Raw genomic sequence first — 57,671 nt, forward strand, 5'->3', positions numbered from 1 at the left:
CCGCGCTGCCCGCCCGGATAGACCTGCTCGCCGCCGAGCTGCACCGCACCCGTTCGCTGGCGCACTCGGTGGGCGTACGGCCCGGGGAGCATCCGGCCGGCGACGACCTGGAGGCGATCACCCACGAGCTGACCGCGCTGCGGGCGCAGGTGGTCTCCGACCCGCTCGCGTTCTGGCGTCCGGGGCCGGGGAGTTCGGCGCCCGGCGGCGGCCGTCCGGACACCGAGCGGTACGACCGGGCGGCGCGGGCGCTGGAGGAGGTGCGGCGGGAGATCGAGGCGGTCCTCGCGGTCCGGCAGGACGCCGAGCAGCGCCTGGTCCAGCTGCGTGACGTGCTCTCCCGCGCGGACCGCACCCTGGCCGAGGCGCGGGCGGCGCGCGGTGAGGTGCTCGCGAAGATCGCGGCCTCCGAGGTGCCCGCGGTGAGCGGTCCGCCGACCGTGCTCCAGGAGCGGCTGGTCGCCGCCTCGGAGTACCGCCGACGGGCCCAGTGGCACCGGCTGTCGCCCCTGCTGGAGACGTTGGAGCGGGAGGCCGAGGAGGAGCTGCTGCGGGCCCGTGAGTCGCTGACCGCGGTCACGGCCCCGCTGGCGGTCCGGGCGGAGCTGCGCGGCCGGCTCGACGCGTACCGGGCGAAGGTGGCCCGGCACGGGCTGGCCGAGGACCCGCTGCTGATCGAGCGGTACGACGCGGCGCGCCGGATGCTGTGGAGCGCGCCCTGCGACCTGCGGGTCGCCGGGCAGGCGGTGCTGCGGTACCAGGAGGCGGCGGCCGAGCTGCTGTCCCCGCGCCCGGAGCCGGAGGACCGGCGGTGACCGGGGCGGTGCGCGAGGTGGAAGGGCCGCTGCGGCGGCGGGGCGACCAAGGGGACCGATCATGAGTACGCAGTGCCAGCGCCCCGCGTGCGAGGGCAGTTACGAGGACATGGGCGGCGGTGAGCTGTACTGCGACACCTGCGGTCTGGCGCCGGTCGTCTCTCCGAGTGGAATGGTGAGTTCGCCGCCGACCGGGATCGCGGGCGGCGGGCAGGTGGGCGGCGCGGGCAGCCGGGGCAGTGGTTCGGGGTCCTCCTCGCGGGCCTCGGCGCGCTCCTCGTCGCGTTCGTCGACCTCGCGGCGTTCGGTGTCCGGGCGGCTGTCGCGGGCGCTGTCCGGGGCGGCGACGTCGCGCTCGGTGTCGGTGCGGTCCTCCGGTTCGGCCTCGGGCGCCTCCGCCCGGGGCAGGCTGGGGGCGGGTCTGGTGCAGGTGCCGGACGTGCCGCGGCCCGATCCGCGCTCGGCGGTGATGGAGGACCCCGAGGTGCCCGAGCGCAAGCGGTTCTGCTCGCGCTCCGACTGCGGGGCGCCGGTCGGCCGGTCGCGCGGCGGGCGGGCGGGCCGTACGGAGGGGTTCTGCACCAAGTGCGGGCATCCGTACTCCTTCGTACCCAAGCTCCGGTCCGGGGACGTCGTGCACGGCCAGTACGAGGTCGCCGGCTGTCTGGCGCACGGCGGGCTGGGCTGGGTCTACCTCGCGGTGGACCGGGCGGTCTCCGACCGCTGGGTGGTGCTCAAGGGCCTGCTGGACACCGGGGACCAGGACGCGATGGCGGCGGCCATCTCCGAGCGGCGCTTCCTCGCCGAGATCGAGCACGCCAACATCGTCCGGATCTACAACTTCGTCGAGCACCTCGACCAGCGGACCGGTTCGCTGGACGGCTACATAGTGATGGAGTACGTGGGCGGCAAGGCCCTCAAGGAGATCGCCAACGAGCGGCGCACCGCCGCCGGGCGGCGCGATCCGCTGCCGGTCGAGCAGGCGTGCGCGTACGGCATCGAGGCGCTGGAGGCGCTCGGCCATCTGCACAGCCGCAACCTGCTGTACTGCGACTTCAAGGTCGACAACGCGATCCAGACCGAGGACCAGCTGAAGCTGATCGACATGGGCGCGGTGCGCCGGATGGACGACGACGAGTCGGCGATCTACGGCACGGTCGGGTACCAGGCGCCGGAGGTCGCGGAGGTCGGCCCGTCGGTCGCCTCCGACCTGTACACGGTCGCGCGGACGCTGGCGGTGCTCACCTTCGACTTCCAGGGCTACACCAACGTCTTCGTGGACTCGCTGCCGGACCCGGACAACATCGAGGTGTTCCGGTCCTACGAGTCGTTCTACCGGCTGCTGGTGCGGGCCACCGACCCGGATCCGGCGCGGCGGTTCGCCTCGGCGGCGGAGATGTCGGAGCAGCTGACGGGGGTGCTGCGCGAGGTGGTGTCGCTCCAGTCGGGGCGGCCGCGTCCGGCGCTGTCGACGCTGTTCGGCCCGGAGGTCCGGGTCACGGACAGCCGGCTGTTCCCGGAGCGGGCGGCGGACGTGTCCCGGCTGGGGGCCCGGTCCTCCGCCCCGGCCGCCCCGGCCCCGGCGGCGATCCCGGGGCCCCGGGGGCCGGTCGCCGCGGTGGCGGGAGGAGCCGCCCCGGGCGGTCCGGAGCTGGCCGGTCTCGACGTACGGTCCACCGCGCTGGCGCTGCCGGTGCCCCGGGTGGACGCGGGCGACCCCAACGCGGGCTTCCTGGCCGGGCTGATGACCACCGCCCCGTCCGAGCTGATCGCCGCGCTGGGCGTGGTGCCCGCGGCGTCGCCGGAGACCCGGCTGCGCGAGCTGCGCGCCCGCCTGGAGCTGAACGAGCCGGAGGCCGCGGGCCGGACCCTGGCGGCGCTGGAGGGGCAGCACGCGGACGACTGGCGGGTGGTCTGGTACCGGGGCGTCGCCTCGCTGGTGACCGGCGACCACGAGAACGCGGCGCTCTCCTTCGACGCGGTGTACGACGCGTTCCCCGGTGAGCCGGCGCCCAAGCTGGCGCTGGGGATCTGCGCGGAGGTGCTGGGCCAGCTGGACAACGCCGCGGAGTACTACCGGCTGGTCTGGACGACCGACCCGAGCTTCGTGAGCGCGGCCTTCGGGCTGGCCCGGGTGCGGATCGCCGCCGGGGACCGGGCCGGGGCGGTGGCCGCGCTGGAGTCGGTGCCCGAGGCGTCGATCCACTACACGGCGGCCCGGGTGGCGGCGGTGCGGGCCCGGCTGCGGGGGCGGGCGCCGGACGAGCCGCTGCTGGACGACCTGACGGCCGCCTCGGCGCAGGTGTCGGGGCTGGCCGGGTTCGGGCTGGACGCGGTGCGTCGGGAACAGCTGTCGGTCGAGGTGCTGGGCACGGCGCTCGACTGGGTGCTTTCCGGCAGTCCCGGGGCCCCGGCCCCGGGACTGCCGGGACCGGGCACGCTGCTCGGCAGTGAGCTGGACGAGCGGGGCCTGCGGTTCGGGCTCGAGCGTTCGTACCGGATGCTTGCCAGGCTTGCGGAGCCCGGTGATGAGAGGATCGAACTGGTGGAGCGGGCCAACCGCTTCCGCCCCCGGACGTGGGTGTGAAAATGTCGGAGAAACCCCAGGAGACGGCCCTGTCGAAGTGCCCCGGCTGCGAGGAGCCGCTGGAGCCGGGGGATCTGTTCTGCGGTGCGTGCGGGTACGACCTGTCGGCCGTCCCCGCCCCCCCGAAGGACCGCCCGACGATCGCCCTGGCCACGCCGCCCGCGCCCTCCGCCGCGCCTGCCGGGTCCACCGCGTCCGCCGCGGACGTGCCGGACGTGCCGGATACGTCGGACGCGCCGGATGCCGGTTCGGGCGACTTCGAGCTGGCCGCGCCGGATCCGGCGGCCGCGGCGGCCCCCGTTCCCGCGGCCGGGTCCGCGCCCGATCCCCGTACGCCCGCGGCGGAGCCGGTCGCGGCTGCCCCGGCGGCCGGGGGGAAGGTGTGCGTGGCCTGCCGGGCGGGCCGGGTCGACGACGACGGCTACTGCGAGAACTGCGGCCATGCCCAGCCGCGCGAGCGCGACCACATGGAGCAGGAGCTCGGTTCGGTGGCCGCGGTCAGCGACCGGGGGCTGCGCCACCACCGCAACGAGGACTCGTTCGCGGTGTCGACCACGGCGCTCCCCGACGGCTCCCCGGCGGTCGTCGCGATCGTCTGCGACGGCGTCTCCTCGGCCAGCCGCCCGGACGAGGCGTCGGCGGCGGCGGCGAGCGCGGCCAACGAGTCGCTGCTGGAGGCGCTGCCGCGCGGCACCCACCCGCAGCAGGCGATGCACGACGCGATCCTCGCGGCGGCCGAGGCGGTCAACGCCCTGGCGCGGGAGCCCGGCCCGGCCGCGGAGCACGAGCAGCACCGCCGGCAGAACGCCCCGGCGTGCACCCTGGTCGGTTCGATCATGGCCAACGGTCTGCTGGTCGTCGGCTGGGTCGGCGACAGCCGGGCGTACTGGGTGCCCGACGACCGCACCGCCGGCCCCGCCCGGCTCACCGAGGACGACTCGTGGGCCGCGCAGATGGTGGCGGCGGGCCTGATGAACGAGGCGGAGGCGTACGCGGACGCGCGCGCCCACGCCATCACGGGGTGGCTGGGCGCCGACGCGTACGACCTGGAGCCGCACACCGCGTCGTTCAAGCCGGACCGGTCCGGTCTGGTGGTGGTCTGCACGGACGGTCTGTGGAACTACGCGGAGTCGGCGGCCGAGCTGGCCGCGGCGGTCCCGGCCGACGCGTCGCAACGGCCCCTGCACGGCGCCCAGGTGCTGGTGGGTCACGCGCTGGACGGTGGGGGCCACGACAACGTAACAGTGGCTCTGGTGCCGTTCGCCGTGGAGCCGCAAGGGGCAGGATCGGCCTGCGGGACCTCGTGAACCCCGTTCCGTGACGCCCGGTTCCTCTTTCCCGACCGTCCGCTCCCCCGACGCCTTCTCCTGTTTCTCTCTTCTCTCGCGGCCGTCCTCATCCGACGGCCGGAGTCCCAAGGAGCCGACCAGATGGCCAACTTCTCCAAGTCGACCGTGCCGCAGTTCTCCGTCGAGGTGTACCAGAACGCCTACCTGCCGGAAGGCGGCCGCGAGGTGAACGCGATCGTCACGGTCACCTCGACCGGGGGCGGCACCACCGGCGGCGCACCGCTGTCGGGTGCCCCGCGCGGGGCGGGGCGGGCGGCGAGCGCCGCGGTGGTGCTCATGGTCGACTGCTCGGGTTCGATGGACTACCCGCCGACGAAGATGCGCAACGCGCGCGACGCGACGGCCGCGGCCATCGACACCCTGCGCGACGGCACCCCGTTCGCCGTCGTCGCCGGTACGCATGTGGCCAAGGAGGTCTATCCCGGCAACGGCACCCTCGCGGTGGCGGACGCCCGGACCCGGGCCGAGGCGCGGAAGGCGCTGCGGGCGCTGAGCGCCGGGGGCGGTACGGCGATCGGGACCTGGCTGCGGCTGGCCGACCGGCTGCTCGGCGCCGCCGACGTGGACATCCGGCACGGCGTCCTGCTGACCGACGGCCGCAACGAGCACGAGGCGCCGGAGGACCTGCGGGCCGCGCTCGACTCCTGCGCGGGCCGTTTCACCTGCGACGCCCGCGGTGTCGGCACCGACTGGGAGGTGAAAGAAGTCACAGGGATCGCCTCCGCGCTGCTCGGCACGGCCGACATCGTCGCCGATCCGGCGGGGCTGGCGGCGGACTTCACGCGGATGATGGAGAACGCGATGGGCAAGGAGGTCGCGGACGTCGCACTGCGGCTCTGGACGCCCGTCGGGGCCGAGATCGTCTTCGTGAAACAGGTCGCGCCCTCGGTCGTCGACCTGACCGGCCGGCGCACCGGGGCGGGCCCCCGGGCCGGGGACTATCCGACGGGTTCCTGGGGCGACGAGTCCCGCGACTACCACGTGTGCGTGCGGGTCCCGCAGGCCGGAATCGGCCAGGAGATGCTGGCGTCCCGGGTCTCGCTGATCCTTCCCGACCCCTCGGGCGGCTCCACCCCGCAGACGCTCTCGCAGGGGCTGGTACGGGCGGTCTGGACGGACGACATGGCGGCGTCCACCTCGATCAATCCGCAGGTCGCGCACTACACCGGGCAGGCCGAACTGGCCCAGGTCATCCAGCAGGGTCTGGACGCCCGCAAGTCCGGGAACCTCGACGGCGCGACCGCGAAACTGGGCCGCGCGGTGCAGCTGGCGTCGGCCTCGGGGAACGAGGACACTGCGAAACTGCTTTCGAAGGTGGTGGACGTCGTGGACGCCGCGACCGGTACTGTGCGACTCAAGGCAAAGGTCGCGGACGCCGACGAGATGACCCTCGAAACGCGTTCGACCAAGACCGTACGCGTCAAGAAATAACCACAGAGCCACGGTTTCGAGCCGCCCGGTCGGAAGGTCCCGCCGGGCGTCGAGCAGCGGAAGAACGCCGGCCCCGGGGCCGGCCCAGGAGAGGGGGAAGCGCCGACATGCCGACCTGCCCGAACGGACACCAGTCGGGTTCCGATGACTGGTGCGAGGTCTGCGGCCATCGCATGACCGGCGCGGGCGCGCCCGCGGGCGCGGTCCCCCCGCCGCCGCCTCCGCCGCCACCCGCCGCCGGCTACGGCTTCCCTCAGGGGCCGGGGGCCGACGCGACCCAGCAGGCCGAGCTCTGCCCGCAGTGCCGCACGCCGCGCGAGGCGATGGCGCCGTTCTGCGAGGAGTGCCGCTGGAACTACCTCACCAACACCGCGACGTCGTACACGCCGCTGGCCCCGTCGCCCAGTGTTTCCGGGCCGCCGCCCGGGCTGAACCTGCCGCCGGGTTTCCAGGCGCAGCAGCCGCCGGGGCTCGCCCGGCCGCGCGATCCGTTCGAGTACCAGGGCTCGCGTCCCTCGCAGGTGAACCGGTCCGCCGAGCCACTCGCCACCGATCCGGAGAGCCGCCCCGGCCCGCCTCCGCCGCCGCCCGGTCCGGTGGCCCCGGGACCCGTCGCACCCGGTCCCGTCGCCCCGGGCCCCGTCGTCCCCGGTCCGGGGGCGCCCGGTCCGCAGGTCCCCCCGCCCGGTCCGCAGGTTCCCGGTCCGGTGGCCCCGGGTCCGCAGGGGCCCCCGCCGCCGCCCGGCCCCGGTGGTCCGCAGTCGTCCCCGTCGCCGTTCCCGCAGCCGGGTCCGCCGCCTCCGCCGCCGTTCCAGCAGCAGTCCGCACCGCCGCCGCCCTTCCAGCAGCAGTCGGCGCCGCCGTCCTTCGACCGGCCCGGTGGACCCGCCCCGGCCGCCCCGCAGTCGCCCGCGCCGCAGGGCCCGCAGGGCGGTGGCGACGACTGGATGCTGGCGGCGCCCACCCCTGCCCAGGCTCCGCCGCGGCAGGAGCAGCCGCCGTTCCCGGGCCAGGGCCAGAACCCGCCGCCCGCGAGCTGGACGGCGGTCATCGCCCCGGACCGTGAGTACTTCCTGGCGATGATGCAGCGCAGCGGCCCCGAGGCGACCGGGCTGAACCTGCCCGCGTACTCGCCCGAGCAGCAGCTCTCGCTCTCCGGTCCGCAGATCACGATCGGCCGCCGCCGGCAGAGCACGGGCGAGTCCCCGGACATCGACCTGTCGGTGCCGCCGGAGGACCCGGGCGTCTCGCACCAGCACGCGGTGCTGGTGCAGCAGCCCGGCGGCGGCTGGGCCGTCGTCGACCAGAACTCCACCAACGGCACCACGCTCAACGGCGCCGAGGACCCGATCCAGCCCTACGTCCCCGTCCCGCTCAAGGACGGCGACCGGGTGCACGTCGGGGCGTGGACGACGATCACGATCCGCCGCGACTGATCCGTTCCGCTCCGGGCGTTCGCGTCAGGCGGTCGGCAGTGGCCAGGTGTGCGGTCCCCCGGGGTCGTCCAGCCAGGCCCACTGCCGTCCGTCGGCGAGCGTGATGCCGAAGCGTTCGCGTCCGGGACGGCGCTCGCGCCGCCAGAGCGAGAGTGCCTCGCCTGGACCGAGGGCCGCCCCGGTGAGCGCCAGCAGGAAGCGGAAGAGGTCGTTCTCGGCGATGTGCCGGGGCACGTCGGCGAGCCACGGGCCGTACCCGGTCCGGGTCGGCAGGCCGCGCAGCGGTACGAAGTAGGCGGCCGTGTGCAGGAACCGGCCCTCGGCACACTTCCCGTGCGGCCCTTCCCGTACCTGTAGGGAGATCAGCCCGGTGGCGAACGGTGCCAGGATCCGGGCCCCCGGTACGCACTGCTCCAGCCAGGGCCACGGTACGCACGGCAGGGTGCAGGTCGCGATGATCCGGTCGTAGGGGCCGCGCGGGGGCCAGCCCCGGGTGCCGTCCCCGGTGATCACGGCCGGGTGGTGTCCGGCCGCGTCCAGGTGGCGCCGGGCGGCCTCGGTGAGCTCCGGGTCGAGGTCGATGGTGGTCACCGCGTCGTCTCCGAGCCGGTGGGCGAGGAGTGCGGCGTTGTAGCCGCTGCCGGTACCGATCTCCAGGACCCGTTGGCCTTCCCGTACGTCCAGCTCTTCGAGCATCCGGGCCATGAGGGAGGGCTGGCTGCTGGACGAGATCAGTTCGCCGTCCCGGATGCGGATGGCCAGCGGGATGTCCGCGTACGCCCCGCGCAGCCATTGGGCCCGCCGGTCCGGATCGGGGTCCTCGCACCAGAGGCGGTCCCCGTCTCCGGTGAAGTAGTACGGCACGAACAGGTGGCGCGGCACCTGCTCGAACGCGGTCCGCCAGTCGGGATCGCCCAGTCCGCCGTCCGCCACGATGCCGCACACCATCGCCCACCGCTCCTCGGCGGCGGCCCCGGCGAACGGGTCGGTGCGGGCGTCCATGCCTCCACCTTCCCGCGCCCGGCTCCCGGGGGCCAGGACCCGGTGCGGGGTCGGAAGGGACGAAGGGACCTAGGACCCCGGTCCTCGGCCGGTGCGTCTGCGACCATGGTCGGGTGACAGAGATTCCGCGCGACACGCTTCAGGAGCAGTCCTTCTACGAGCAGGTCGGCGGCGAGGAGACCTTCCGGCGCCTGGTACACCGCTTCTACCAGGGGGTTGCCGAGGACCCGCTGCTCCGGCCGATGTATCCGGAGGAGGACCTCGGCCCGGCCGAGGAACGGTTCGCGCTGTTCCTGATGCAGTACTGGGGCGGGCCCCGTACGTACAGCGAGCGGCGCGGGCATCCCCGGCTGCGGATGCGGCACATACCCTTCCGGGTGGACCGGGCGGCGCACGACGCGTGGCTGGGGCATATGCGGGTGGCGCTCGACGAGCTCGGGCTGGAGCCGGAGCACGACCGGAAGCTGTGGGACTACCTCACGTACGCCGCCGCCTCGATGATCAATACTGCGGGCTGAAGCCGGAATTCGACCCTCCAGCACCGATAAACGGTCACAATCGAATCAAGTACGTACGCAAGCGGTTTCCAAGAGCCTCCAGCCCTTGAAAGCATCGAGCTCACGCCGGGGGGCGTGAGTGTGCTGAGGGCTCAGGGGGACGTGAGTGACGGGGTTCGTCTTTCTGCGGGTGCGAGCCCATCGGCTGCTGCTCTGCGCCGCCGTCCTCGCCGTACTGCTGACCACATCGGTGCTGGCGGCGCTGACCGCCTTCTCCGGCTCGGTGGGCGACGCGGCGCTCCGTAACGCCCTCACCCACCGCTCGGCGGCCGACGCCTCCTTCGTGGTGTCCGCGCAGGTGCCGCCCGACCGGCGGGAGGCGGCCGACGCCGTCGCCCGGAAGACGGCCGGTGCGGCCTTCGACGGTCTGCCGGTGACCGTGCGGACGCTGGAGACCTCGGGGGCGTACGCGCTGCCGACCGGGCTGCGTGCCCCACGGCTCCGCTCCGGCGAACCCGATCTCACCCACTTCGGCGCGCTCGACCGCAGCCGTGTCCGGATCATCTCGGGCCGGGCGCCCGCACCGGACGGCGGGGCGGACGGCGGCCCCGTCGAGGCCGCGCTGCCGCTGCCCGCGGCCAAGGCGCTGAAGCTGGAGCCCGGTGCCCGGTTCACGGTCACCGACCGGCTGACCGACAAGCCGCTGCGCGTGCTGGTGACCGGGGTGTACGAGGTCGCCGACCCGGCCGACCCGTACTGGCAGCTCGACGAGCTGGGCGGGCGCGGCGTGCGCCGTCTCGCCTTCACCACGTACGGCCCGCTGCTCACCGGGGCGGCCGTGCCCGGGTCCGGGCGGGTCAGCACCGGGACGATGTCCTGGCTGGCGTCCGCCGACTTCCGTACGGTCACCACCGGCCGCATCGACGGGCTGCGGGCCGCCGCCGAGGCCGCCCCGAAGCAGGTCACCTCCGCTCCCGAGTTCAAGAGCGGGGCCTCCGCGCGGACCTCGCTGCCCCGGGTGCTGGAGCAGATCGACCGGGCGCTGCTGGTCTCCCGTTCGACGCTGATGATCGTGGCGGTGCAGCTGGTGCTGCTCGCGGGGTACGCGCTGCTGCTGGTGGCCCGGCTGCTGAGCAGCGAGCGGGCCGGGGAGACCCGGCTGCTGCGGGCCCGGGGCGGTTCGCGCGGCCGGATCACGGCACTGGCCGCGATCGAGGCGCTGCTGCTGGCGCTGCCTGCCGCGCTGGTGGCCCCGCTGCTCGCCGGGCCGTTGACCCGGCTGCTAGCGGACCGGGGGGCGCTGGCCCGGATCGGGGTGCGGATCGAGGCGGGGGCCACCGGGTCGGTGTGGCTGGTCTCCGTGGGGGTCGCGCTGGCGTGTGCGCTGGCGGTGGTGGCGCCCGCGCTGTCGGCCGGGGCGGGCGACCGTCCGGCGGGGCGGGCGGCGGCGCTGCCCGGGCCGTTGCGGGCGGGCGCCGACATCGGGCTGCTGGTGATCGCGGGGGTGGCGTACTGGCAGCTGGACCGGCGGGCCTCGGAGCTCGGCGGCGGCGTGCTGAGCGGGGACCGCCGGGGCGATCTGGGGATCGATCCGCTGCTGGTCGCGGCACCCGCGCTGCTGCTGCTCGCGGGCACGGTGCTGACGCTGCGGCTGCTGCCGCCGGCGGCCCGGCTCGCGGAGCGGGCGGCGGCGGGCGGCCGGGGGCTGATCGCCGCGCTGTCCGGCTGGCAGTTCAGCCGCCGTCCCCTGCGGGGTGCCGGGCCGGTGCTGCTGCTGGTCCTCGCGGTGGCGATGGGCATGCTGGCCGTGGGGCAGCGCGCCTCCTGGGACCGTTCGCAGAGCGACCAGGCGGACTTCCGGACCGGTGCGTCCCTGCGCGTGCTGACCGGGGTCCAGGACGATCCGGCGGCGGCGGTCGGCTACGCCCGGCTCCCCGGGGTACGGGACGCGGCACCCGCGCTCCGGGCGGAGACCGAGCTCTCCGACGCGCGCACCGCCACGGTCCTCGCCCTGGACACCGCGCACGCCGCCGAGCGGATGCTGATCCGCGACGACCTCACCGACCGGCCCCGTCGGCAACTGTTCGAACCGCTCGCCGCGCCGCGGTCCGGACGGACCGGGCTGCCGCTGCCGAAGGGCAGTGCCCGGTTCCGGTTCGACGCCCGGATCACCACGGACGCGAAGCACCGGACGACGGGCGACGCCCCGGTCCTCGCCGTCCTGCTGGAGAACGGCTACGGGTTGCCGTACCGGGTGGTCGCCGGGACGGTCCCGGCCGACGGCCGGGCCCACCCGTTCACCGTCAAGGTGGCGGCCGACAGCAGCTTCGCGGTCACCGGCTTCGAGTTGACCGGCAACCGGCCGGACGAGGCGAGCGAGACGCACCGGCTGACCATCGACGCCCTGCGGGCCGGGGCGGCGGACGGCACCGAGCGGGCCGTCCCGGTCCCCGGGGGCTTCGGCTGGCGGGCCACGGTGACCGGCGTCGGCTCCGGCGGCGAACCGGGCCGCAGCGAACCGCTGACCGCGACCACCTCCACCGGCCGCCCGCTGTCCGTCGGTTACGACACCGGCGCCGCCCCGAACCTCTGGAGCTACAGCCCGGCCTACGCGGTGCGGGTCACCGTGCCCCGCCCGAAGGCCCCGGTGCCGAACGCCCTCGCCACCGACGCGTACCTGAAGGCCGCCGGGGCCCGGAAGGGGCAGGTCGTCGATGTCACGCTGGCCGGCGAGAAGGTCCGGGTGAAGATCGTGGACACGGTCCGGCAACTGCCCACCACCGGTGTCGGAATGGAATCTTCCGCACCTGTGGCGGCCCGGGACGGCGGCGCCCTGCTGATCGACCTCCGGGCGCTGGGCCAGGTCTTCGCGCAGCGCCCCGGCGCCGTGCTCGCCGCCAACGAGTGGTGGCTGAGCGCCGCCCCCGGGCGGGCCGCCGAGGCCGCCGCCGCGCTGCGGGCCCGGCCGGACAGCGAACCGGCGCGGGTCCTGGTGCGGGACGAGGTCGCCCGGGAGCTGACCGGCGATCCGCTGGGCGCCGGGCCGCAGTCCGCGCTGCCCGCGATGGCGGTCGCCGCGGCGGCCCTGGCCGCGGTCGGCTTCGCGGTGAGCGCGGTCGGCGCGCAGCGGGAGCGGAACGGTGAGTTCGCCGTACTGCGGGCGCTGGGCACCCCGCGCAGACGGCTGACCCGGATGATCGCCGTCGAACAGGGGGTGCTGATCACGATCGCGCTGCTGGTCGGGACGGTCCTCGGGGCGGTGCTGAACCGGGCCGTCGTGCCGCTCGTCGTGCTCACCGGGCAGGCCACCGCGCCGGTTCCCGGGGTGCTGGTGCAGTTGCCCGCCGGGCAGACCGCGATGCTGCTCGCGGGGGTCGCCGTCCTTCCGCTGCTGACCGTGGTGTTCCTCGCCCTGCGCGGCATCGATCCCGCCACCTCGCTGCGTGTCCAGGGGGACAGCTGACATGACTTCGCGTTCCGTCCGCACCGGCCGCCAACCGGCCGACGCGCCCTGGGTGCGCACCCGGCTGCGCACCGCGCCCGGCACCGCCTGGGCGCTGGCCCTGCTGGTGCTGGTCACCTCGTTCCTCTCGGCCGTCTTCCCGCGCGCGGTGGAGCACCAGGGGACCGAGGGGCTGCGCCACGACATCACCGCCGCCACCGCCGGGCGCAGCGTCCTGGAGCTCAACAGCCCGCAGCCCAGCCTCCAGCTGCCCCCGGCCGAGCGCGAGGCGGCGGTGCGCGGCGCGGCGCTGAAGACCGTGCACGACAAGGCGCGCGCCGCGATGCCCGCCAAGGTGCGGCCCGGTGCCGCCGACTCCTCGTACGGCGTCCGCACCGGTCAGCCGATGACCGCGACGGAGGCCTGGCTGCCCCGGCCCGAGGGGGTCGACCCGAAGCTGGCCTACGCCACCCCGTCGGACCTCCGCGACCACTCCGCGCTGCGCTCCGGGGCCTGGCCCGCCGTGCGCGGCCAGGTCACCGAGGACACCGACGAGGTACAGGGCGCGGTCACCGAGGCGACGGCGAAGGCGCTGGGTGCCCGGCCCGGGGCGACGATCGCCGTACCGACCCGGGCCGGGGAGCATCTGACCGTCCGGATCACCGGCATCATCGCCCCCAGGGAGCCCCGGAGTACCTACTGGTCGGCCGAGCCGCTGTTCCGGACCCCGGCCCTGGTGCCGGAGCCGGACACGAACCCGCCCGGCCTGGATCCGCCGCGCAAGTACTGGACCGCGACCGTGCTGCTGCCGCAGGACGCCGCGCCCGCCCTGCTCGGCTCGACCGGTGAGCCGGAGATGTTCTGGCGGTTCGCGCCGGACCCCTCCGGTCTGACCGCCGCCGACGTGCCGGGGCTGCGCAGCGCGATCGCCTCGCTGGAGGGCGGTCCGGGGCTGGTGCGGCTGCGCGCGGTGGCCGGTGACAACGCGGCGTTCGTGACCGGCCTGGACCAGATCCTCGCCGGGTACGACACGCTGCACACGGCGATCGGGCCGGTCGTCACGGTGGCCGCGGTGGGTGTCGGGGCCGTCGCCGCCGTGGTGCTGCTGATGACGGCCGGGCTGATCGGCGGGCGGCGCCGGGAGGAGCTGGCGCTGATGCGGGCGCGCGGCGGTTCGCTGGCCGGGCTGGGCGGGCGGCTGCTGGCCGAGACGGCGGTGGTCGCGGTGCCCGCGGCGGCGCTGGGGCTGCTGGCCGCGCTGCCGTTCTTCGGGTCGGCCCGGCCGTGGCTCGCGGTGGCCGGACCGATCACTGTCGCCGCTCTGGTCTGTGCCGCGGTGCCGCTGGGGGCGGTGCTGCCGCACCGCCGGCCGCGGCTGCCCGGGGCCCGTGACGATCTGATGACCGCCCGCCCGTCCCGGCTGCGTACGGTCGCCGAGCTCACCGTGCTGGTCCTGGCGGTGGGCGCGGTGGTCGGGCTGCGGCGGCGCGGTACGGCGGAGGGCGGCGGCGATCTGCTGGTCAGCGCCGCGCCGGTGCTCGTCGGGCTGATCGCGGCACTGGTCCTGGTGCGGCTGATGCCGTTGCCGCTGCGGCTGGCCTCGCGGGCCGTCGCCCGGCGGCGCGGGGCGATCGGCTTCCTGTCGCTGGCCCGGGCCGGGCGGAGTTCGGCGGGCGGTGCGCTGCCGCTGCTCGCGCTGCTGCTGGCGCTGACCACGGCGGCGTTCGGCGGTTCGGTCCTCGCGGGGGTCTCGGAGGCCCGGGACCGGGCGGCGGTGGTGGAGGTCGGCGCGGACGCCCGGATCAGCGGGCTGCTCGACGCGGCGCCGCTCCCGGCCCGCCTGGTCCGGGAGGTCCGGGCGGCGGACGGCGTGCGGCAGGTGGCCGCGGTGCAGGTGGTGACCGGGGTGCCGCTGCCGCCCGGCGCGGACGGCAGCAGCATGAAGAGCGCGGCCCTGCTGGGTGTCGATCCGGACACGTACACCGAGCTGGCCCGTACGGCGGACCTGGGGACGTTCCCGGCCGGCCGGCTGCGCGCGGACAAGGGCAGGGGCGAGGACGCCGTCGTGCCGGTGATCGCCTCGCCGCCCGTCGCCGCCCAGCTGGGCGACGGCCCGCGCGATCTGACCACCCCGGCCGGGGACCTCCGGGTGCGGGTGGCCGGAATCGTGCCGCGTACCGCCGCCATACCCGACCACGACTTCCTGCTCGTCGACTCGTCGGTGCTCACTCGGCAGCGGACCACCACCCTGCTGGTGGCCGGCGACCCGGACCCGAAGGCACTGCGGGCCGCGGCCCGGGAGTCGGGCAGGGACATCTCCGTACGGATACGCGCCGAGGAGCGGGCGGCCTTCGTCGACACCCCGATGCAGCGGGGCACGCGCGGGATCTACGCGGCGGCGGTCGGGGTCGGGGCGGGCTACGCCCTGCTGGCGGTCCTGCTGTCGCTGCTGCGGACGGCGCCGGAGCGCACCTCGCTGCTGGCCCGGCTGCGGACCATGGGCCTCACCTCCCGGCAGGGCAGGCGGCTGCTGGGCCTCGAATCGCTGCCCCAGGCGCTGCCCGCGGCCTTCGGCGGGGTGCTGGTCGGCTGGGCGACGATCGCGCTGCTGGCGCCGGGCGTCGACCTCGCGGGGCTGGCCCTCTTCAACGGGACGGGCGCCGCCGCACCGGACGCCGCCCTGCTGCGGCCCGACCCGTGGTCGCTGACGCTCCCGGCACTCGGCGTCGTCGTCCTCACCATCGGGGCGGCCACCGCCCAGGCGTGGTGGGCGAGCCGCCGCGGACCGATCACCGAACTCAGGTCAGGAGACCCGCGATGACGTCGCCGTCGGACGACACCAGCCTCAGCCTCGCCGAGCTCGAACAGCGGGCCGCCGCCCGCCGCGACCGGCCCTCCTACGGGCACGACGCGCTGATCGCCTGCGACCGGCTGGTCCGTATCTTCTCCGCCGACGGGGTGGAGGTGCAGGCCCTCCAGGGCCTCGATCTCCTGGTCTCCGAGGGCGAGTTGATGGCCCTGGTCGGCGCGTCCGGCAGCGGCAAGTCGACCCTGATGAACATTCTGGCCGGGCTCGACGTGCCGACCGCGGGTTCGGCGACGGTCGCGGGCCGCGATCTGCTGTCGATGGGCCCGAAGGAACGGCTCCGCTACCGGCGGGAGGCCGTCGGCTTCGTCTGGCAGCAGACCGCCCGCAACCTCCTCCCGTACCTCACCGCCCTCCAGAACGTCACCCTGCCGATGCAGCTGCGCGGCCGGGAGCGGCTGCGGGGCGCCGAACGGGCCGCCCGCGCCGAGTCGCTGCTGCGGATCCTGGAGGTCGAGGACTGCCGCGACCGGCGCCCCGCCCAGCTCTCCGGCGGCCAGCAGCAGCGGGTGGCCATCGCGGTGGCACTCGCCAACAACCCGTCGGTGCTGCTCGCCGACGAACCGACCGGCGAGCTCGACTCGGCCACCGGCGAGCAGGTCTTCGCCGCGTTCCGCCGCGCCAACGAGGAGCTCGGCACCACCATCGTGATCGTCACCCACGACCAGGCGGTGGCCGACGAGGTGCGCCGCACGGTCGCGATCCGCGACGGCCGCACCTCCTCGGAGGTGCTGCGCCGCACCGAGGTCGACGCCGCGACGGGGCTGGAGTCCCAGGTGGCCCGGGAGTACGCGATGCTCGACCGCGCGGGACGGCTCCAGCTGCCCGCCGACTACACCGAGGCGCTCGGCATGGAGCACCGGGTGCTGCTGGAGCTGGAGCGGGACCACATCGGGATCTGGCCGGACGGCGAACAGCCGGGCAAGTAACGGCAGTTGGGGTGGGGTTTTCCCCCGGCCGGCTCCGCCGGGTGGCCCGATGGTTCCCCGGGGCGTGCGCCCCTAGCGTCGAGGACGGAAGCCGTACCTCGACGCTGGGAGCACGATGCGCCTCGTTCCACTGGTCACCGCCGGGCTCGGCCTGGCCGGTCTGCTCGCGGGCGGCGTGCCCGCGTCGGCCGCCCCGGACCCCGGCCCCGTCGCCGCCCCCGCCGCCCGGCAACGGCTCGACTGGGGCCCCTGCCCGGCCGATCAGCCGGAGCTGGCCGAAGCGGGCGCGCGGTGCGCGAAGGTGACCGTCCCGCTCGACCACGCCGACCCCGGCGGCCCGGTGATCCGGATCGCGGTCTCCCGGATCCGGGCCACCGCGCCCCGGAACGAGCGGCGCGGCATCCTGCTCTCCAACCCGGGCGGGCCGGGCGGCACCGGGCTCGCCCACCCCCTGTCGCTGCGTCCGGCGCTGAAGGACGTCGCGGCGCGCTACGACCTGATCGGCTTCGACCCGCGCTTCCTCGGCGGGTCCACCCCGATCGGCTGCGACCCGGCCGCCCCGGCGCCCGCGCCCGGCCCGGTCACCAGCCCCCGCGCGGACTTCGAGCGCTCGGTGCGGTCCGCCCGCGACACGGCGGAGCGCTGCCTGCGGCACGGGGACAACGCCCGGCTGCTGCCGCACGCCACGACCAGGAACGTCGCCCGCGACATGGACGCGATCCGGGCCGCCCTCGGCGCGCCGAAGCTGTCGTACTACGGGGTCTCGTACGGGGCCGACCTCGGCGCCGTCTACGCCCAGATGTTCCCCCGCCGCGCCGACCGCGTCGTCCTCGACTCCTCCACCGACCCGGCGGCCACCCAGTACGAGCTGTTCCAGCGGGCGGGCGCGCCGCTCGAAGCGGGCCTGGACGAATGGGCCGCCTGGACCGCCCGGCACGACGCCGTGTACCGGCTCGGCGCCACCCCCGCCCGCGTCCGGGCGAGCGTCCAGCGGCTGCTCGACGGCGCGGAGCACCGCCCCGTCACCGTCTCGGGCCTCCCGCTGGACGCCCCGCTGCTGCGGCTGGTGCTGCGCCAGTTCGTCCAGCACACGGAGTACGACCCGGTGCTCGCCGCCACGGTGCGCGATCTGACCGACGCGGCGGCGGGCAGGCCGGTCGAGCCCGGCCCGGAGCTGGCCGGACTGCTCGACCTGCTCGGCTCGCCGGAGCTGGCGGACAGCATGCTCGGCGGGGCGCTCTTCATGTGCGGGGACCGGGGCTGGCCGGCCGGCGGCTGGCCGAAGGACCCGGAGACGTACTGGCGGAACATGGAGCGCAGCCGGTCCGCCCAGCCCGTCTTCGGCCCGTTCGTCAACGGGATGACGGCGCCGTGCGCGTTCTGGACGAGCACCTCCCGCGAGCCCGCCACGGCGATCGGCAACGACGTGCCCGTCCTGATGCTCCAGGCCCGCCGGGACAACAACGTCCCGTACGAGGGGGCCCTCGCCCTGCACCGGCGGCTGACCGGCTCCCGGCTGGTGACGGCCGACATCCGCTCGCACGGGGTGTTCGGGCGCGGCACGGAGGGGCTCACCCCGGTCCCCTGCGCCGACCGGGCCGTCGACGACTACCTGCGCGACGGCACCCTGCCCGCCGCCGACCTGACCTGCCCGGCCGCCGGGGAGGTCCGGTGATCAGCCGCCGTACGGGCCTGGCGGCCACCGCCGCCGCCCTGGTCACCACGGCCGCCGCCCCCGCGTCGGCCGCCGCCGGACCCCGTGCCTCCCTCCAGCGCGATGTGGACGCGATCCTGGCCACCGGCGCCACCGGCGTACTGGCCGAGGTGCAGAGCGCCGCCGCCCGGACCGTCGCCCGCGCCGGAGCCGCCGATCTGCGCACCCCGCACGAGCCGGTGCCCTGGGACTCCTCGTACCGGATCGGCAGCGACACCAAGACCTTCACCGCCGTGCTCGTCCTCCAACTGGTGGGCGAGGGGCGGCTGGGGCTCACCGATCCGGTGGAGCGGTGGCTGCCCGGCACCGTGCGGGGGAACGGGAACGACGGCCGCCGGATCACCGTGGCCGATCTGCTCCGCCAGACCAGCGGGCTCAACGACTACCTGGCCGTCTCCCCCGACGCGGCGGACGCGTTCACCCCCGAGGGCTACCACCGGTCCCGGTTCCGCCCCGCCGTCCCCGCCGAACAGCTGGCCGCCGCGCTGAGCCGCCCGCCGCAGTGGCTGCCGGAGCCGGGCAGGCCGCGCTGGGGCTACTCCAACACCAACTACCTGCTCGCGGGCCTGATCGTCGAGGCGGTGACCGGCAACCCCTGGGCGCAGGAGCTGCACGACCGGATCGTCGGACCGCTGGGGCTGCGCCGTACGTTCACCCCCGGCACCTCCCCGTACCTGCCGCCGCCCGCGGCCCGCGCGTACACCTGGTTCCCCGGCACCGGCCGGCCCACCGACACCACGCTGGCGTCCGGCGGCGGGGCGGACGGGGCCGTCATCAGCACCACGCACGAGCACGGGGTCTTCCTGCGCGCCCTGATGGGCGGGCGGCTGCTGCGCCCGGCCCAGCTGGCGGCGATGAGGGAGACGGTGGCGGCCGAGGACTGGAGCCCGGCACCGGGCGTCCGGTACGGGCTGGGCATCGCCTGGCGCCCGGTCCCCGGCGTCCGGGGCGGGGTCTGGTTCCACGGCGGTACGCATCTGGGGGTCGTCTCCGAGAGCGGGGTGACCCCGGACGGGGCGCGGGCCGCGACCAGCGCCACGTTCACCCTGCGGATGGGCGACCCGGCGCAGGAGGCGCAGGACCTGGCGGCGCTCCGTCTGGTCGACCGGGCGCTGGCCGCCCCGTAGCGGCCCCGTCAGCCTCCGACGGTCACCGCGAGGTCACCGAGCCCGCTGCCGGGGGCGCGCAGGGCGATGGAGCCGAAGGGGGTGCGCAGCCGCAGCCAGGAACCGGCGGAGAGCAGGGCGACGGGGAAGTCCGGCGCCGCGCGGAGGAAGCCGAGCGACTGGGCGGCGTGCACGGCGCGCAGCGGGAGCCGGGTCGGGCCGACCGGACGCGACCAGATCTCGCGGCCGATCCGGTCCCGCTCCGCCCGGGTGCGGTGGGGCTCGGGCAGCGCCGCGTCCCGGTTGCGGAATTCGGCCACGGCGGCGGAGAGCGCGGTGCGCAGGGCCACCGGGTCGGGCAGCCCCGGCTGTTCGTGCCAGCCGCCGCGCGGCGGGAGGACCCCGGTCCACGGCGGGCCGGTGACGGGGGCCGGGAGCACGCCGGTGCCGGTGGACTCCCCGAGGCATTCGAGGAGTTCACCGGCGGACACGGTGACGTCGAAGTCGTCCGGTCCGGCCAGCCGGGCCGCCCGGACCGCGAGGACCTCGAACGACGGCGGCCGGCCGAAGACGGCCAGCGCGCCGCCGCCCGCCTGCATCCGCACGGCGGCGGCCCGGTCGTAGTGGAGGAGCCGACCGAGGAAGGCCGCGAGATCCTCGGCCTCCCTCGCGTCGGCGAACTCCAGCGACCGTACGGGCACCGTCATGCTGCCGCGGGCTCCTCGGCCATGTACTGCTGCAGGAAGAGCCGCTCCTCGGCGGAGATCCGCCGGGGGCGCGACTCGGCCAGGTCGTAGGGCACGACGACCGTCGAGGCCCGCACGTACACCTGGTCCGGGTCCTTGATCTCGTACGCGATCGTCAGCGACGCGGCACCGATCTTCGTGACCCACGACTCGACGGTCACCGGCTCGTGCCGGTGGACCAGCGGCCGTACGTAGTCGATCTCGTGCCGGGCCACGACGGACCCGCCCGAGAAGGACGGCGAGCCGTCCCCGGGCGCCAGCCGGAACATGAAGTCGATCCGGGCCTCCTCCAGGTAGCGGAGGAAGACCACGTTGTTGACGTGCCCGAAGGCGTCCATGTCCGACCAGCGCAGCGGACAGCTGTAGAGGTGGCGGGCCAAGACGATCAGCCCCGCGTGAGCTTCTTGTACGTGGCACGGTGCGGACGGGCCGCGTCCGCGCCGAGGCGCTCGACCTTGTTCTTCTCGTACGACTCGAAGTTGCCCTCGAACCAGTACCACTTGGAGTCGCCCTCGTACGCGAGGATGTGCGTGGCGACCCGGTCCAGGAACCAGCGGTCGTGGGAGATGACCACCGCGGCGCCGGGGAACTCCAGCAGCGCGTTCTCCAGCGAGGACAGGGTCTCGACGTCGAGGTCGTTGGTGGGCTCGTCGAGGAGGAGCAGGTTGCCGCCCTCCTTGAGGGTCAGCGCCAGGTTGAGGCGGTTGCGCTCACCACCGGACAGGACGCCGGCCGGCTTCTGCTGGTCCGGGCCCTTGAAGCCGAACGCGGAGACGTAGGCGCGCGAGGGCATCTCGACCTGGCCGACGTTGATGTAGTCCAGCTCGTCCGAGACGACCGCCCAGAGGGTCTTCTTCGGGTCGATGTTGGCGCGGGACTGGTCGACGTAGGAGATCTTGACCGTGTCACCGACCTTGATGGAGCCGGAGTCCGGGGTCTCCAGGCCCTGGATCATCTTGAACAGCGTGGTCTTGCCCGCGCCGTTCGGACCGATGACGCCGACGATGCCGTTGCGCGGCAGCGTGAACGAGAGGTCGTCGATGAGGACCTTGTCGCCGAAGGACTTCGAGAGGTGCTCGACCTCGACGACGATGGAACCGAGCCGGGGGCCCGGCGGGATCTGGATCTCCTCGAAGTCCAGCTTCCGCATCTTCTCGGCCTCGGCCGCCATCTCCTCGTAACGGGCGAGGCGGGCCTTGGACTTGGTCTGGCGGCCCTTGGCGTTGGACCGGACCCACTCCAGCTCTTCCTTGAGCCGCTTGGCGCGCTTCTCGTCCTTGCGGCCCTCGACCTTGAGGCGGGCGGCCTTCTTGTCGAGGTACGTGGAGTAGTTGCCCTCGTACGGCAGGGCGCGGCCGCGGTCCAGCTCCAGGATCCAGTCGGCGACGTTGTTGAGGAAGTAGCGGTCGTGGGTGACCGCGACGACGGCGCCGGCGTACTTGGAGAGGTGCTGCTCCAGCCAGTTCACCGACTCGGCGTCGAGGTGGTTGGTGGGCTCGTCGAGGAGGAGCAGGTCGGGGGCCTCGATGAGCAGCTTGCAGAGCGCGACGCGGCGCTTCTCGCCACCGGAGAGGTTGACGACCGGCCAGTCGCCGGGCGGGCAGCCCAGCGCGTCCATGGCCTGCTCCAGCTGGGCGTCCAGGTCCCACGCGTTGGCGTGGTCCAGGTCCTCCTGGAGCTTGCCCATCTCGTCCATGAGCTCGTCGGAGTAGTCGGTCGCCATGAGCTCGGCGACCTCGTTGAACCGCTTGAGCTTGCCCATGATCTCGGCGGCGCCGTCCTGGACGTTCTCCAGGACCGTCTTCGACTCGTCGAGCTGGGGCTCCTGCATGAGGATGCCGACGCTGTAGCCGGGCGACAGGAACGCGTCGCCGTTGGACGGCTGCTCCAGGCCGGCCATGATCTTCAGCACCGTGGACTTACCGGCACCGTTGGGGCCCACGACACCGATCTTCGCGCCGGGCAGGAAGTTCAGGTTGACGTCATCGAGGATCACCTTGTCGCCGTGCGCTTTGCGCGTCTTGCGCATGGTGTAGATGTACTCAGCCAAGAGAAACCGTCCGGCAATCGATGAGTGGGCAGATACACCCATCTTGCCTGACGGGGGTACCCGGATGGAAACCAGTACGGCCCACGGTGTATTCCGGGGCCGCCCCGACCCCCTCCGGCGGAGCGGCGGGCCCCGCGCCCCGGGCGGCCCCGGCCCGCCCCGCAGGCGTCCACCGGTGCCCCACGGCGCCCTGCGACGGCACGTACCCGGGGCGCGCGGGCGACGGGTGACATGCGACGACCCCGGCACGCCGGTGCGGCGTGCCGGGGTCGTCGACGGGCGGTGGTGACGGTCCGCCGTCCGTCACCCCGGCCCGGGGCCGGGGTGACGGCGGGGGCCCGCTGTCGCGCGGCCGCCCTTGCTACTGCTGTTCCCGCCCGCCGTTACTGCGCGGTGGGCTGGGCCTTGCGCTTGCGCAGGAGGAAGACCGCGCCGCCGCCGACGACGACGAGGGCGATCGCGACGCCCGCGATGACCGGGGTGGCGCTGGAGCCACCGGTCTCGGCGAGGTCGCCCGAGCCGCCGGTGGAACCGGCCGAGCTGCCGCCGGACGTGGCCGGGGTCTTGTCGCCGCCGGTCTGCGTGTCGGTGCCGCCGTTGCCGCCGTTGCCGCTGCCGCTGGTCTTGCAGTCCAGGATGCCCTTGAACGTCTTGGAGAAGCCGTTCGGGCCGGTGACCGTGATGTCGTACGCCTGGTCCTCGGCGACCGGGACGGTGATCGTCTCGGTCTTGCCCGCCTCGACGGTGTGCTCCTTGCCCGCCAGCTCGAAGGTGAACGCCTCGTCACCCTCGTTGCTCGCGGTCACGTCCACGCCGCCCTTGGCGCAGTTCTTCTGGGCCGAGACGGCCGGGATGGCGCCCTTCTTGGCCCAGGTGCCGGTGGCGGTCGCGGAGACCGTGGACTCGCTGGAGCCGGCCAGGATCATGGTCTGGCTCTTGGTGACGCCGGCGAAGGCCCGGCCGACCGGCACCGAGGTGGTGGCCTGGACGGTCAGCGAGGCGGTGCCGTCGGCGGTGCCCGCCGGGACGTCGAAGTACAGCTCGGCACCGTTGGACGCGGTGGTGACGGGCTGGCCGGCCTTGTCGGTGACCTTGACGCCGCTGGCGGCGTCGACGGGACCGGTCACGGAGACCTGTCCGGCGTTGGTGTGGACGGTGACCGGTCCGAGCTTCTCGCCGGAGCGGCCGGAGACCGCCGCCGGGTCCAGGGCGAGGGACGCCTTGGGCTCCTCCTGGTCGGTGGCGCTCTTCTCCAGCCAGTCGGCCAGCTTCTCGGCCTGGGCGTCGGTCGCGTCGACGTCGGCACCGTCCGAGTAGCGCCAGATGGCGACCTGGGTGCCCGCCGCCGCGGTCTTCTCGGTGAGCGGACCGGTGCCGGCCGCCTTGGCGAGCTCCGCGAGGTCGTCGACCTGCGGGTAGGAGTGCTCAAGGATCCAGCGGATCTTGCCCGCGTTCTTGTTGCTGTTGAGCGAGGTCTGGCTCCAGGGGGTCTCCAGGTACTTCGCCTGGTCCTGGGTGGGGTTGTGGATGTCGATGCAGTACGTCTTGAGCTTGCCGCCGCCGTCGACGGTCATCTCGAAGAGACCGGCGGGCAGCTGCTGGTTCCGGCCGTTGCTGTGCAGGACGGCACGGTCGAAAGTCTTCAAGCCGTCCAGCACCGCGGACGCGCCGCCCTGGTGCTGCGGCGTCTCGTCGGCGACGGCACTGCCCGCGCCGACGAAGGCGCCCGCCATGACCAGACCGGATGCCATCACCGACGCGGCCAGCCGGGCTATGCCGCGCCGCCTCGGAGATATGGCCGTCGTCCCCGAGGACGACGAAGCGGTCGCTGAAGAAGCAGAAAACACAGAATTCCCCTCCGGGCGGGACCCTCCGCGCCTGATGCGCGTGTGGGGATTGCCCCGCCAGTCGACTCAAGTGCCCCGTGAGTACTCGGAATCCTAAGGACGAAGCGATGAACAGTCCCCCGTCATACCGTCGTACAACCATTCCGAATCGGAATCGTTATCCCGGAAACACTCCCGTTCACCTTCCGGCCCCGTCCACCGCCCGTCGCGACGCCTCCTCCCCGCCGCGGCACCCGGTCACGAGCGCGCCCGCGCCCGGCCCCGGAATCCCGGTCCGGCCTGCTCAGGGGGCCGACGCGAGGGCGGGCACCCCTTCCTGACGCTCCGTCGGGGACCGTTCCGCGCCCGCACTCCCCGCCTGTACGGCCGGGGACGGCTCGGCCTTCGACAGCCGCCGGAACGCCGCCGTCCCCCGGGTCAGGTCGTGGCCCACCGCCACCGCCTCGACGTCCACGGACGTACGGCGCTGCCCCTCCCGTTCCTCTTCACGCACCTTCAGCCTGCCGTGCACCACGAGCGGTTCACCGATCGAAACGGAACCGGACAGATTCCAGGCCAGGGACCGCCAGGCCCACACGGTGTAAAAGCTGGTGTGCCCATCCGCCCAGAGCTGCTTCTCGCGGTCCCAGCGGCGCGGCGTCACCGCGAACCGGAATCGCGCCATTCCGCCGGTCGCGGTCTCCCGGAACTCCACGCCCGTCGCCGCGTTGCCCACCAGGGTCACCAAAGTCTCGTTCATGGATCCGCCTTCCCCTCGGTCCTCGAAACGGCCGCCGCGTGGTCGCGGTCGCCTGTTCCAGAGTGAGGGGAAGGCGGAATTCCTGCCGGGGCCTGTGGACTACCCGCCGGTTGTGGAAATCTCCGTCACCGCCGCGTACCTCTCCCGTACCTCGCGGTAGCGCACGAGTTCCGCGGCCACCGGATCGAGGACCCGGGCCCGGCCGCAGGCCGCCGCCGCCTCCCGCAGCCGCCGCTCGGCCTCCTGCCCGTACCGCCGGGCCGGGCCGCGCGCCGCCGCCGCGCACGACCACTCCACCAGCGGGCCGCCGACCACCCCGGCCAGCATCACCAGGGCGGGCGTGAGGTAGCCCGGCGCGAACAGACCGACCAGCTGGCCGACCAGCCAGAAGGCGCCGGTGAACTGCAGCAGCGTCATCACCACCTGCGCCAGCACCGCGACCGGCCACCACCTCGGCCTCGGCGGCCTCCCGCCGACCCGGCCGCCCCGCACCGCGCCGGAAGCCCCGAGCGCCCGGGAGGCGACGGAAGTTCGGGAAGTCCCGGAAGCGTCGCTCTCCGCAGGGCCGCCCCGGGCCCGGGGCGCTCCGGCGGCTCCTCCGCCCCCCGCCGCCTGTTCGGTCCCGGCCCGTTCGGCCAGCGCGTCGAGCGCCTCCGGCAGCTCCTTCGCGCCGTGCGCCGCAGCCTCCCGGACCGCCTGCGCCCAGGGGCCCGGCAGCCCGTGCGCGGCCTCGTCCGCCACCGTCCGCACCGCCTGCTCGACCCGCTGCCGGGCGGTGATCCGCTGCTCGGGCGGCTCCGGCCGGGTCGGGGACTCCAGGCTCCCGGGCCGCCGGGTCGACTCGTACCAGCGCCAGAGCCGCAGCCACGGGGTGCCGCAGGCGCGTCCGGCGTTGCGGCGCCACTCGCGCTCGGCCGTCTGGCCCGCGGCGGCCGCCCCGACGGCCTCGGCCAGCCGGTCGGCGAACTCCTCCCGGGCCCGCTCGTCGAGCCCGACCCGCCCCTCGGCCACGTACGCCGGGCGGAGCCTGGCCGCCGCAGCGTCCACGTCGGCGGAGAGCCTGCGCGCCGCCGCGCTGCGCTCCTGGACGAACCGGCCCAGCACCTCGCGCAGTTCGCCGATCCCGTCGCCGGTCAGGGCGGAGACGGCCATGACGGTGGCGCCCGGGTCGCCGTGCTCGCCCAGCGCCATGCCGTTCTCGTCGAGCAGCCTGCGCAGGTCGTCGAGGACCTGGTCGGCGGCGTCGCCGGGCAGCCGGTCGATCTGGTTGAGGACGACGAAGGTGACCTCGGCGTGCCCGGCGAGCGGCCGCAGATAGCCCTCGTGCAGGGCCGCGTCCGCGTACTTCTCCGGGTCCACGACCCAGATCACCGCGTCCACCAGCGCGAGCACCCGGTCCACCTGCTCCCGGTGCTCGGTCGCCGCCGAGTCGTGGTCGGGCAGGTCGACGAGTACGAGGCCGTCCAGGGAATCGTCGGCGCCCCCGCCGGTCTGCTGCGGCCTGCGCCGGAGCCGGCCGGGGACGGCGAGCCGGTCGAGCAGCCCCGCGGCGCCGTCGGTCCAGGAGCAGGCGAGCGGGGCGGCGGTGGTCGGGCGGCGCAGCCCGGTCTCGGAGATCGGGGCGCCCGCGAGGGCGTTGAACAGCGTCGACTTCCCGCTGCCGGTGGCCCCGGCGATGGCGACGACGGTGTGCCGGGAGGAGAGCCGCTGCCGGGCCGCCGCCTCGTCGAGCACCCGCCCCGCTTCGTCGAGGGTGTCCCCGTCGAGCCGGGCCCTGGACAGCCCGACGAGTTCGCGGAGCGCGTCGAGCCGGGGCCGGAGCGGACCGCTCGCGGGTACGTACGCCTCGACCTGGGGCGGGTTCGCGTCCCCGTCGTCCGGAACGGACCCGGACCCGGACGCGGCCCCGAGGCCGGATGCGGGGTCGGTCGCGGATCCCGAATCCGCCGCCCGGTCCACGGCACGCCGCGCGATGAGCCCGTCGTTCCAGCCCCGCCCCTCCCCCCGAGCCCTCTCCCGCTCCCGCTCGCTCTCCCGCTCCCTCTCCTTCTCCGGACCCGGTTTCGTCTCCCCCTCCGGCCCCTCGCCGGAACCGGGGTTCCCGGCGGAACCGGACCCTTCGTCAGTGACGGCAGTCATGCTGCCACCTCTCCTTCTGCAGTACGGACAGCGCGGCGATCAGTTCGGCCTGCGGCTCCGGGGTCACGTCGAGGGCGTCGAGCGGGGCGAGCCGCCGGTCGCGCTCGTCGTCCAGCACCCGGTCGAGGCAGTCGGTGAGCAGCGCCCCGCCCCGGTCGCGCAGCCGCAGCGCGCCCTGGGCACCGATCCGTTCGGCGAGCTGCTCCCCCGCGCCCCGGGTGCGGCGGCCGCCGAGCAGCGCGGCGGCCAGCAGCGCCGTCACCGTCTCGGTGTCGGGCGCCGCGTTGCGTTCCATGCCGCGCACCTCCTCCTCGGCCAGTTCCTCCAGCACCCGCCACCAGCGGCGTACGGACAGGGCGATCCGGCCCCGGATGTCCTCGGCGGGGCCCCACCCCCCTTCCTCCCGGCGAACCCCCTCGAAGCCGAACTCCCGCGCCGCCGGGTCGCGTTGCCAGGTCGTACGGATCTCCTCGTCGGCGGCCGCCACGGCGCACTGGAGGAGCGCGGAGAGGCTCTCGACCAGTGCGTCCAGGAGCTCCGCCGAGGTGCTGTACCGGGGGTAGCCGCGCCATCTCGTACGGGCGTCCCCGGCGAGCACCCCGCCTCGGCGCAGCCGGCGCCGGACCTTGGCGCCCTCCGCGTGGTAGGCGTCCTCCACCACCCCGGTGAGCCGTACCGCCGCCGCGTACTGGGCGGCGACGGCCCCGGCCAGCTCCGGCATCCGGACGTCCAGAGAGTCGATCACCCCGGCCGCCGTACGCCCGACCGCCTGCTGGCGGGCCGCCGGGTCCTGGGCGCGGTGGCTGAGCCAGGCGCGCAGCGGGGCCACGGCGGTGGCGGGCAGCAGTCCGCTGCCGGCGCAGGCCGATTCGGGCAGTTCGGGGATGGTGAAGCGGGGCACCTCGCCGAGGCCCGCCCGGGTGAGCAGCGCCCCGTACTGCCGTGACACCTCGCCGATCACCTGGTGCGGCACCCGGTCGAGCACGGTGACGAGCGAGGCGTCGTACTGCTTCGCGGTGCGCAGCAGGTGCCAGGGCACGGCGTCCGCGTACCGGGAGGCGGTGGTCACCATCACCCAGACGTCGGCGGCGCAGATCAGCTGGGCGGCCAGCATCCGGTTGCGGACCACCAGGGAGTCGATGTCGGGCGCGTCGAGCAGCGCGAGCCCGCGCGGCAGTCCGGGCGCGGTCTCGACCCGCAGCGCGCCGGCGTCGTCCTCCCCGGCCCCGTCGAGCGGGTCGGCCCCGTCGAACTCCTCGCACCGGCCGGGGTGCCCCGCCTCCTGGGGCGGCAGCCAGATCCGGGTCAGCTGCGGCAGTACGCGTACCCCCGCGAACCAGTGGTGGTCGTCCGGATGGCAGACGAGCACCGGCGTCCGGGTGGTGGGCCGGAGCACCCCGGCCCGGCTGACCGACTGCCCCACCAGCGAATTGACCAGGGTCGACTTGCCCGCCCCGGTCGATCCCCCGACGACCGCGAGAAGCGGCGCCTCGGGGTCCCTGAGCCGGGGCAGCAGATAGTCGTCGAGCTGGGCGAGCAGTTCGCTCCGGCTCTGCCGGGCGCGCTCGGCCCCCGGCAGCGGAAGTGGAAGACGCACGGCAGCGACACGGTCGCGGAGGGCGGAGAGTGCGTCGATGAGCTGAGGCCGTACGTCCAAGGTCACCACATGCGAAGAATGCCCAACTTTGGAGCCTTTTTGAAGCGTATAGACACCTCTGCGCGCCGGTTCGCCCGGGAAATAAGTCCGGACAGAGCGGACGAGTGGGGGTGCAGGCATAACGAGTGCACAACACCCGGCGCGCCAGACGTCAAAAGCGCTGCACGAATCCCACCCACCTGCGATTATCGGTTCGCTTCACCGAACCTCCACATCGTGCCACGCAGGTGAAGCAACCAGGACAAGGTGATCGGAGCCCTATCCTTGTCCCGGCAGGTCACGGACCGGCCCGGCCCCAGGGCTCCAGGCCGCCGAGGCCACCACCCGGCCCCCGTAGCTCAGTGGATAGAGCAGGTGCCTTCTAAGCACTTGGCCGCAGGTTCGAGTCCTGCCGGGGGCGCACGGTCGAGGACCCTCCTTCGGGAGGGTCTTTTTGCTGGTCGGGGTGTGTGCGGGAAACCCCCGACTGTGGGGCAGCTCACGGTGGTTCGGGGGTGGGGTGGTCCCTAGGATGCGTGGGGTAGGCAACTATCCGCGTATGTCCCGGCCGAGGAGATCCGTCCCGTGAGCACAGGTGCCGTCGCCCGCGAGAGCTACTACGAGCGGACGGGGGCGGGCCGGTTCAAGCCCACGGCGCATGCGGGTGGGGCGTGGAGTCCGGGTGAACAGCATTTCAGTCCGGTGGCCGGGCTGGTGGCGCACGAGATCGAGCGGTATCTGGCGGGCCGTCCGGGTGGGGCGGGCGGGCTCGTCGTCGGGCGGATCGGGTACGACATCCTGGGGCGGATCGCGCTCGACGAGTGCGAGGTCACCGTGGAGACCGTCCGCCCGGGGCGGACCATCGAGCTCCTCGAAGCGACCGTCGTCATCGGTGACCGGGCGGTGGTCCGGGCGCGGGCCTGGCTGATGGCGTCCCTGGACACCTCGTCCGTCGCCGACAGTCCCCGTGAGCCGATGCCCGCGCCGGACGGGCTGCCCCGGTGGGAGATGGGCGGGCAGTGGGACGGGGGGTACATCGCGTCCATCGAGGTGCGCCGGACTCCCCCGGTCCGCAGGGGCCGTACGGCGGCCTGGCTCTCCACGCCCCTCGGGCTGGTCGCGGGCGAGGAGAGCGGCGCGCTGGCCTCGTACATCACGCTGGTGGACACCGCGAACGGGATCGCCGTCCAGCAGGACCCGGCCGAGTGGATGTTCCCCAACGTCGATCTCACGATCCATCTGCACCGGCAGCCGGAGGGGCCGTGGACCGGTCTGGACACCACCGTCACGTTCGGCCCGACGGGGCAGGGGCTGACCAGCACCGTGCTGCACGACATCCACGGACCGGTCGGGCAGGCCGAGCAGATCCTCACCGTACGGCCGCAGCCGCGCGCCTGAGAGCCTGTCGGGTGACCTTCGGTCGATGGGCGGACGCGGCCTGCTGCGTGTGATTCCAAGGCGCCGGAAGCGCGCGTGCCAGGACGTGGCGGCCCGGTCAGAGGTCACCCGACAGGCTCCGAGCCCGGGCGGCCTTCCCGGGGTCGTTGCCGGGGAGGCCGCCCGGGGTGCGGTCAGCGGTTGAAGGAGGAGCCCAGGGCGGCGGCCTTCGCGACCGTGCCGAGGACGCCGTGGCCGAAGGTGAAGGAGCCCTTGGCCGTCGGGCCCTTCGCCGAGGACGGGAAGACCCACAGGGAGCCGGCCTTGTCGTTCTCGCCGGGGGCTCCGACGGCCAGTTGGGCGCGGCCGTCGCGGTCGGCGACGAGCTTGGCGGCGCCGCCGAAGAGGTCACCGGCCTCGGCCACGCCGGGGACGTCCGGGGTGTCCTGGTTGAAGCCGATGGTGCCGGTCCCGGTCGGGCCGGAGGCGGTGCCGGGGAGGACGAGGACGGAGCCCGCGTCCTTCGTCCTGCCGATGTCCTCCCCGGGGACGCCGACGGCGATGTCGCCGAAGCCGTCGCCGTTCATGTCGCCGATCGACAGCGAGGCGCCGAACTGGTCGTGCACCTCCGCGACGCCGGGGACGCCGGGGCTGTCCTGGTTGAAGACCTTGGCCTTGGCGCCCTGCGGACCGGCCAGGCTGCCCGGCACGTAGGTGACCATGCCGCCCAGGGCGAGCGGGTAGTCGAGGTCGCTGTCGTAGCCCTCGACGATCCGGCCCACCACGATGTCGTCGTACCTGTCGCCGTTGATGTTGCCCGCGGCGATGGTCTCGCCGCCCTGGAGGCCGTAGCCGTTGGCCCGCTTGACGGTGGTGGGGGTGGCGGCGAGGCCGTCCGCACCGCCCTTGTGGATCAGGATGCGGCGGGCGTCGTACTCGTCGCCGTCGTGGACGGCGGAGGCCAGGTCGTCGCGGCCGTCGCCGTTGAAGTCGCCCACGGCGATGTCCGTGTAGCGCAGGTCGTTCATGTCGCTGATCAGCCGGGTGGACGCGGCACTGCCGTCGCGCTTGAACGGTCCGGACAGGAGGTGGATGTTGCTGCCCTGGAGGGTGACGACGTCCATGTTGCCGTCGCCGTCGAAGTCGCCGGCCGCGGCGAGCGTGCCGATCCCGGCGAACTCCTCGTCGCCGGAGAGGAGGGTGGCACCGCCGGACAGTCCCTGCGGGCCGCCCCAGACGACGGTGAGCGAACCGGCCTTCCGGAACGTGCCGTTCTGCTCGCCGCTCGCGCCGACCACCAGGTCCGTGTACCCGTCGTGGTCGAGGTCGGCGGAGGTCATGGAGCTGCCGAAGGCGTCGTCGGCCTCGGCGTCGTCGGGAATGCCGGGCGAGTTCTGGCTGAAGACCTGCTTGGTGGAGGTCTGCAGCCCGTTCTTGGAGCCGTACACCACACCCACGTAACCGGCCTTGGCCTTGCCGTCGACGGTTCCGCCGGGCGCGGTGAAGGCCAGGTCCGGGAAACCGTCGCCGTTGAAGTCCTCGCGGCCCGTGGCCGGCGCGGCCGCGGCCCGGCCCACGGACGCCGGCGCGCGGTCGGGCGTCGTGGCCTGGGCGGTGGGGAGGGTGATCACGGCGGTTGCCACGGTGATGGCGAGGACCACGGTGGTTCCGAGGGCGCGGGATGCCACGGGGGCTCCTTCGTTCGGGTTCGGTCGTCTGCTGGGCGGCGCCGGGCCGTCGTGCCGGCTTCGGCGCTGCGCAGATTCAGACCCTCCGTGCTGGGCGACGGTTGTGTCCGGGAGTCGACTGTTACAGCTCCACGACACGAACGGACGGCGAACGGTGGCGCTCCCCACCGCCGTTCAGAATCCGGCTCCCGCGGCGGCCAGCAGGGCGAACGCGAGGAGCGTCAGGAGCGTACGGAGCAGGTGGAGGCGGTTCCAGGGGGCTTCGAACGCGGTACGGGCGGCACTGTCGTCGCCGCCCTCGGACCGGGCCAGCGCCGAGTTCAGCGGGATGTTCCCGGCGATCGTGATCAGGTGGCCGGCGGCCGCGCAGACCAGGGCGGCGATCGCCGGGGCCCGCCCGGTGTCGCCGTCGCCGACGCCAACGACGACCACGGCCGCCGGGAACGCGATCACCCCGAGGAAGAGGCACAGGAAGACCGGGCCGGGCACCTTCTCGTTGAAGCGGCGCATGGCGGCCGTGAACTGTTCGTCGGGCAGCGTGGCGAGGCCGGGCATGACCGCGATCAGGAAGGTGAGCATGAACCCGGCGTACAGGCCGGTGGTGATCACGGCGAGGATCAGGAGGAGGGAGGGCAGCATGCGGGACATCCTCGCGGTGCCGGGCGTGCCGCGCAGCCGGATTGACGCCGGTGGGGGCGGGCCGCGCGGCGGGTTCGCCGGCCGCGCGGCCGCTCGGTCCCCGGGCCGGTCAGCCCAGTTCGCCCTCCCGTTCCGCGCCGGAGCCGCTGTCGTCCGTCCTGCCGTTCCTGATCCGGTCGGCCTGGCCGATCGCCGTCGCCAGCTTGCGGACCGAGGCGTCCTCGGTGGCGGTTGCCAATGTGTCCGCGCGGGCGGCGAGTTCACCGAGCCGGGGGGCGCCGGGGAGTTTTCCGCCCCGGAGCGTCTCGGCGAAGTAGGCGGCCACGGCGGCCACTTGGAGGCGCTTGCCCGCCCCGCCCCAGAGCGGGCCGCCGATCGCGTCGGTGGTGACGGTGCCGCTCCGCTCGTGCGGTGCCCGGGTGGCGGGGTCCAGCCAGCGGACGGTGGCCGTCGCCACGTGTCCCGCCGCGCCGGGCCTGAGGCGTACGGCGTACAGCGCGGTCACCGTGTGGCCGGGGCCGACCTCGCCGCCGTCGACCCGGTCGTCGCGGAAGTCCTCGTCGGCGACCTTGCGGTTCTCGTACCCGATGAGCCGGAACTGCTTGACGGTCTTCCGGTCGAAGGCGACCTGGGCCTTGGCGTCGCGGGCGGTCAGTTCGAGGTGGGCGGGGAGCTGGTCGACGAAGACCTTGCGGGCCTGCTCCTCGTCGGCGACGTAGGTGGTGTGGCCGTCGCCCTTGTCGGTGAGCTCCTCCATCAGCGCATCGCCGTACTCGCTGCCGACGCCGACCCCGAAGAGGGTGATGCCGTAGGCGCGGCGGGCGGATTCGATGCGCTCCAGGATGGCCCCGGCCGTGGTCCCGCCGGTGTTGGCGAGGGCGTCGGAGAGCAGGACGACCCGGTTTCCGGCCCCCTCGACGCGGCCCTCGACCGCCTCTTCGTAGCCCCGGCGGACACCGGCCTCGACGTTGGTGGAGGCGCCGGGTTCCATGGAGTCGATCCGGTCGCGGATCCTGCCCCGGTGGTCGCGCAGCCGGGTCATCGGCAGCAGGGTCCTCGCCCTGCCGCTGAAGGTGACCAGCGCGATCGAGTCGTCGTCGCGGAGTTCGTCGGTGAGGATGCCCAGGGACTTCCTCACCAGGTCGAGGCGGCCGGGTTCGGCCATCGAGCCGGAGATGTCGACGACGAAGGTGAGCGCGACGGGCGGCCGTTCGTCGCGGGTGAGGGCGGCCTTGGTGGCGAGGCCCACCCGCACCAGGGACCAGCCGCCGTCCCCGGTGCGGGCCCCGTCGACGTTCACGGTGAAGCCCTTGCCGGCCGGGCGGCGGTAGCCCTGGCGGAAGCTGTTGACGAACTCCTCGGGCCGCACGGTGGCGGGGTCCGGCAGCCGGCCGCTGCCGAGGGTGCGGCGGGCGTAGCCGTACGAGGCGGTGTCGACGTCAAGCGCGAAGGTGGACAGGTAGTCGGGCGGGGCGGACTCCCGCGGCCCGTCCTTCTCCGCCACCCCGTCCTTCTCCTTGGCGCCGCCCGGCTTCTCGGCGCCGCCCGGCGCTCCGTACGCGGGGGCGGGGACGGGGCCGTCCCGGCGTTCGGAGGAGGCGGCCCGGTCGGTGGTCGTGGCGGCCGAGCATCCGGTGAGCAGCATGCCGCCCGCCAGCAGCGCCCCGAGCGCCCCCTGCCGGGCACGCGCGTACCGCCTCCGATGCGCGGTCGTCCGGCTTCCCGCTGTCCGGCGTTCCGGTGCCGGGCGTTCCGGTGTTCGGCGTTCCATCGTCGTCGTCCCCCTCGATGCCTTCGTCTTCCTGTCAGCGACCTGTGAATGTGACGTTCGAGGCGGGCGTCCGGAAGCAGACGAAGCCGTTGCGGATGGGTCTCGATGCGGCAACGACGGCTGGAAATGCGACGGAATGACCGGCCGGGGAGGGCGAGTTCGGCCCGTCGGGCCCGGCCCGAGGATCGGAATCCGGGAAGAAAAGCAAGTCTTGTCATGGACACTCAATCACGGTCTACTCGCATAGATCGATGTGCCGCCCTCCGTTCCCAACACCGGATACCGGCGGCCGCTTCGACACCCCCGTCGTGCTCCATCTCCCACAGGAGACATCGTCTTGAGTGCTTCCACACCGCTGCGCACGGCCCTGATCGGGGTCGCACTGGCCGCGACCGCACTTGTTCCGCTCCAGGGCACCGCGCTGGCCGCCCCGGCACACCCGGCGTCCGGCAGTTCCGCCGCCCCGGCCGCCGCCTCCTCCTCCGTCTCCGGCATCGAGGACGCCACCGCCCGCGCGCTCGCCCGTTCACTGGCCGATCCGGCCTGGCGCGGCGAGGTCCGCCGGGCCGCCCTGGGGGCGGACACCGTCGGGCTCGGCGGGCTGACCGGCCGCGCCGCCGCCCCGGCCGGGCGGAACCTCGCCGCCGGGATCGCCGAGGCGGACCGGGGCGTCGCCGCCGCCAAGGGGCTCGACGACAGCGCGGGTCCGCTGCTGCGGGTCGGGCTGGCCGACGCCTCGATGCGCACACGACTCGCCTCGGGCACCGCCCCGCTGGTGGCCGCCGCCCCGTCCGACGACGACGGCGCCACGACCTTCACCGCGTACGACAGCCGGGGCACCGCGCACCAACTGCCCCTGGACACCCCCACCTCCCGCCCCGTCTACCTCGTCGGCATCGACGGGGCGAAGGCGGTCGCCGAGGGGCTGAAGGTCATCGACGGGGCCCTGGCCGCCAAGGGCCTCAACGCCCCCGCGCCCGCCACCGCCGCGAGTGCCCTGGCCGCCGCCTCGGGCATCGACACCACCCGGGTCGACTCGGTGCGGGTCGCCGACGTCAAGGAGCCGTTCTTCAAGGGCGACGCCGAGATCTTCACCCTGGTCACCGGCTTCGGCAAGGACGGCAAGCCGCGCGTGGACACCGTGGAGATGCCGTACCTGAACAAGGCGGACACCACCTACTACCCGGGCCAGGTCCTGGTCAACTGGTCCAACTACAAGTACGACCTGGCCGACGCGGTCATGATGGAGGACGACGGGGACACCAACTACCAGGCCCTGGCCAAGGCCATCGCCGCCGTCCTGCTGACCATCACCGACCAGGGCGCGTACATCCCGCTGGCCGACGCGGTGCTCGACGCCATCCCCACCAGCTGGTGGACCGACGACCCGGACTACGTCGAGTCCTGGTACACCCTCGCCAAGTCCAGCAGCGGCAAGCGCAACGGCGCCGCGGGCAACGGCTGGATGACCGTCTCGCCGTACCACGTGTCGGAGCTCTGAGCCCCACGCCGTCCGGCCCGGCCCCACGGCGGGCCGGGCGGCGCACCGGACGACCGGCCTCGCCGGACGACCAACCGAGCCGGACGACCGGTCCCGCGCCGGAAAGTCCGTCGCGTCCGGCCGGGCCGACCGGCACACTGCCGCGCATGGGACGTACGGAGCACACGGAACACCACCGGCCGGCCGAGGCGCTGCTCATCGGCGGGCGCGCGGGGGTGGGCAAGACGACCGTCGCCTGGGAGGTCTCGGCGCTGCTCCAGAGCACCGGGACGGCACACGCACTCCTGGAGGGCGATCTGGTGGGCCAGGTCCATCCGGCGCCGGCCGGCGATCCGCACCGGGCCGGGATCACCGAGCGCAATCTGACGGCCCTCTGGGCGAACTACACGGCGCTCGGCCACCACCGCCTCGTCTACACCAACACCGTGTGCGTCCTGCCGGAGTCGGCGGTCATGTTCGAACGGGCGATGGGGCCGGACGTGCGCCTGGTCCGCGTGCTGCTCACCGCCTCCGACGCCACGGCGTACGAACGGCTCGCGGGGCGGGAGATCGGCTCGGGACTGGAGCACGAGGTCGCGAACAGCAGGCGCAGGGCCCGGCTCCTGGAGAAGGACGCACCGGCGGACACGGTCCGGGTGGCCACGGACGGGCGTACCGTCGCGGACATCGCGGCCGAGGTCGTGGGCGCCACGGGCTGGTGAGCGCCAGGCCGGGCCCGCCCCGTCAGCTCACATGGTGTTGACGATGAGACCGATGTGGGTGAAGTAGTTCAGCCCGCCGAAGAGCAGGAAGGCGATTCCGGCGATCGCCCACACCACGCCGATGACCGGGGCCATCCATCCCCTGGGCCGCCGCAGCGCGAACGGGAAGAGCAGCGCCCCGATCCCGACCAGGACGTACAGCCCGGACATGAAACTCGCCTCCAGCAGCGGCCACTTCGCGAACTCCCCGGAGATGGGCTCCTCCGGCGGGGCGGCGAAGAGGGTGTACTTCCAGCCCGCCGCGGCGATCCCGAAGCAGGCGAGGCCCATGCCGAAGACGAACACCGAGATGGGTCCGGTGGTCCGGGCCGCGCGGACGACCCGGTCGTCGCCGAGGAGTTCGGCGCCGCACTTCCACAGGTAGAAGGAGGCGGTGAGCAGGAAGACGCCGAAGGCCAGGGCCGGTTCACCGAAGATGACGTTGTCGAACGGGAAGCCCTGCCCGGCGAGCGGCCAGGTCAGGGTCATGTGCAGACCGGTCGTGACGAGGGTGAAGCCGAGCGCCGCGAACGCGAGCGACCACCCCTCGAAGGAGACCTCCCGCCCGGGGGCGAGCAGCCGGTAGCCCAGCGCCACCACGAGCAGCAGCCCGGCGCCGGCGGCCACCGACATGATCGTGTTGTAGGTCGGCATCCGGGTCCAGTCGATCTTCAGACCGGACGCGGCAAGGGGCATCAAGGCGTGCGGGATCATGCGCGGAGCGTAGTGGGACCGGCGAACAACCTGGGGGATTTGCCCTGATTTTCCGTCTCTACGGTCGTGTCGCCGTCCGGTCCGGAACCGGTGCGCCGCCCAGCGGGTACGGGGACTCCACGGGCAGCAGCGCGCCCGCCTCGTCGAGGCGGCCCTCTCGTACGAGTCCGTGGACCCGCCGGGCCAGTGGGGTGACGTCACGGATCGAGACCGTCCACTCGTCGGCGTACCGGCGGGCGGCCTCGCCGGAGAGGCCGAGCTGGAGGGAGCGGTGCGGCAGCCGGTCCAGGCGGAGGTCGCGCTCGGGGTCCCACTGGACGCGGGCCGGCGCGCGGCGCAGGTTCCGTCGCCAGGTGTCGCGGTCCGGGTGGACTCCCCTGGCGTAGTGGGAGAGTTCGGCGTGCTCCAGGGCCCAGTCGAAGCCCTCGCGGGTGATCTCGACGGCCAGCACGGTCTCCTGACCCTCCTTCGTGCCCCAGCCGCAGCGGTACATCATCCACAGGAAGCTCGGCTTGATCCAGGTCATCCGGTCCCGCTTCCACGCCTCGGGGAAGCGGCCGTCCCGGGCGGCCGGAAGGCCGAGGTCCGGCCGGTACGCCTGGTACACGGTGACGGTGGTGCCGGTGTGCCGGGCGCGGATCTCGTACGGCGGGACGTCCGCTATGTGCGGGGCTGCCGGGACGTCAGTGGTGTTCGGGCCGGTCGGGGCGGTCATGGCCCCATCAGAACACCGGGGCACCGGGCGCGGCGAACGGATTACCGCGGGCCCGTCATGCGCGGGACCTGACATTCGTCATACGGAGTCCGGTACACGCGGCTCTGCCGGGCACCGGGGCCCGGAGGCCAGTCTGTACGTATCGAGAGCGGGGCCGCCGAGGAGCCCGCCGCCACGGAGGAGGACCCCGTCATGAGCAGCCCGGCCGCCACCCTCGCCGCCCCGGCCACGACGTACGCGGCGGCCCCGGCCGTCGCCGCCGCGCCCTCGCGGGGCCGGACGGTGCTGAGCGGTCTACTTCCGCTGGTCGTGGACGTCGCCGTTCCGCTCGCCTCGTACTACGTGCTGAAGGGGGCGGGGCTGAGCCTCCTCGCCGCGCTGGCCTGGAGCAGCGCGCTGCCGGCCGTGCGGACCGTGTGGGGGGTGCTGCGCGAGCGGCGGCTCAACGGACTGGCGGCGCTGATCGTCTCGGTCAACGCGGTGAGCCTGGTGACCAGCCTGCTGACCGGTGATCCGCGGCTGATGCTCGCCAAGGACAGCGGGGTGAGCAGCCTCGTCGGGCTCGCCGTCCTGGTGACGGCGCTGAAGGGCCGGCCGATGATGACCGACGCGGTGCGGCCCTGGCTGGTGAAGGGCGTCCCGGCCCGGGACGCGGCCTGGCAGCGGCTCGCGGGTGGTTCGGCGGCGGCCTCGGCGGCCTTCCGGCGGGCGGAGAACCGGTTCTCGGTGGTGTGGGGCGCGGCGCTGCTGGGCGAGTGCGTGGTGCGGGTGGTGGGCGCGTACACGCTGCCGGTGGAGACGATGGTGTGGCTCGGCACGGTCGTCATGGTGGTGACGATGGTGGGCGCGTTCCTGGTGTCCGGCCGGGTGGGAGCGGTCCCGATGATCTACATGATCACCGAGGAGGCCGGTTCCGACCGCTGACGGAACGGCCGAAGGGCCGGAGGGGAGCACAGGCTCTCCTCCGGCCCTTCCGCGTGGCGTCGGTCAGGGACGCCGGGGACGAGCGGACGGGGCGATCCGCTCAGTGGTTGCGGGGGAAGCCCAGGTCGACGCCGGACGGGGCGTCGGCCGGGTCCGGCCAGCGGGTGGTGACGACCTTGCCGCGGGTGTAGAAGTGCACGCCGTCGTTGCCGTAGATGTGGTGGGCGCCGAAGAGCGAGTCCTTCCAGCCGCCGAAGGAGTGGTAGCCCACCGGCACCGGGATCGGCACGTTGACGCCGACCATGCCGGCCTCGATCTCCAGCTGGAAGCGGCGGGCGGCGCCGCCGTCGCGGGTGAAGATCGCGGTGCCGTTGCCGAACGGCGAGGCGTTCATGAGGGCGACGCCCTCCTCGTACGTGTCGACGCGCAGCACGCACAGGACCGGGCCGAAGATCTCGTCCTTGTACGCGTCCGAGTCGGTGGACACGTTGTCGAGGAGGGAGAGGCCGATCCAGTGGCCCTTCTCGAAGCCCTCGACGGTGAAGCCGGTGCCGTCCAGGACGACGTCGGCGCCCTGGGCGGCGGCGCCCGTGACGTAGGAGGCGACCTTGTCGCGGTGGGCGGCGGTGATCAGCGGGCCCATCTCGGACGTGGCGTCGTTGCCGGGGCCGATCTTGATCTTCTCGGCGCGCTCCTTGATCTTCGCGACGAGCTCGTCACCGACGGAGCCGACCGCGACGACCGCGGAGATGGCCATGCAGCGCTCGCCGGCGGAGCCGTACGCGGCGGAGACGGCGGCGTCGGCGGCGGCGTCGAGGTCCGCGTCCGGCAGCACCAGCATGTGGTTCTTCGCGCCGCCGAGCGCCTGGACGCGCTTGCCGTTGGCGGTGGCGGTCTGATGGATGTAGCGGGCGATCGGGGTGGAGCCGACGAAGGAGACCGCGGCCACGTCGGGGTGGGAGAGCAGGCCGTCGACGGCGATCTTGTCACCGTGCAGGACGTTGAGCACACCGTCGGGCAGACCGGCCTCGGAGGCCAGCTCGGCCAGCAGGTTGGCGGCCGACGGGTCCTTCTCGCTGGGCTTGAGGACGAAGGTGTTGCCGCAGGCGACGGCGAGCGGGAACATCCACATCGGCACCATGGCCGGGAAGTTGAACGGGGTGATGCCCGCGACGACGCCGAGCGACTGGCGGATCGAGGAGACGTCGACCCGGCTGGAGACCTGGGTGGACAGCTCGCCCTTGAGCTGGGTGGTGATGCCGCAGGCCAGCTCGACGATCTCCAGGCCGCGGGCGACCTCGCCCAGCGCGTCCGAGTGGACCTTGCCGTGCTCGGCGGTGATCAGCGCGGCGATCTCGTCGCGGTGGGCGTCCAGCAGCGCGCGGTAGCGGAAGAGGATCGCCGTACGCGTCGACAGCGAGGAGGTGCCCCACGTGGCGTAGGCGGCCTTGGCGGAGGCGACCGCGGCGTCGACCTCCTCGGCGGAGGCCAGCGCGACCTGGGTGGTGACCTCGCCGGTGGCCGGGTCGGTGACCGGGCCGTAGTTGCCCGACGCGCCCTCGACGGTCTTGCCACCGATCCAGTGGTTGACGGTCTTCATGACAGGAACTCCTTCAATGGCGTCTTCAGAGGTGGTGGCGACGGTCGGCGACGTGGCGGTCGTACTCTTCCCGGGCTTTCAGGGCCGACGGCCGGGTGGCCGTCTCCGCTACGGGAACATCCCACCACGCCTGTGACGGAGGGGGGCCCGACAGAGTGTCTGCCGTTTCGGTCTCGACGTAGACACAAGTGGGGCGGTCCGACGATCGGGCCTCGGCCAGGGCTTCGCGCAGGTCACGCATGGTTTCGGCGCGCAGGACCCGCATCCCGAGGGAGGCCGCGTTGGCCGCGAGATCGACGGGCAGCGGCTCCCCGGTGAACGTTCCGTCGGGGGCCCGCATCCGGTGGGCGGTGCCCAGGCGTTCGGCTCCGACCTGCGCGGACAGCCCGCCGATGGAGGCGTAGCCGTGGTTCTGGAGGACGACCAGTTTCACCGGGAGCTCCCGCTGTACGGCGGTGACGATCTCGGTCGGGTTCATGAGGTACGTGCCGTCGCCGACCAGCGCCCAGACGGGGCGGCCGGGGGCGGCGAGCTGGACGCCGATCGCGGCCGGGATCTCGTAGCCCATGCAGGAGTAGCCGTACTCCACGTGGTACTGGTCCGGGGAGCGGGCCCGCCACAGCCGGTGCAGGTCGCCGGGGAGCGATCCGGCCGCGTTGATCAGGATGTCGTCGTCGGTGACCAGGGCGTCGAGGGCGCCGACGACCTGGGCCTGGGTGGGGCGGGCGGCCGGGTCGGGGGCGGCGAACGCGGCGGTGACGCGCCGCTCCCACGCCTCCTTGGCGGCGGTGTACTCGCGTACGTAGGCGGGGGCGACGCGGTGGCCGGTGGTTTCCGCCAAGGCGGCGGTGAGGGCTTCGAGTGCGGTGCGGGCGTCGGCGACCAGCGGGAGCGCGCCGAGCTTGTGGGCGTCGAAGCCGGTGATGCCGAGGTTGAGGAAGCGGACGTCCGGGCGGGCGAAGAGGGTGCCGGACGCGGTGGTGAAGTCGGAGTAGCGGGTGCCGACGCCGATGACCAGGTCGGCGGTGCGGGCCAGGGCGTCGGCGGTCGCGGTGCCGGTGTGGCCGATGCCGCCGACCTCGGCGGGGTGGTCGTGGCGGAGGGCGCCCTTGCCCGCCTGGGTGGTGGCGACGGGGATGCCGGTGGCGTCGGCGAGGGCGGCCAGGGCCGCCCCGGCCCCGCTGTGCCGGACGCCGCCGCCCGCCACGATCAGCGGCCGCTCGGCCGCGCGCACCGCCCTTACCGCGCGGTCGAGTTCGCCGGGGTCGGGGGCGGGCCGGCGTACGTGCCAGACGCGTTCGGCGAAGAACTCCTCGGGCCAGTCGTACGCCTGGGCCTGCACGTCCTGCGGCAGCGCGAGGGTCACGGCGCCGGTCAGGGCCGGGTCGGTGAGGGTCCGTACGGCCTGGAGGGCGGCCGGGACGAGCGCCTCGGGGCGGGTGATCCGGTCGAAGTAGCGGGAGACGGGGCGCAGGCAGTCGTTGACGGTGACGTCGCCCGCGCCCGGGACCTCGATCTGCTGGAGCACCGGGTCGGCGGGCCGGGCGGCGAAGGTGTCGCCGGGCAGCAGCAGGACCGGGAGGTGGTTGACGGTGGCGAGGGCGGCGCCGGTGACGAGGTTGGTGGCGCCGGGGCCGATGGAGGTGGTGACGGCGTGGGCGGAGAGCCGCCCGGACTGGCGGGCGTAGCCGACCGCCGCGTGCACCATGGCCTGTTCGTTGCGGCCCTGGAGGTAGGGCATCTCGGCGGCGGACTCGACGAGCGCCTGGCCGATACCGGCGACGTTGCCGTGGCCGAAGATGCCCCAGACGGCGGGGATCAGCCGCTGCCGGCGGCCGTCGCGCTCGGTGTACTGGCGGGCCAGGAAGGCCACCAGGGCCTGGGCGGTGGTGAGCCTGCGGGTGCCGGTCGTCATGGGCGTGCCTCGGGGCGGTGGAGGGGGAGCCGGGGATCGACCGGCTGGTGGGGCCAGGTGTCGCGGATCCAGCGGTGGTCCGGGTGGTCGGTGATCAGCCATTCCCGCTGCTCCCCCGGTCCGGCCATCACGTTGAGGTAGTAGAGGGTGCGGCCCGGGGAGGCGATGGAGGGGCCGTGCCAGCCGTCCGGGATCAGGACCGCGTCGCCGGAGCGGACCTCGGCGAGCAGATCCGTTCCGCCGGGCCGGGAGGGCGAGACCCGGTGGTAGCCGAGGCCGTCGTGCTCCACCTCGAAGTAGTAGATCTCCTCCAGGACGGACTCGGCGCCGGGGCGGTGCTCGTCGTGCTTGTGCGGCGGGTAGGACGACCAGTTGCCGCCGGGGGTGAGGACCTCCACGGCGATCAGCCGGTCGCACGCGAAGGTGTCGGCGGCGGCGAAGTTGTTGACCTGCCGTGAGCAGTTCCCGGAGCCGCGCAGTTCGACGGGAACCTCCGGCGCGGGGCCGTAGCGAGCGGGGAGTCGTCGCTCGCACTTCGCTCCTGCCAGGGCGAAGCGGCCTCCGGCGCCGGAGGCGATCTGTGCATGGGCGTCGCGGGGTACATAGGCGAAGTCGGACACGCCGCTGAACACGCTTTCCCGGCCCAGCAGTTCAAAGATCTCACCTGAGGTACGCACCGTACAGCCACCGGCCAGCGGCAGCACGATCCACTCGCTGTCCCCGGTGTCGAAGGTGTGGACGCCGCCGGGGCCGAGCTCCAGTACGCGCAGGGCGGAGCGGTCCCAGCCGGCCCGTTCCGGGTCGATGTCCAGGGCGTACGCGCCGCGCGCCGCGCTCCCGGCGGGCAGGTGGTGGCCGGTGCGGCCGTCGGTCGTCATGCCCGGCTCTCCTCGTTCGTCGCGTGCTCCCCCCGCCGCGGGCGCTTCTCGTCCTCGCGGAGCGCCACCTCGATCTCGTGCGGGAACGGCATGGCGGACGAGCAGGCGAGCCGGGCGGCGACGAGGGCGCCCGCCGCGTTCGCGTACCGCATGACGCGCCCGGTGGGCCAGCCCGCGAGGAGGCCGTGGCAGAGCGCCCCGCCGAAGGCGTCGCCCGCGCCGAGGCCGTTGACCACCTCGACCGGCAGCGCCGGGACCCGGGTGGCCGTGCCGTCCCGGTGCACGGCGAGGACGCCCTCGGGGCCCTGTTTGACGACGGCGAGTTCGGCACCCGCGTCGAGCAGGGCACGGGCCGCCGCGTACGGTTCGCGCTCGCCGGTCGCGATCTCGCACTCGTCCACGTTGCCCACGGCGACGGTGGCCAGGGCGAGGGCGCGGCGGTAGAGGGGTCCGGGGTCGGCGTCCCGCGCGGGGTCCCAGAACATCGGGCGCCAGTCCAGGTCGAGGACGGTGATGCCGGAGCGGTCGCGGGCGGCCAGGGCGGCGAGGGTGGCGGAGCGGCTCGGTTCGGCGCAGAGGCCGGTGCCGGTCGCCCAGAAGACCCGGGCGGCCCGGATCGCCGCGAGGTCCAGCTCGGCGGGGTGGATCTCCAGATCGGGGGCCTTGGGCTGCCGGTAGAAGTAGAGCGGGAAGTCGTCGGGCGGGAAGAGTTCGCAGAAGGTGACCGGTGTCGGGTACGCCTCGACCGGCGTCACCCACCGGTCGTCCACCCCGAACTCCCTTAGCTGCTCGTGGAGATACGTCCCGAAGGGGTCGCGTCCGGTACGCGTCACCACCGCCGTCCGCCGGCCGAGCCGGGCCGCCGCGACGGCGACGTTGGACGGTGAACCGCCGAGGAACTTTCCGAAGGTCTCGACCCGGGACAGGGGCAGACCGGTCTGCAGCGGGTAGAGATCCACACCGATACGGCCCATGGTGATGACGTCGTACCGATCAGACATGCCCATCCCTCCGACACCGCCTCTCGTTCCTCGGCCCTCGCCCCTCGTCTCCCCACCTCGCCCGCCGTCCCGGCGGGCCGCCCCAAGATCTAGCCCGCCCCCGCCCCCCTGTCAATGCTTTGTCCGGACATACGGACCAATGATTGACACTCGGTCACCGTGCCGTAACCCTGGACCGCATGACCTCCTCCGCAGCGGCCCCGTCCCGTATCCGCATCGGTTCGGCCCCCGACTCCTGGGGGGTCTGGTTCCCCGACGATCCGGAGCAGGTGCCCTGGCGGCGCTTCCTCGACGAGGTCGCGGAGGCGGGTTACGAGTGGATCGAGCTGGGTCCGTACGGCTATCTCCCGACCGATCCGGCCCGGCTCGCCGAGGAGACCGGACGGCGCGGGCTCTCGGTCTCGGCGGGGACGGTCTTCACCGGATTGCACCACGGACCGGGCGTCTGGGACCGGACCTGGGCGCATGTCGCCCGGATCGCGGCACTCACCCGGTCGACGGGGGCCGGGCACCTGGTCGTCATCCCCGCGTTCTGGCGCGACGACCGGACCGGCGAGGTGCTGGAGGAGCGCGAGCTCACCGCCGGGCAGTGGCGCGATCTCACCGCACAGACGGAGCGGCTGGCCCGTGAGGTGCGGGACCGGTTCGGGCTGCGCGTCGTCGTCCATCCGCACGCCGACACGCACATCGACACCGAGGAGAACGTCGCCCGCTTCCTCGACGCCACCGACCCCGACCTGGTCTCGCTCTGCCTTGACACCGGGCACTACGCCTACTGCGGCGGCGACAGCGTGAAGCTGATCGAGACGTACGGCGAGCGGATCGGCTACCTCCACCTCAAGCAGGTCGACCCGGAGATCCTGGCCGGTGTGGTGGCGGACGGGGTGCCGTTCGGACCGGCCGTGGCGCGCGGCGTGATGTGCGAGCCGCCGGGCGGGGTGCCCGCGCTGGAGCCGGTGCTGGCCGCCGCCCGGGGGCTGGACGTGGACCTCTTCGCCATCGTCGAGCAGGACATGTACCCCTGCCCGCCCGACCGGCCCCTCCCCATCGCCCGCCGCACCCGCGCGTTCCTGCGTACCTGCGGCTGACGCAACCACCTCCCTCACCCCGAATGCCGCGCCGCGGCCCTCGCCATAGGATGCGGACAAATCGGGGGAATCGCGCCCATCGCCGAGGGAGTCCGAGTGAACTGGCCCAGCGACCCCGGCCGCCGACCACCCGCCGGAGCACCCGGATGGCAGCCACCGCCCACCGAGCCCCCTCCCGGATGGCAGTCACCGCCCACCGGAGCGCCCGGCCGGCAGCCGCCCGCCGGCCACCGCGGGCCGCCCGGACCCGTGCAGCCGCGCCGCGGCCTGTGGAAGCGGTGCCTGTGGGGCGGCATCCTCCTCTGGCTGCTGACCGCGATCGTCACGTACACCACCCGGAACACCAACCTGCTGCCGACGCTCATCCTGCTCGGCAGCTTCCTGGTCCCGGCCGTCTTCATCCTGTGGGCGTACGAGCGGCACGGCCGGGACCTGGGCGTCCCGCTGATCCTCGGCTGCTCCCTGACCGGCGGCATCCTGGGCGTACTGGGCGCCTCGGTCGCGGAGTCGTACCTGCTGCACCCCTCGGTCTGGATCTTCCTGGGGGTCGGTCTGATCGAGGAGGCGGTGAAGCTCCTGGCCCTGATGTTCGTACTCCGCCGCCACCCCGAGGTGCGCGGCATGCGGGCCGGGCTGGTGCTCGGCGCGGCGGTCGGGTTCGGCTTCGCCGCCTTCGAGAGCGCGGGGTACGCCTTCAACGCGGCCGTCACGATGCAGGGCATCGACCTGCGGGCCCTGCTGGAGACCGAGGTGCTGCGCGGGGTGCTGGCCCCCTTCGGGCACGGGCTCTGGACCGCGATCGCCGGTGGCGTACTGCTCTCCTACCGGAGGCCGAACGGGCGGTTCCGCCTCGCCGCGCCGGTAATCGGCGCCTACCTCGGCGTCTCCGTCCTGCACGCTCTCTGGGACTCGATGCACGGCATCGCGCTCTGGCTGGTCATCCGGATCACCGACACCAACCTCAGCCGTGACCTGTTCGCACAGGGCTACCTCCCGACCCCCACCGCCGAACAGCAGCACCTGTTCACCCTCTTCTCGGTGGGCGGGATCGTGGTGATCACGCTGATCGCGCTGGCCTGGCTGAGGTCGCTGGCGCGCAGCGCACGCGGCACCGGAACGGATTCCCGGCAGGACACTCGCGTTCATACCCCCTAGGGGTATACAGTGGAACACGTCGGACCGCACCGGGCCTCCCGGGGCTCCGGCGACGCACACCTTCCTGCCCGCCGAAGAGGAGAAGACCATGACCGCCGAGACCCAGCTCCCCCAGGCCAACGGCTCCTGCTGCACGCCGAACGGCTCCTGCCACAGCGAGGCGGACGCCGGTACGAAGTCGGGCGGCGTGACCGCCGTCTACCAGGTGTCCGGCATGACCTGCGGCCACTGCGAGGGCGCCGTCTCCGAGGAGATCTCCGGCATCGAGGGTGTCACCTCGGTGAAGGCCGTGGCCTCCACGGGCCGAGTGACCGTCGTCTCCGAGGCCCCGCTGGCCGAGGACGCCGTGCGCGCCGCGGTCGACGAGGCCGGTTACGAGCTCGTCGGCCTCGCCTGAGCACCCCCGCGCCACGGGTGCGTCCACCCCGTCCGCGACGCCCCTCCCCCAGCCGGGCCGGACCCGCCAGCAGATACTGGTAGGGCACGGCCCGGTCGGCGTTCTCGGAGTTGTCGGCGCCCCCGGCGTTGTCGGCGTCTGGAGAGTCACGGAACATGCACAGCACGACGGAGGCCGGGACCCGCGCCCCGGAGGAATCGACCACGGAACTCGCGATCGGCGGGATGACCTGCGCCTCCTGCGCGGCCCGGATCGAGAAGAAGCTCAACCGGATGGACGGCGTCACCGCCACCGTCAACTACGCCACCGAGAAGGCCAAGGTCAGCTACCGGGGCGAGGACGTCTCCGTACAGGACCTCATCGCCACCGTCGAGAAGACCGGCTACACCGCGCACGAGCCCGCTCCCCCGGCCCCCACCACCCCGGCGGACACGCCCGAGGGCGGTACCGAGGGGGCGGACGTCCAGGACGACGGCGCCGCCGACGCACTGCGGCAGCGGCTGACCGTCTCGGCCGTGCTGGCCGCCCCCGTCGTTCTGCTCGCGATGGTCCCGCCCCTCCAGTTCGACTACTGGCAGTGGCTCTCGCTGACCCTCGCCGCCCCGGTCGTGGTCTGGGGCGGGCTGCCGTTCCACCGCGCGACCTGGGCCAACCTCCGGCACGGCGCGGCCACCATGGACACCCTGGTCTCGATCGGCACGCTGGCCGCCTTCGGCTGGTCGCTGTGGGCGCTCTTCCTCGGGGACGCGGGCATGCCGGGGATGCGGCACGGCTTCGACTTCACCGTCCGGCACACCGGTGACACGTCCACCATCTATCTGGAGGTCGCGGCCGGGGTCGTCACCTTCCTCCTGCTGGGCCGCTGGCTGGAGGCACGGTCCAAGCGGAAGGCCGGTTCCGCGCTCCGGGCGCTGATGCACCTGGGCGCGAAGGAGGTGTCGGTCCTCCGGGACGGTACGGAGGTGCGCATCCCGGTCGCCCGGCTCGCCGTGGGCGACCGCTTCGTGGTCCGGCCCGGCGAGAAGATCGCCACCGACGGCACCGTCGTCGAGGGCACCTCGGCCGTGGACACCGCCATGCTGACCGGCGAGTCCGTACCCGTCGAGACCGGCGTCGGCGACCCCGTCACGGGCGCCACCGTGAACACCTCCGGCCGGCTCGTCGTCGAGGCGACCCGGGTCGGCGCCGACACGCAGCTCGCCCGGATGGCCAAGCTCGTCGAGGACGCCCAGAACGGCAAGGCGGAGGTGCAGCGCCTCGCGGACCGGGTCTCCGCCGTCTTCGTCCCGGTGGTGCTGGTGATCTCGCTGGGCACCCTGGCCGCGTGGCTGCTGACCACGGGCGAGGTGACGGCCGCGTTCACGGCCGCCGTGGCCGTGCTGATCATCGCCTGCCCCTGCGCCCTGGGCCTCGCCACCCCGACCGCCCTCATGGTCGGCACCGGACGCGGCGCCCAGCTCGGCATCCTCATCAAGGGACCCGAAGTCCTGGAGACCACCCGCCGCGTCGACACCATCGTCCTCGACAAGACCGGCACCGTCACCACCGGCCGCATGACCCTCCTCGACGTCCACACCACCGACACCACCACCGAGAACGAGGCCCTCCGCCTCGCCGGAGCCCTGGAGCACTCCTCCGAACACCCCATCGCCCAGGCCGTCGCCACCGGAGCCACCGACCGCACCGGCACCCCCCTCCCCACCCCCGAGGACTTCGCCAACGTCCCCGGACTCGGCGTCCAGGGCATCGTCGACGGCCACGCCGTCCTCGTCGGCCGGGAACAACTCCTCGCCCAGTGGGAAATCCACCTCCCGGTCGAACTGGCCCGCCTCAAGGCGGCCGCCGAGACCGCCGGCCGGACCGCCATCGCGGTCGCCTGGGACGGCGAGGCACGAGCCGTCCTCGAAGTCGCCGACAAGATCAAGGACACCAGCGCCGAGGCCATCGCCGAGCTGCGCGCGCTCGGCCTCCACCCCGTCCTGCTGACCGGTGACAACCGCACCGCCGCCGAGGCCGTGGCCCGCGCCGTCGGGGTCGAGGAGGTGTACGCCGAGGTGCTGCCCGAGGAGAAGGTGCACGTCATCGAGCGTCTTCAGGCCGAGGGCCGTTCGGTCGCCATGGTCGGGGACGGGGTCAACGACGCCGCCGCCCTCGCCACCGCCGACCTGGGCCTGGCCATGGGAACCGGCACGGACGCCGCGATCGAGGCGAGCGATCTCACCCTGGTTCGTGGAGATCTCAAGGTGGCCGCCGACGCGATCCGCCTGTCCAGGCGCACCCTGACCACCATCAGGGGCAACCTCGTCTGGGCCTTCGCCTATAACGTGACCGCCCTACCCCTTGCGGCGTTTGGGCTGCTCAACCCTATGATTGCCGGAGCGGCGATGGCCTTCTCATCGGTCTTCGTCGTGACGAACAGCCTGCGGTTGCGCGCCTTCACTTAATTTCCACAAAGAGATCCAGATCACATGGATTTCGAGGTAACCATCCGGCGGGCTCGTGAGTCTAAGAGGGCGATGCCAAGGATGTCTTGGGGGACGTCCGCGGAGTGTCTTGGGGGACGCTCCGGGCAAGCGTAGGCCGGGGCACGTGCACCGGGGAGCTTTGAGCGGCCCTCCCGTACGTACGTACCCCGGCAGATCGCAGCAGGACCAGAGCAGGACACAACAGAAGAGATGCGCAGCCCACAGCGGCTGCGCGGCGCTCAGGAGCTACGGCTCCCACAGACGCCCGGCCGGATCCCGTGGGGGGAATCCGCTCCGGGACATGGGAAGCGCCTCGCTGTCGGCCCGTGGGGGGATCGACGGCGAGGCGCTTCTCTCTGTTCGGACACGACCTGTTCGGGTACGACCTGTTCAGGTGCGGCCGGCATCGGACACGGCCGGATCGGACACGGACGCTCCCGCGGAAGCCGTCGCGGCACGCAAATCGCCCCGGACACCGCACTCTGTGCGAAAGCGCGGTACGCGGGGCGAAGTCGACCGGCCTCGGTGGCCGGGGTCGTGCGGGGGGTGTCAGGCGGTTCAGCGGCCCTCGACCGGAACGAAGTCGCGCAGGACCTCGCCGGTGTAGATCTGGCGCGGGCGGCCGATGCGGGAACCCGGCTCCTTGATCATCTCGTGCCACTGGGCGATCCAGCCGGGAAGGCGGCCGAGCGCGAAGAGCACGGTGAACATCTCGGTCGGGAAGCCCATGGCCCGGTAGATCAGACCGGTGTAGAAGTCCACGTTCGGGTAGAGGTTGCGCGCGATGAAGTACTCGTCGCTCAGCGCGTGCTCCTCCAGCTTCAGCGCGATGTCGAGCAGCTCGTCGGACTTGCCGAGCGCGGACAGCACGTCGTGGGCGGCAGCCTTGATGATCTTGGCGCGCGGGTCGAAGGACTTGTAGACCCGGTGGCCGAAGCCCATCAGCCGGACGCCGTCCTCCTTGTTCTTCACCTTGCGGATGAAGGAGTCGACGTCGCCGCCGTTGGCCTGGATGCCCTCCAGCATCTCCAGCACCGACTGGTTGGCGCCACCGTGCAGGGGCCCCCAGAGCGCCGAGATACCGGCGGAGATCGAGGCGAACATGTTCGCCTGCGAGGAGCCGACCAGGCGCACGGTGGAGGTCGAACAGTTCTGCTCGTGGTCCGCGTGCAGGATCAGCAGCTTGTCGAGCGCGGAGACCACGACCGGGTCCAGCTCGTACTCCTGGGCCGGGACCGAGAAGGTCATGCGCAGGAAGTTCTCGACGTACCCGAGGTCGTTGCGCGGGTAGACGAAGGGGTGGCCGATCGACTTCTTGTAGGCGTACGCCGCGATCGTCGGCAGCTTGGCCAGCAGCCGGATCGTCGAGAGGTGGCGCTGCTCCTCGTCGAACGGGTTGTGGCTGTCCTGGTAGAACGTGGACAGCGCGCTGACGACCGAGGACAGCATGGCCATCGGGTGGGCGTCACGGGGGAAGCCGTCGAAGAAGCGCTTGACGTCCTCGTGCAGCAGGGTGTGCTGCGTGATCTCGTTCTTGAAGGTCGACAGCTCGTCGACCTTGGGAAGCTCGCCGTTGATGAGCGTGTACGCGACCTCCAGGAACGTCGAGTGCTCGGCGAGCTGCTCGATGGGGTAGCCGCGGTAGCGGAGAATGCCCTGCTCACCGTCGAGGTAGGTGATGGCGGATTTATAGGCTGCGGTGTTGCCGTATCCGCTGTCCAGTGTCACCAGACCGGTATTGGCCCGGAGCTTCCCGATGTCGAAGCCCTTGTCGCCGACGGTGCTGTCGATCACCGGGTAGGTGTACTCGCCGTCGCCGTACCGCAGTACTACAGAGTTGTCGCTCACGTCATCCCTCACCGACGTAGTGCCTCTTTCGAGGTTCCCTGACTGTCTCCACCCTCCCCCATTTGGCGCAGGAGAGTGCACTCGGGGTCGTCCATTGGACCTACTCGCGGCACTGAGTGCCGCGAGCCTACTCATCCTGCCCCTTCGGTTCCGGTTCCGGAAGGGCCGCGTGATGTTTCCCACCGATTTGATCGATCATTTTATCTCCCGACCTTCCGGCGATCCTCCGCCGGATCCCCCTGACAGCCGGTAATCCAGCGCCGTACAGCGCCTGCCCGCGGAAACCGTGCGGACCGCCTGGCCGATCGCCTGACGCGAACCGACCAGCACGACGAGCTTTTTGGCCCGGGTCACGGCGGTGTAGAGGAGGTTTCGCTGGAGCATCATCCAGGCACTCTTGGTGACGGGGATGACGACGGCCGGGTACTCGCTGCCCTGGGAGCGGTGGATCGTCATGGCGTACGCGTGGGACAGCTCGTCCAGCTCGTCGAAGTCGTAGTCGATCTCCTCGTCCTCGTCGGTGCGCACGGTCAGCTTCTGTTCGTCCTGGTCGAGGGCGGTGACGATGCCGACCGTGCCGTTGAAGACGCCGTTCTCGCCCTTGTCGTAGTTGTTGCGGATCTGGGTGACCTTGTCGCCGACCCGGAAGACCCGGCCGCCGAACCGCTTCTCGGGGACGTCCGGGCGGCCCGGGGTGACGGCCTGCTGGAGGAGCCCGTTGAGCACCCCGGCCCCGGCCGGGCCCCGGTGCATCGGGGCGAGGACCTGCACGTCGCGCCGGGCGTCGAGCCCGAACTTCGCGGGGATCCGGCGGGCCGCGACGTCCACCGCGAGCCTGCCCGCGTCCTCCGTCTCGTCCTCCACGAAGAGGAAGAAGTCCTTGAGCCCCTGGGTCAGCGGCGGCACCCCGGAGTTGATCCGGTGCGCGTTGGTGACGACGCCGGACTGCTGGGCCTGGCGGAAGATCGTGGTCAGCCGGACGGCGGGGACGGGGCTGCCGTCGGCGAGCAGGTCCCGCAGCACCTCCCCCGCGCCGACCGACGGCAGCTGGTCGACGTCCCCGACGAGCAGCAGATGGGCACCTGGTGCCACCGCCTTCAGCAGCTTGTTGGCGAGCAGCAGGTCCAGCATGGACGCCTCGTCGACCACGACCAGGTCCGCGTCGAGCGGGCGGTCCCGGTCGTACGCGGCGTCGCCGCCCGGCTTCAGCTCCAGCAGCCGGTGCACGGTGGACGCCTCGGCGCCGGTCAGCTCGGAGAGCCGCTTGGCCGCCCGGCCGGTCGGCGCGGCCAGCACCACCTTGGCCTTCCTGGCCCGCGCCAGCTCCACGATCGACCGGACGGTGAACGACTTCCCGCAGCCGGGCCCGCCGGTCAGCACCGCGACCTTCCGGCTGAGCGCGAGCCGCACCGCCGCCTCCTGCTCCGGAGCCAGATCCGCCCCCGTACGCCCCTTCAGCCAGGTCAGCGCCCGGTCCCAGTCCACGTCCACGAAGGCCGGCAGCCGCTCCTCGGGCGTCCGCAGCAGCCGCCCCACCTGCGCGGCGAGGGCCACCTCGGCGCGGTGGAACGGCACCAGGTAGATCGCCGTCACCAGCTCGCCGCCCTCCGGCGAGGGCACCTTCTCCCGTACGACGCCCTCCGGGTCCTCCGCCAGCTCGGCGAGGCACTCGATGACCAGGCCCGTGTCGACCTGGAGCAGCTTCACCCCGTCCGCGATCAGCCGCTCCTCGGGGAGGAAGCAGTGCCCCTGGTCGGTGGATTGCGACAGCGCGTACTGCAGCCCCGCCTTGACCCGCTCCGGGCTGTCGTGCGGGATGCCGACCGCCTGGGCGATCTTGTCGGCGGTGAGGAAGCCGATGCCCCAGACGTCGGCGGCCAGCCGGTAGGGCTCGTTCTTCACGACGGAGATCGAGGCGTTCTCGTACTTCTTGTAGATGCGGACGGCGATGGAGGTGGAGACGCCGACGCCCTGGAGGAAGACCATCACCTCCTTGATCGCCTTCTGCTCCTCCCAGGCAGCGGCGATCATCTTCGTCCGCTTCGGGCCGAGGCCGGGCACCTCGATCAGGCGCTCGGGCTGCTGCTCGATGATGTCGAGGGTGTCGACGCCGAAGTGGGTGGTGATCCGGTCGGCCATGACCGGGCCGATGCCCTTGATCAGGCCGGAGCCGAGGTAGCGGCGGATGCCCTGGACGGTGGCGGGCAGGATCGTCGTGTAGTTCTCCACGACGAACTGCTTGCCGTACTGGGAGTGCGAGCCCCAGCGCCCCTCCATCCGCAGCGACTCCCCCGGCTGCGCCCCGAGCAGCGAACCGACCACCGTCAGCAGGTCGTTGGCCCCGCGGCCGGTGTCGACGCGGGCGACCGTGTACCCGTTCTCCTCGTTGGCGTACGTGATGCGCTCCAGCACACCTTCGAGGACGGCGGGGTTGGGCAGGGTGGACATGGAACCGACGGTACCGGCCCGCGCCGACAGCCCGGGGCGGGCTCCCTCTCCGGGGCGGGCTCCCCGGTACGGCTTCTCCGGTAGTACGGGCCCCTCAGTGCGGCTGCACGTACTCCACCCGCACCACGTCCGGCACCCCGGACAGCTTCTTCCTGCCGGTCAGGAGGGCCTGGGCCGAGGTGTCGCCCAGGAGGTACCGGCGGAAGAACGCCACGGTGTAGCCGGTGGCGATCCGGCGCTGGGCGGTCTCGCCGAGTGCCCGGTCCTGGCGGTCCGTGCCGTCCTGCGCGACGCACCGGCCGGGCCGGTCGCCGGGGATCGCGTCGTCCACCGCGGCCACCTGGCCGCTGCTCGGGGACCACTGGGTGTTGAAGTAGTCGTGGTTGCCGCCGGTGAGGGTGATGCCGTGCAGGGGCGCCTTGTTGTGCCCCTTGTTCCACTTCACGTACTCACCGGTGTTGACCTGGTCGCAGGTGCCCCACAGCACGGCCAGCGGGACCTGGGTGACCGGCTCGTTGTCCCAGGTGGCGGTGGGTGCGAGGCCGATCGCCGCCTTCACCTTCACCCCGGCGGGCCAGTCGCCGTGCGCCCCGTCGGAGACCTGCTGCATCACGCCCCCGCCGCCCATGGAGTGGCCGAGGGTGCCGACGCGTCCCAGGTCCAGGCGGCCGGCGAACGCGGCACCACCGGGCCGTCCGGTCGCCGGATCCTTGAGCTTCGCCCTCAACGGGCCCTTGCCCGCGTCGAGTTGGCGCCACAGCTCCAGATGCCGGTTGATGAGGGCGGCCCGCGCCCGGTACACCGAATCGGCCTGACCACCGCTGGTCGCGTTGATCCCGTTGGCGCCCATGGAGACGACCACGAAGCCCTCGCGGGCGAGGCTCTCGGCCAGGTACTCGTAACCGGAGCTGTTCGGCAGCGGCGGCACACCCGCCCGGCAGGGCCAGGCCCAGAGCCGGTCGCTCATCGCTTCGATGACCTTTGTCTGACGGGCCGCTCCGGCCTCGTCGCCCGCCTGCTCGGCCCGCTCCAGAGCCTTCTTCGCCCTGGTCAGCGCGGACTGGGCGGGCCGGTCCGCGCAGGTGGCCCACTGTCCGTGCTGCATGACGATCAGCGGATGACGGCCCGCCGCGGGCCCCGGGGAGCCGGGCGCCTCGGGGTAGCGGACGACCGCGGCGATCTCGCTCTTCCCCTCGTACGGCGCCCCGGGCTCGAAGGCCAGGTCCCCGAGGTCGTACACCGCCCGCCCCACGGACACGGCCGCCGCGCCCGGGTCCGCGGTGACGGCCCCGGCCTCGGCGGGCGCGGTCACCACACCCGCGACGATCAGGGCCCCCGCGGCCAACGCCGCCGTACCGGCCACCCGGCCGCCTCGCTTCTCCACCGGCGTCACCGTCATGCGCGGTCCAGCCTCCCAGGTCGTTCCGATCGCTCACGACCGACCACGACCGGGCGGATGCACTCCGCGCCCCGTGGACGGACGCCCCCACCCTGACCGGCACTTGTCAGAAATCTGTGAGCCCGGTGTCAGGGATTCCGTACGTCCCGGCAACGGTCGTGAAGAGCGCCCCATCCCGGCGAAAGCGCTCGGCACGCTCTTCGAGGACGATGGCGGGGTGCCGGTCGGAGCAGAGCGAGCTGATGCTGCGGTTGGACGGCTGATCCTCCCCACCCGCCACCACAGCGGCAGCCGGACGTCGCAGCCGCCCCAGGCGGGTGAGTGGCGGCCCGGCACCCCACAGGTATGTCCGGTGGGCGCAACTGCCTGGGCACAAGGCCCGTTGAGACGTACGACGGCTCCGTTACTACCGTGCCCCGAGCCAACCGGAGGCACCGGAGCGGCGTGCCGACGGGGCCCGGCGAGGCCCGGCAACGCGGTGTCCGCCCACCCGCCCGCCCCGGCCTGTCCGATAGATGCAGCATGGCCGCTCTGTCAGCTTGGCGATGAAATCAGCCACCCTAACGGGGTAATGCCACACAGATGCCGGATTAGTACATTAAGGCTTGCAACGAAGACGGCAGGCGGCCGGGCCTGAAATTTTCCGCCCGAGCCCGAGCATCCCACGCGATTCGCCCAACAGCAGGATCTCGAAGAGGGGCCGGCCAGACCGCGCTCCTGGTTCCCGCATCAAGGCAGGTCCGGCCGGGGCAGCACATGACCGGCCGGTTGACGTCCTACGCCATATCAGCCACGGCCCGGCAAGCGGTCCGTTGAACGGCCTTCCTCCTCCGCCCGGACACACAACCGGCTCCGAGGCCGTCGGCATCCCTCGACTCCCCGGCCCGAAACACCATTCGTTCGCCGCGGCCGACGTTCCGGCGCGCCATCACCCGAGCGCAACGCCACCGAAGAGGTCTGGCGCACACCACCGCTGTCACCACCCCACCTCACACCGGGAGTTGAATCATGAGCGGATGCGGCTGCAGGCAGTCCCCGATCGACTTCGGCGGCCATCGGCCCACCGGAGCGGCCTGTCCCCCCGTCGACGCCCCCGATTGCCGTCCCGCACCCAGACCACGCCAGAGCTGCGAGACGATCCCCCTGTGCGATTCCGCACCGTACCGACTCGCGGCGACCGCGGACAGCACCGACCCGACGCCGTACTACACCATCGCCAACACCCATGCCGCTCTGGATCCCGCCGTTGCCCAGACCATCCTGGACGGCGGCACGGGCACGTTCCCGGCCGACGACGGAGCGCACAACGGCCAGCACACCTGGCTCGCCGGCATCGTACGTATCGACCCCGCGTCACTGCGCGGCAATCCCACCGACGTCATGGTCAGCGCCTCGGTCCATGTCCACAACGACGGACCGAGCACGGCCTGTCGGCTCTACGGCCGCTTCGCCCTGTGGAACGGCACGGCTCCGATCAGCGCCGACCTCCTGGGCCCGCCCGATCTCCCGGCGGGCGGCGACGACAACGGCGTCGTCCCACCGACCACCGTGCCCCTCGCGGACGTCCTGGCGGGAAGGGTCGTCATCGAGCTCAACCTCGAAACAGGCAACGACGACACCTGCCGGGTCGGCCCCAAGCAGTGGACCGTCGACAGCTTCGTCCTCACCGTCCGGGCATCCGCCCCCGGCCACGGCAGGCCGTTCCTCCGTACGACCTGCCGTGACTGCGACGGCGCGGTCACCTGCACGACCGACCATCTCGACGGCTCGTCGACCCCCTACGCCCCGGTCCCACCGGTCGTCCCGGCCGCGTCCTGCCAGGACGGATGCTCCATCGTCCGGCCCCCATGCCTCTCCACCGACCCGGGCAACGCCATCATCCGGGGCACCGACGGGTGCCTGTACGCGCCCGACACACCCGCCCTGGACCCGTCCCCGTGCAACGCCGCGCGGCACACGACCGGCGGGCTGCTCGTGCCGGGGGTCGAACTGACGGGTCTCGCCCCGGGCGGCAACACCGGCCTCGAACGGTCGGTGGACATCGACGTCACGGGGACGACCGGCTGCCCCGAGAGGTGGACGATCGGCGCCCGCCTCACCCCGGTGAGCGGGTTCCTCAACGCCGAGCGGCAGCATGCCGACCTCCTCGCCAGGACCGGTATCGACGTACCGATCCCCGAGTCCGACATCGTGCTCCCGGAGGCCGGGGTCTACCACATCGACAGCGATGTGCGGTACGCGCTCGGCACGGCCACCGGCGGCAGCGGCTACATCATCGGCTGGCTCAGGGACGAGACCACCGACACCCTCCTGACGAGCTTCACCCAGATCGCGGTGGTCAACGCGGCACGACAGGAGCAGCAGGGCGGAACCACACACATCATGACCGAATACACGGTCGCATCCGGCCCCCGGACCGTCCGCCTGCACCTGATGTTCGTCCTGACCGGTGGCAAGGTCTCCGACGCCGAGGCCGGCGGCACCGACAGCAACGGGGCGACCCGGATGCGCTTCCTCAAGGTCAGGGACTGAGGAAGTCAGGGGCTGAGGAAGTCAGGGGCTGAGGAAGTCAGGGGCTGAGGAGGTCGAAGGCCGAGAAGGTCAGGGGCCGGCGCACCTGCCCCGGGCCCGCACCAGCGTGGTCACCCGGGCGCCGCCGCGTCCCCGACCGCACGCCGCGCGACCCACCCCTCCGGCGCTCCGGCGCTCCGGCGCTCCGGCGCGATGAGGATCCCCGCCCGCTCCTATGAAGGCACGACGATGTGCAACTTTCCGTCGACCACGGCCCAGGCGACGTCGGTCGGCGCGGACGCCGTCGCGCTCTCCTGGAGCGGGAAGACGTACAGCCCCTCGGCGGGCGCGCCGAGGTCGCGGGCACAACCGTTGTACGCGCATCCATCTTCTTGTCCGGCGGAATGCGGCGCCGCGTCGGCACGGCGTGGGCTCTACGATTCGTCCGGTGCACAGGACGAATCTGACAGCGCCGACCGACAGCGGATCCTGGGTCGCCCTCCGCCTGGAGCTCCCGCCCACGGCCGTGCCGGGGCTGCGGCCGGGGGCGGCGAACGGAAACCGGA

The 57,671-nt window shown here is 73.3% G+C and carries 41 protein-coding genes and 1 tRNA gene (2 of these 42 only partly in view); 22 read left to right on the forward strand and 20 right to left on the reverse strand.

Going from position 1 to position 57,671, the window contains the following annotated elements; genetic code table 11:
- The 5 genes from ACIQGQ_RS05975 to ACIQGQ_RS05995 all read left to right on the forward strand — a co-directional run.
- Nucleotides 1–815 carry the 3' portion of a hypothetical protein gene (locus ACIQGQ_RS05975; protein ID WP_402391183.1) on the forward strand. 505 nt of this gene lie to the left of the window's left edge, so the window shows 815 of its 1,320 coding nt (coding positions 506–1,320); its start codon lies off the left edge, out of view; the stop codon is at nucleotides 813–815.
- A gap of 61 nt (nucleotides 816–876) precedes the next feature.
- Nucleotides 877–3,402: a tetratricopeptide repeat protein gene (locus ACIQGQ_RS05980; RefSeq protein WP_402391186.1), complete on the forward strand. Its 2,526-nt coding sequence runs from the start codon at nucleotides 877–879 to the stop codon at nucleotides 3,400–3,402.
- A 2-nt stretch (nucleotides 3,403–3,404) separates the two neighbouring features.
- On the forward strand, nucleotides 3,405–4,709 hold the full coding sequence (locus ACIQGQ_RS05985) for a protein phosphatase 2C domain-containing protein (protein ID WP_402391189.1): 1,305 nt from the start codon (nucleotides 3,405–3,407) through the stop codon (nucleotides 4,707–4,709).
- A gap of 123 nt (nucleotides 4,710–4,832) precedes the next feature.
- A complete protein-coding gene (locus tag ACIQGQ_RS05990; protein ID WP_402391192.1) occupies nucleotides 4,833–6,182 on the forward strand; it encodes a VWA domain-containing protein in 1,350 nt (449 codons plus the stop codon).
- Between the two features lie 107 nt (nucleotides 6,183–6,289).
- Nucleotides 6,290–7,618 carry an FHA domain-containing protein gene (locus ACIQGQ_RS05995; protein ID WP_402391194.1) on the forward strand — a complete coding sequence of 443 codons (1,329 nt, stop codon included), beginning with the start codon at nucleotides 6,290–6,292 and terminating at the stop codon, nucleotides 7,616–7,618.
- A gap of 24 nt (nucleotides 7,619–7,642) precedes the next feature.
- On the opposite strand, the gene ACIQGQ_RS06000 is transcribed toward ACIQGQ_RS05995, so the two are convergent.
- A complete protein-coding gene (locus tag ACIQGQ_RS06000; protein ID WP_402391197.1) occupies nucleotides 7,643–8,620 on the reverse strand; it encodes a methyltransferase domain-containing protein in 978 nt (325 codons plus the stop codon).
- Between the two features lie 113 nt (nucleotides 8,621–8,733).
- Between ACIQGQ_RS06000 and ACIQGQ_RS06005 the strand changes: the two genes are divergently transcribed.
- From ACIQGQ_RS06005 to ACIQGQ_RS06030, 6 genes are all read left to right on the forward strand, one after another.
- Nucleotides 8,734–9,138 (forward strand): globin, encoded by a 405-nt coding sequence (locus ACIQGQ_RS06005; RefSeq protein WP_402391200.1) that lies wholly within the window; start codon nucleotides 8,734–8,736, stop codon nucleotides 9,136–9,138.
- A 145-nt stretch (nucleotides 9,139–9,283) separates the two neighbouring features.
- Nucleotides 9,284–12,580 carry an FtsX-like permease family protein gene (locus ACIQGQ_RS06010; RefSeq protein WP_402391203.1) on the forward strand — a complete coding sequence of 1,099 codons (3,297 nt, stop codon included), beginning with the start codon at nucleotides 9,284–9,286 and terminating at the stop codon, nucleotides 12,578–12,580.
- Between the two features lies 1 nt (nucleotide 12,581).
- The gene (locus tag ACIQGQ_RS06015) at nucleotides 12,582–15,380 is read left to right on the forward strand and encodes an FtsX-like permease family protein (protein WP_402391205.1); all 2,799 of its coding nucleotides are present in this window, start codon (nucleotides 12,582–12,584) and stop codon (nucleotides 15,378–15,380) included.
- A complete protein-coding gene (locus ACIQGQ_RS06020) occupies nucleotides 15,377–16,354 on the forward strand; it encodes an ABC transporter ATP-binding protein (protein WP_402391208.1) in 978 nt (325 codons plus the stop codon). The genes ACIQGQ_RS06015 and ACIQGQ_RS06020 overlap by 4 nt, the downstream gene beginning before the upstream one ends.
- A 115-nt stretch (nucleotides 16,355–16,469) precedes the next feature.
- Nucleotides 16,470–18,029 (forward strand): alpha/beta hydrolase, encoded by a 1,560-nt coding sequence (locus ACIQGQ_RS06025; RefSeq protein ID WP_402391211.1) that lies wholly within the window; start codon nucleotides 16,470–16,472, stop codon nucleotides 18,027–18,029.
- Nucleotides 18,026–19,195: a serine hydrolase domain-containing protein gene (locus tag ACIQGQ_RS06030; RefSeq protein ID WP_402391213.1), complete on the forward strand. Its 1,170-nt coding sequence runs from the start codon at nucleotides 18,026–18,028 to the stop codon at nucleotides 19,193–19,195. The genes ACIQGQ_RS06025 and ACIQGQ_RS06030 overlap by 4 nt, the downstream gene beginning before the upstream one ends.
- Before the next feature lie 8 nt (nucleotides 19,196–19,203).
- On the opposite strand, the gene ACIQGQ_RS06035 is transcribed toward ACIQGQ_RS06030, so the two are convergent.
- The 7 genes from ACIQGQ_RS06035 to ACIQGQ_RS06065 all read right to left on the reverse strand — a co-directional run bounded on the left by ACIQGQ_RS06035 (nucleotide 19,204) and on the right by ACIQGQ_RS06065 (nucleotide 28,352).
- Nucleotides 19,204–19,881: a hypothetical protein gene (locus tag ACIQGQ_RS06035; RefSeq protein WP_402391216.1), complete on the reverse strand. Its 678-nt coding sequence runs from the start codon at nucleotides 19,879–19,881 to the stop codon at nucleotides 19,204–19,206.
- Nucleotides 19,878–20,300 carry a thioesterase family protein gene (locus ACIQGQ_RS06040; RefSeq protein WP_352275417.1) on the reverse strand — a complete coding sequence of 141 codons (423 nt, stop codon included), beginning with the start codon at nucleotides 20,298–20,300 and terminating at the stop codon, nucleotides 19,878–19,880. Before ACIQGQ_RS06040 ends, ACIQGQ_RS06035 begins: the two co-directional genes overlap by 4 nt.
- A 5-nt stretch (nucleotides 20,301–20,305) precedes the next feature.
- On the reverse strand, nucleotides 20,306–21,970 hold the full coding sequence (ettA, locus tag ACIQGQ_RS06045) for an energy-dependent translational throttle protein EttA (protein ID WP_352275418.1): 1,665 nt from the start codon (nucleotides 21,968–21,970) through the stop codon (nucleotides 20,306–20,308).
- Between the two features lie 383 nt (nucleotides 21,971–22,353).
- Nucleotides 22,354–23,817, reverse strand: a complete 1,464-nt coding sequence (locus ACIQGQ_RS06050) for a Cys-Gln thioester bond-forming surface protein (protein ID WP_402391219.1) — start codon at nucleotides 23,815–23,817, stop codon at nucleotides 22,354–22,356.
- Nucleotides 23,818–24,100: 283 nt separating this feature from the next.
- Nucleotides 24,101–24,556 (reverse strand): single-stranded DNA-binding protein, encoded by a 456-nt coding sequence (locus ACIQGQ_RS06055; protein ID WP_402391222.1) that lies wholly within the window; start codon nucleotides 24,554–24,556, stop codon nucleotides 24,101–24,103.
- 99 nt (nucleotides 24,557–24,655) lie between these two features.
- Nucleotides 24,656–26,695, reverse strand: a complete 2,040-nt coding sequence (locus tag ACIQGQ_RS06060) for a GTPase (RefSeq protein ID WP_402391225.1) — start codon at nucleotides 26,693–26,695, stop codon at nucleotides 24,656–24,658.
- A complete protein-coding gene (locus ACIQGQ_RS06065) occupies nucleotides 26,679–28,352 on the reverse strand; it encodes a dynamin family protein (RefSeq protein ID WP_402391982.1) in 1,674 nt (557 codons plus the stop codon). The genes ACIQGQ_RS06060 and ACIQGQ_RS06065 overlap by 17 nt, the downstream gene beginning before the upstream one ends.
- Before the next feature lie 327 nt (nucleotides 28,353–28,679).
- On the opposite strand from ACIQGQ_RS06065, the gene ACIQGQ_RS06070 reads away from it, so the two are divergent.
- Both ACIQGQ_RS06070 and ACIQGQ_RS06075 read left to right on the forward strand, forming a co-directional pair.
- Nucleotides 28,680–28,752 (forward strand) — tRNA-Arg (locus ACIQGQ_RS06070).
- A gap of 164 nt (nucleotides 28,753–28,916) precedes the next feature.
- Complete coding sequence (locus ACIQGQ_RS06075; protein ID WP_402391228.1) at nucleotides 28,917–29,729, forward strand: thioesterase family protein; 813 nt, start codon at nucleotides 28,917–28,919, stop codon at nucleotides 29,727–29,729.
- A gap of 173 nt (nucleotides 29,730–29,902) precedes the next feature.
- On the opposite strand, the gene ACIQGQ_RS06080 is transcribed toward ACIQGQ_RS06075, so the two are convergent.
- The 3 genes from ACIQGQ_RS06080 to ACIQGQ_RS06090 all read right to left on the reverse strand — a co-directional run bounded on the left by ACIQGQ_RS06080 (nucleotide 29,903) and on the right by ACIQGQ_RS06090 (nucleotide 33,680).
- Nucleotides 29,903–31,396: an FG-GAP and VCBS repeat-containing protein gene (locus ACIQGQ_RS06080; RefSeq protein WP_402391231.1), complete on the reverse strand. Its 1,494-nt coding sequence runs from the start codon at nucleotides 31,394–31,396 to the stop codon at nucleotides 29,903–29,905.
- A gap of 174 nt (nucleotides 31,397–31,570) precedes the next feature.
- The gene (locus ACIQGQ_RS06085; protein ID WP_402391234.1) at nucleotides 31,571–32,044 is read right to left on the reverse strand and encodes an anthrone oxygenase family protein; all 474 of its coding nucleotides are present in this window, start codon (nucleotides 32,042–32,044) and stop codon (nucleotides 31,571–31,573) included.
- A 100-nt stretch (nucleotides 32,045–32,144) separates the two neighbouring features.
- A complete protein-coding gene (locus ACIQGQ_RS06090; RefSeq protein WP_402391984.1) occupies nucleotides 32,145–33,680 on the reverse strand; it encodes a von Willebrand factor type A domain-containing protein in 1,536 nt (511 codons plus the stop codon).
- A gap of 463 nt (nucleotides 33,681–34,143) precedes the next feature.
- Between ACIQGQ_RS06090 and ACIQGQ_RS06095 the strand changes: the two genes are divergently transcribed.
- Nucleotides 34,144–35,307 carry a DUF3103 family protein gene (locus ACIQGQ_RS06095; RefSeq protein WP_402391236.1) on the forward strand — a complete coding sequence of 388 codons (1,164 nt, stop codon included), beginning with the start codon at nucleotides 34,144–34,146 and terminating at the stop codon, nucleotides 35,305–35,307.
- A gap of 146 nt (nucleotides 35,308–35,453) precedes the next feature.
- A complete protein-coding gene (locus ACIQGQ_RS06100; RefSeq protein ID WP_402391239.1) occupies nucleotides 35,454–36,008 on the forward strand; it encodes a hypothetical protein in 555 nt (184 codons plus the stop codon).
- Nucleotides 36,009–36,035: 27 nt separating this feature from the next.
- Here ACIQGQ_RS06100 and ACIQGQ_RS06105 read toward each other — a convergent pair whose 3' ends face one another.
- A complete protein-coding gene (locus ACIQGQ_RS06105) occupies nucleotides 36,036–36,761 on the reverse strand; it encodes a DUF981 family protein (protein ID WP_402391242.1) in 726 nt (241 codons plus the stop codon).
- 58 nt (nucleotides 36,762–36,819) lie between these two features.
- Nucleotides 36,820–37,476: a DUF4291 domain-containing protein gene (locus ACIQGQ_RS06110; protein WP_402391245.1), complete on the reverse strand. Its 657-nt coding sequence runs from the start codon at nucleotides 37,474–37,476 to the stop codon at nucleotides 36,820–36,822.
- 192 nt (nucleotides 37,477–37,668) lie between these two features.
- Here ACIQGQ_RS06110 and ACIQGQ_RS06115 point away from each other — a divergent pair, with 192 nt between their 5' ends.
- Nucleotides 37,669–38,400 (forward strand): VC0807 family protein, encoded by a 732-nt coding sequence (locus ACIQGQ_RS06115; protein ID WP_402391247.1) that lies wholly within the window; start codon nucleotides 37,669–37,671, stop codon nucleotides 38,398–38,400.
- A gap of 100 nt (nucleotides 38,401–38,500) precedes the next feature.
- Here the strand turns inward: ACIQGQ_RS06115 and ACIQGQ_RS06120 are convergent, their stop codons facing one another.
- The 4 genes from ACIQGQ_RS06120 to iolC are packed head-to-tail and all read right to left on the reverse strand — an operon-like array spanning nucleotide 38,501 to nucleotide 43,794.
- Complete coding sequence (locus ACIQGQ_RS06120) at nucleotides 38,501–40,000, reverse strand: CoA-acylating methylmalonate-semialdehyde dehydrogenase (RefSeq protein WP_402391250.1); 1,500 nt, start codon at nucleotides 39,998–40,000, stop codon at nucleotides 38,501–38,503.
- 25 nt (nucleotides 40,001–40,025) lie between these two features.
- Complete coding sequence (gene iolD / locus ACIQGQ_RS06125) at nucleotides 40,026–41,915, reverse strand: 3D-(3,5/4)-trihydroxycyclohexane-1,2-dione acylhydrolase (decyclizing) (protein ID WP_402391252.1); 1,890 nt, start codon at nucleotides 41,913–41,915, stop codon at nucleotides 40,026–40,028.
- The gene (gene iolB / locus ACIQGQ_RS06130; RefSeq protein ID WP_402391255.1) at nucleotides 41,912–42,793 is read right to left on the reverse strand and encodes a 5-deoxy-glucuronate isomerase; all 882 of its coding nucleotides are present in this window, start codon (nucleotides 42,791–42,793) and stop codon (nucleotides 41,912–41,914) included. The genes iolD and iolB overlap by 4 nt, the downstream gene beginning before the upstream one ends.
- Nucleotides 42,790–43,794: a 5-dehydro-2-deoxygluconokinase gene (iolC, locus tag ACIQGQ_RS06135; protein ID WP_402391257.1), complete on the reverse strand. Its 1,005-nt coding sequence runs from the start codon at nucleotides 43,792–43,794 to the stop codon at nucleotides 42,790–42,792. Before iolC ends, iolB begins: the two co-directional genes overlap by 4 nt.
- Nucleotides 43,795–43,973: 179 nt before the next feature.
- Here iolC and ACIQGQ_RS06140 point away from each other — a divergent pair, with 179 nt between their 5' ends.
- The 4 genes from ACIQGQ_RS06140 (at nucleotide 43,974) to ACIQGQ_RS06155 (ending at nucleotide 48,878) form a co-directional block, all read left to right on the forward strand.
- Nucleotides 43,974–44,882 carry a sugar phosphate isomerase/epimerase family protein gene (locus ACIQGQ_RS06140; RefSeq protein ID WP_402391260.1) on the forward strand — a complete coding sequence of 303 codons (909 nt, stop codon included), beginning with the start codon at nucleotides 43,974–43,976 and terminating at the stop codon, nucleotides 44,880–44,882.
- A gap of 249 nt (nucleotides 44,883–45,131) precedes the next feature.
- Nucleotides 45,132–46,037, forward strand: a complete 906-nt coding sequence (locus tag ACIQGQ_RS06145; RefSeq protein ID WP_402391262.1) for a PrsW family intramembrane metalloprotease — start codon at nucleotides 45,132–45,134, stop codon at nucleotides 46,035–46,037.
- An 88-nt stretch (nucleotides 46,038–46,125) separates the two neighbouring features.
- The gene (locus ACIQGQ_RS06150) at nucleotides 46,126–46,434 is read left to right on the forward strand and encodes a heavy-metal-associated domain-containing protein (protein WP_402391265.1); all 309 of its coding nucleotides are present in this window, start codon (nucleotides 46,126–46,128) and stop codon (nucleotides 46,432–46,434) included.
- A 155-nt stretch (nucleotides 46,435–46,589) separates the two neighbouring features.
- Nucleotides 46,590–48,878, forward strand: a complete 2,289-nt coding sequence (locus ACIQGQ_RS06155) for a heavy metal translocating P-type ATPase (RefSeq protein WP_402391267.1) — start codon at nucleotides 46,590–46,592, stop codon at nucleotides 48,876–48,878.
- Nucleotides 48,879–49,457: 579 nt separating this feature from the next.
- Here ACIQGQ_RS06155 and ACIQGQ_RS06160 read toward each other — a convergent pair.
- From ACIQGQ_RS06160 to ACIQGQ_RS06170, 3 genes are all read right to left on the reverse strand, one after another.
- Nucleotides 49,458–50,747 carry a citrate synthase gene (locus tag ACIQGQ_RS06160; protein ID WP_402391270.1) on the reverse strand — a complete coding sequence of 430 codons (1,290 nt, stop codon included), beginning with the start codon at nucleotides 50,745–50,747 and terminating at the stop codon, nucleotides 49,458–49,460.
- 195 nt (nucleotides 50,748–50,942) lie between these two features.
- Entirely contained in the window at nucleotides 50,943–53,186 is a 2,244-nt protein-coding gene (locus ACIQGQ_RS06165) for an ATP-dependent RecD-like DNA helicase (RefSeq protein ID WP_402391987.1), read from the reverse strand.
- A 103-nt stretch (nucleotides 53,187–53,289) separates the two neighbouring features.
- Nucleotides 53,290–54,594 (reverse strand): alpha/beta hydrolase family protein, encoded by a 1,305-nt coding sequence (locus ACIQGQ_RS06170; RefSeq protein ID WP_402391273.1) that lies wholly within the window; start codon nucleotides 54,592–54,594, stop codon nucleotides 53,290–53,292.
- Nucleotides 54,595–55,602: 1,008 nt separating this feature from the next.
- Here ACIQGQ_RS06170 and ACIQGQ_RS06175 point away from each other — a divergent pair.
- Both ACIQGQ_RS06175 and ACIQGQ_RS06180 read left to right on the forward strand, forming a co-directional pair.
- Nucleotides 55,603–57,126, forward strand: coding sequence for a hypothetical protein (locus ACIQGQ_RS06175; RefSeq protein WP_402391275.1), 1,524 nt, complete (start codon nucleotides 55,603–55,605; stop codon nucleotides 57,124–57,126).
- A 427-nt stretch (nucleotides 57,127–57,553) separates the two neighbouring features.
- On the forward strand, nucleotides 57,554–57,671 hold the 5' portion of the coding sequence (locus ACIQGQ_RS06180; protein WP_402391278.1) for a hypothetical protein. It continues 839 nt past the right edge of the window; the window shows 118 of its 957 coding nt (coding positions 1–118); its start codon is at nucleotides 57,554–57,556; the stop codon falls past the right edge of the window.

The sequence above is a fragment of the Streptomyces sp. NPDC092952 genome, assembly GCF_044754785.1.
Lineage (GTDB): Bacteria > Actinomycetota > Actinomycetes > Streptomycetales > Streptomycetaceae > Streptomyces.

Excerpts from the sequence above, each read along its gene's own strand:
- ACIQGQ_RS05985 (WP_402391189.1), top strand. The coding sequence starts at position 3,405 with ATGTCGGAGAAACCCCAGGAGACGGCCCTGTCGAAGTGCCCCGGCTGC.
- iolD (WP_402391252.1), bottom strand. The coding sequence starts at position 41,915 with ATGACGACCGGCACCCGCAGGCTCACCACCGCCCAGGCCCTGGTGGCC.
- ACIQGQ_RS06175 (WP_402391275.1), top strand. The coding sequence starts at position 55,603 with ATGAGCGGATGCGGCTGCAGGCAGTCCCCGATCGACTTCGGCGGCCAT.
- ACIQGQ_RS06020 (WP_402391208.1), top strand. The coding sequence starts at position 15,377 with ATGACGTCGCCGTCGGACGACACCAGCCTCAGCCTCGCCGAGCTCGAA.
- ACIQGQ_RS06015 (WP_402391205.1), top strand. The coding sequence starts at position 12,582 with ATGACTTCGCGTTCCGTCCGCACCGGCCGCCAACCGGCCGACGCGCCC.
- ACIQGQ_RS06100 (WP_402391239.1), top strand. The coding sequence starts at position 35,454 with ATGGGACGTACGGAGCACACGGAACACCACCGGCCGGCCGAGGCGCTG.
- ACIQGQ_RS06055 (WP_402391222.1), bottom strand. The coding sequence starts at position 24,556 with ATGAACGAGACTTTGGTGACCCTGGTGGGCAACGCGGCGACGGGCGTG.
- ACIQGQ_RS05980 (WP_402391186.1), top strand. The coding sequence starts at position 877 with ATGAGTACGCAGTGCCAGCGCCCCGCGTGCGAGGGCAGTTACGAGGAC.
- ACIQGQ_RS06155 (WP_402391267.1), top strand. The coding sequence starts at position 46,590 with ATGCACAGCACGACGGAGGCCGGGACCCGCGCCCCGGAGGAATCGACC.
- ACIQGQ_RS06115 (WP_402391247.1), top strand. The coding sequence starts at position 37,669 with ATGAGCAGCCCGGCCGCCACCCTCGCCGCCCCGGCCACGACGTACGCG.
- ACIQGQ_RS06060 (WP_402391225.1), bottom strand. The coding sequence starts at position 26,695 with ATGACTGCCGTCACTGACGAAGGGTCCGGTTCCGCCGGGAACCCCGGT.
- ACIQGQ_RS06110 (WP_402391245.1), bottom strand. The coding sequence starts at position 37,476 with ATGACCGCCCCGACCGGCCCGAACACCACTGACGTCCCGGCAGCCCCG.
- ACIQGQ_RS06170 (WP_402391273.1), bottom strand. The coding sequence starts at position 54,594 with ATGACGGTGACGCCGGTGGAGAAGCGAGGCGGCCGGGTGGCCGGTACG.
- ACIQGQ_RS06140 (WP_402391260.1), top strand. The coding sequence starts at position 43,974 with ATGACCTCCTCCGCAGCGGCCCCGTCCCGTATCCGCATCGGTTCGGCC.
- ACIQGQ_RS06105 (WP_402391242.1), bottom strand. The coding sequence starts at position 36,761 with ATGATCCCGCACGCCTTGATGCCCCTTGCCGCGTCCGGTCTGAAGATC.
- ACIQGQ_RS06120 (WP_402391250.1), bottom strand. The coding sequence starts at position 40,000 with ATGAAGACCGTCAACCACTGGATCGGTGGCAAGACCGTCGAGGGCGCG.
- ACIQGQ_RS06000 (WP_402391197.1), bottom strand. The coding sequence starts at position 8,620 with ATGGACGCCCGCACCGACCCGTTCGCCGGGGCCGCCGCCGAGGAGCGG.
- ACIQGQ_RS05990 (WP_402391192.1), top strand. The coding sequence starts at position 4,833 with ATGGCCAACTTCTCCAAGTCGACCGTGCCGCAGTTCTCCGTCGAGGTG.
- ACIQGQ_RS06025 (WP_402391211.1), top strand. The coding sequence starts at position 16,470 with ATGCGCCTCGTTCCACTGGTCACCGCCGGGCTCGGCCTGGCCGGTCTG.
- iolB (WP_402391255.1), bottom strand. The coding sequence starts at position 42,793 with ATGACGACCGACGGCCGCACCGGCCACCACCTGCCCGCCGGGAGCGCG.
- ACIQGQ_RS06085 (WP_402391234.1), bottom strand. The coding sequence starts at position 32,044 with ATGTCCCGCATGCTGCCCTCCCTCCTCCTGATCCTCGCCGTGATCACC.
- ACIQGQ_RS06035 (WP_402391216.1), bottom strand. The coding sequence starts at position 19,881 with ATGACGGTGCCCGTACGGTCGCTGGAGTTCGCCGACGCGAGGGAGGCC.
- ACIQGQ_RS05995 (WP_402391194.1), top strand. The coding sequence starts at position 6,290 with ATGCCGACCTGCCCGAACGGACACCAGTCGGGTTCCGATGACTGGTGC.
- ACIQGQ_RS06090 (WP_402391984.1), bottom strand. The coding sequence starts at position 33,680 with ATGCTGCTCACCGGATGCTCGGCCGCCACGACCACCGACCGGGCCGCC.
- ACIQGQ_RS06150 (WP_402391265.1), top strand. The coding sequence starts at position 46,126 with ATGACCGCCGAGACCCAGCTCCCCCAGGCCAACGGCTCCTGCTGCACG.
- iolC (WP_402391257.1), bottom strand. The coding sequence starts at position 43,794 with ATGTCTGATCGGTACGACGTCATCACCATGGGCCGTATCGGTGTGGAT.